At 55.5% G+C, this 57268-nt stretch carries 58 protein-coding genes (1 of these 58 cut by a window edge); 28 read left to right on the forward strand and 30 right to left on the reverse strand.

Annotated elements, in window-relative coordinates; genetic code table 11:
• Positions 1-239, forward strand: a 239-nt coding sequence (locus G512_RS22810; RefSeq protein ID WP_208975006.1) for a hypothetical protein, incomplete at its 5' end; no start/stop codon positions are given.
• Between the two features lie 292 nt (positions 240-531).
• Here the strand turns inward: G512_RS22810 and G512_RS0111480 are convergent.
• Positions 532-813, reverse strand: coding sequence for a hypothetical protein (locus G512_RS0111480; protein ID WP_228130505.1), 282 nt, complete (start codon positions 811-813; stop codon positions 532-534).
• Positions 814-1072: 259 nt separating this feature from the next.
• Between G512_RS0111480 and G512_RS0111485 the strand changes: the two genes are divergently transcribed.
• Positions 1073-1489 (forward strand): DUF2147 domain-containing protein, encoded by a 417-nt coding sequence (locus G512_RS0111485; RefSeq protein ID WP_028481846.1) that lies wholly within the window; start codon positions 1073-1075, stop codon positions 1487-1489.
• Between the two features lie 91 nt (positions 1490-1580).
• Positions 1581-2021: a DUF2147 domain-containing protein gene (locus tag G512_RS20880; protein ID WP_073833379.1), complete on the forward strand. Its 441-nt coding sequence runs from the start codon at positions 1581-1583 to the stop codon at positions 2019-2021.
• A 62-nt stretch (positions 2022-2083) separates the two neighbouring features.
• On the opposite strand, the gene G512_RS0111495 is transcribed toward G512_RS20880, so the two are convergent.
• The 8 genes from G512_RS0111495 to G512_RS0111530 all read right to left on the reverse strand — a co-directional run bounded on the left by G512_RS0111495 (position 2084) and on the right by G512_RS0111530 (position 9962).
• Positions 2084-2545 carry a GNAT family N-acetyltransferase gene (locus G512_RS0111495; RefSeq protein WP_028481847.1) on the reverse strand — a complete coding sequence of 154 codons (462 nt, stop codon included), beginning with the start codon at positions 2543-2545 and terminating at the stop codon, positions 2084-2086.
• Positions 2546-2569: 24 nt separating this feature from the next.
• Positions 2570-4168 carry a glycosyltransferase family 39 protein gene (locus G512_RS0111500; RefSeq protein ID WP_143181440.1) on the reverse strand — a complete coding sequence of 533 codons (1599 nt, stop codon included), beginning with the start codon at positions 4166-4168 and terminating at the stop codon, positions 2570-2572.
• A gap of 94 nt (positions 4169-4262) precedes the next feature.
• Positions 4263-5978 carry a glucans biosynthesis glucosyltransferase MdoH gene (mdoH, locus tag G512_RS20885; RefSeq protein ID WP_051269257.1) on the reverse strand — a complete coding sequence of 572 codons (1716 nt, stop codon included), beginning with the start codon at positions 5976-5978 and terminating at the stop codon, positions 4263-4265.
• Positions 5978-6169: a hypothetical protein gene (locus G512_RS0111510; RefSeq protein ID WP_036489650.1), complete on the reverse strand. Its 192-nt coding sequence runs from the start codon at positions 6167-6169 to the stop codon at positions 5978-5980. The genes mdoH and G512_RS0111510 overlap by 1 nt, the downstream gene beginning before the upstream one ends.
• Positions 6166-7734, reverse strand: coding sequence for a glucan biosynthesis protein (locus tag G512_RS20890; protein WP_036489652.1), 1569 nt, complete (start codon positions 7732-7734; stop codon positions 6166-6168). Before G512_RS20890 ends, G512_RS0111510 begins: the two co-directional genes overlap by 4 nt.
• Positions 7735-7780: 46 nt before the next feature.
• Positions 7781-7906: a hypothetical protein gene (locus G512_RS23060; protein WP_265596921.1), complete on the reverse strand. Its 126-nt coding sequence runs from the start codon at positions 7904-7906 to the stop codon at positions 7781-7783.
• Between the two features lie 61 nt (positions 7907-7967).
• Positions 7968-9452 (reverse strand): Asp-tRNA(Asn)/Glu-tRNA(Gln) amidotransferase subunit GatB, encoded by a 1485-nt coding sequence (gene gatB / locus G512_RS0111525; RefSeq protein ID WP_028481850.1) that lies wholly within the window; start codon positions 9450-9452, stop codon positions 7968-7970.
• 216 nt (positions 9453-9668) lie between these two features.
• On the reverse strand, positions 9669-9962 hold the full coding sequence (locus G512_RS0111530) for a hypothetical protein (RefSeq protein WP_028481851.1): 294 nt from the start codon (positions 9960-9962) through the stop codon (positions 9669-9671).
• 344 nt (positions 9963-10306) lie between these two features.
• Here G512_RS0111530 and G512_RS0111535 point away from each other — a divergent pair, with 344 nt between their 5' ends.
• Entirely contained in the window at positions 10307-10564 is a 258-nt protein-coding gene (locus G512_RS0111535; protein WP_028481852.1) for a YjhX family toxin, read from the forward strand.
• A 40-nt stretch (positions 10565-10604) separates the two neighbouring features.
• Here G512_RS0111535 and G512_RS0111540 read toward each other — a convergent pair whose 3' ends face one another.
• Positions 10605-11735, reverse strand: coding sequence for an NAD(P)/FAD-dependent oxidoreductase (locus G512_RS0111540; protein ID WP_028481853.1), 1131 nt, complete (start codon positions 11733-11735; stop codon positions 10605-10607).
• A gap of 313 nt (positions 11736-12048) precedes the next feature.
• Between G512_RS0111540 and G512_RS20895 the strand changes: the two genes are divergently transcribed.
• The gene (locus tag G512_RS20895; RefSeq protein WP_051269259.1) at positions 12049-13440 is read left to right on the forward strand and encodes a methyl-accepting chemotaxis protein; all 1392 of its coding nucleotides are present in this window, start codon (positions 12049-12051) and stop codon (positions 13438-13440) included.
• Positions 13441-13591: 151 nt separating this feature from the next.
• Here G512_RS20895 and gatA read toward each other — a convergent pair whose 3' ends face one another.
• Positions 13592-15070 carry an Asp-tRNA(Asn)/Glu-tRNA(Gln) amidotransferase subunit GatA gene (gatA, locus tag G512_RS0111550; protein WP_028481854.1) on the reverse strand — a complete coding sequence of 493 codons (1479 nt, stop codon included), beginning with the start codon at positions 15068-15070 and terminating at the stop codon, positions 13592-13594.
• A gap of 48 nt (positions 15071-15118) precedes the next feature.
• Positions 15119-15406, reverse strand: coding sequence for an Asp-tRNA(Asn)/Glu-tRNA(Gln) amidotransferase subunit GatC (gatC, locus tag G512_RS0111555; RefSeq protein ID WP_028481855.1), 288 nt, complete (start codon positions 15404-15406; stop codon positions 15119-15121).
• A gap of 181 nt (positions 15407-15587) precedes the next feature.
• On the opposite strand from gatC, the gene G512_RS20900 reads away from it, so the two are divergent.
• Positions 15588-16127 (forward strand): TetR/AcrR family transcriptional regulator, encoded by a 540-nt coding sequence (locus tag G512_RS20900; RefSeq protein ID WP_036489654.1) that lies wholly within the window; start codon positions 15588-15590, stop codon positions 16125-16127.
• A 36-nt stretch (positions 16128-16163) separates the two neighbouring features.
• Here the strand turns inward: G512_RS20900 and G512_RS0111565 are convergent, their stop codons facing one another.
• A complete protein-coding gene (locus G512_RS0111565; RefSeq protein WP_028481856.1) occupies positions 16164-16775 on the reverse strand; it encodes a hypothetical protein in 612 nt (203 codons plus the stop codon).
• 416 nt (positions 16776-17191) lie between these two features.
• Between G512_RS0111565 and G512_RS0111570 the strand changes: the two genes are divergently transcribed.
• Positions 17192-17668 carry a YHS domain-containing (seleno)protein gene (locus tag G512_RS0111570; RefSeq protein WP_028481857.1) on the forward strand — a complete coding sequence of 159 codons (477 nt, stop codon included), beginning with the start codon at positions 17192-17194 and terminating at the stop codon, positions 17666-17668.
• An 84-nt stretch (positions 17669-17752) separates the two neighbouring features.
• Here G512_RS0111570 and G512_RS0111575 read toward each other — a convergent pair whose 3' ends face one another.
• The 3 genes from G512_RS0111575 to ung form a co-directional block, all read right to left on the reverse strand.
• Positions 17753-18415 (reverse strand): hypothetical protein, encoded by a 663-nt coding sequence (locus tag G512_RS0111575; RefSeq protein WP_028481858.1) that lies wholly within the window; start codon positions 18413-18415, stop codon positions 17753-17755.
• A gap of 161 nt (positions 18416-18576) precedes the next feature.
• The gene (locus G512_RS0111580; RefSeq protein ID WP_028481859.1) at positions 18577-19293 is read right to left on the reverse strand and encodes a metal-dependent hydrolase; all 717 of its coding nucleotides are present in this window, start codon (positions 19291-19293) and stop codon (positions 18577-18579) included.
• Between the two features lie 44 nt (positions 19294-19337).
• Positions 19338-20042 carry a uracil-DNA glycosylase gene (ung, locus tag G512_RS0111585; protein WP_028481860.1) on the reverse strand — a complete coding sequence of 235 codons (705 nt, stop codon included), beginning with the start codon at positions 20040-20042 and terminating at the stop codon, positions 19338-19340.
• Between the two features lie 152 nt (positions 20043-20194).
• Between ung and ruvX the strand changes: the two genes are divergently transcribed.
• Together ruvX and G512_RS0111595 are read left to right on the forward strand one after the other, a co-directional pair.
• On the forward strand, positions 20195-20689 hold the full coding sequence (gene ruvX, locus G512_RS0111590; protein WP_028481861.1) for a Holliday junction resolvase RuvX: 495 nt from the start codon (positions 20195-20197) through the stop codon (positions 20687-20689).
• 44 nt (positions 20690-20733) lie between these two features.
• Positions 20734-21660: an AEC family transporter gene (locus G512_RS0111595; protein ID WP_028481862.1), complete on the forward strand. Its 927-nt coding sequence runs from the start codon at positions 20734-20736 to the stop codon at positions 21658-21660.
• Between the two features lie 7 nt (positions 21661-21667).
• Here the strand turns inward: G512_RS0111595 and G512_RS20905 are convergent, their stop codons facing one another.
• Entirely contained in the window at positions 21668-23323 is a 1656-nt protein-coding gene (locus G512_RS20905) for an acyl-CoA dehydrogenase family protein (RefSeq protein WP_036489657.1), read from the reverse strand.
• A 125-nt stretch (positions 23324-23448) separates the two neighbouring features.
• Between G512_RS20905 and G512_RS0111605 the strand changes: the two genes are divergently transcribed.
• Genes G512_RS0111605 through dprA form a run of 4 tightly spaced genes read left to right on the forward strand, consistent with a single transcriptional unit; the run spans position 23449 to position 27511 of the window.
• Positions 23449-24414 (forward strand): aspartate carbamoyltransferase catalytic subunit, encoded by a 966-nt coding sequence (locus G512_RS0111605; protein ID WP_178378261.1) that lies wholly within the window; start codon positions 23449-23451, stop codon positions 24412-24414.
• Between the two features lie 10 nt (positions 24415-24424).
• Positions 24425-25729, forward strand: a complete 1305-nt coding sequence (locus G512_RS0111610; RefSeq protein WP_028481864.1) for a dihydroorotase — start codon at positions 24425-24427, stop codon at positions 25727-25729.
• 24 nt (positions 25730-25753) lie between these two features.
• On the forward strand, positions 25754-26371 hold the full coding sequence (gene plsY, locus G512_RS0111615; protein WP_028481865.1) for a glycerol-3-phosphate 1-O-acyltransferase PlsY: 618 nt from the start codon (positions 25754-25756) through the stop codon (positions 26369-26371).
• Between the two features lie 3 nt (positions 26372-26374).
• Positions 26375-27511 carry a DNA-processing protein DprA gene (dprA, locus tag G512_RS0111620; RefSeq protein WP_028481866.1) on the forward strand — a complete coding sequence of 379 codons (1137 nt, stop codon included), beginning with the start codon at positions 26375-26377 and terminating at the stop codon, positions 27509-27511.
• A 5-nt stretch (positions 27512-27516) separates the two neighbouring features.
• Here dprA and G512_RS0111625 read toward each other — a convergent pair whose 3' ends face one another.
• Positions 27517-27738, reverse strand: a complete 222-nt coding sequence (locus G512_RS0111625) for a hypothetical protein (RefSeq protein WP_028481867.1) — start codon at positions 27736-27738, stop codon at positions 27517-27519.
• 300 nt (positions 27739-28038) lie between these two features.
• Between G512_RS0111625 and topA the strand changes: the two genes are divergently transcribed.
• The 7 genes from topA to rpmG all read left to right on the forward strand — a co-directional run bounded on the left by topA (position 28039) and on the right by rpmG (position 37539).
• Positions 28039-30849 (forward strand): type I DNA topoisomerase, encoded by a 2811-nt coding sequence (topA, locus tag G512_RS0111630; protein ID WP_028481868.1) that lies wholly within the window; start codon positions 28039-28041, stop codon positions 30847-30849.
• Positions 30850-30964: 115 nt separating this feature from the next.
• Positions 30965-33223 (forward strand): ribonuclease R, encoded by a 2259-nt coding sequence (gene rnr / locus G512_RS0111635; protein WP_036489659.1) that lies wholly within the window; start codon positions 30965-30967, stop codon positions 33221-33223.
• 8 nt (positions 33224-33231) lie between these two features.
• Positions 33232-33681 (forward strand): DUF983 domain-containing protein, encoded by a 450-nt coding sequence (locus tag G512_RS0111640; RefSeq protein ID WP_028481870.1) that lies wholly within the window; start codon positions 33232-33234, stop codon positions 33679-33681.
• 5 nt (positions 33682-33686) lie between these two features.
• Complete coding sequence (locus G512_RS0111645) at positions 33687-34433, forward strand: NUDIX hydrolase (RefSeq protein WP_028481871.1); 747 nt, start codon at positions 33687-33689, stop codon at positions 34431-34433.
• Positions 34434-34648: 215 nt separating this feature from the next.
• Positions 34649-35845 carry an MFS transporter gene (locus G512_RS20910; protein ID WP_051269281.1) on the forward strand — a complete coding sequence of 399 codons (1197 nt, stop codon included), beginning with the start codon at positions 34649-34651 and terminating at the stop codon, positions 35843-35845.
• A gap of 187 nt (positions 35846-36032) precedes the next feature.
• Positions 36033-37211 (forward strand): MFS transporter, encoded by a 1179-nt coding sequence (locus G512_RS0111655; protein WP_051269261.1) that lies wholly within the window; start codon positions 36033-36035, stop codon positions 37209-37211.
• Between the two features lie 160 nt (positions 37212-37371).
• Positions 37372-37539 carry a 50S ribosomal protein L33 gene (gene rpmG, locus G512_RS0111660; RefSeq protein WP_028481873.1) on the forward strand — a complete coding sequence of 56 codons (168 nt, stop codon included), beginning with the start codon at positions 37372-37374 and terminating at the stop codon, positions 37537-37539.
• Between the two features lie 675 nt (positions 37540-38214).
• Here the strand turns inward: rpmG and G512_RS20915 are convergent.
• Positions 38215-39606, reverse strand: a complete 1392-nt coding sequence (locus G512_RS20915; RefSeq protein WP_051269263.1) for a PleD family two-component system response regulator — start codon at positions 39604-39606, stop codon at positions 38215-38217.
• 17 nt (positions 39607-39623) lie between these two features.
• The gene (locus G512_RS0111670) at positions 39624-39998 is read right to left on the reverse strand and encodes a response regulator (protein WP_028481874.1); all 375 of its coding nucleotides are present in this window, start codon (positions 39996-39998) and stop codon (positions 39624-39626) included.
• A gap of 145 nt (positions 39999-40143) precedes the next feature.
• Between G512_RS0111670 and G512_RS0111675 the strand changes: the two genes are divergently transcribed.
• From G512_RS0111675 to G512_RS0111685, 3 genes are read left to right on the forward strand one after another with little or no spacing between them, the layout of a single operon-like run.
• Complete coding sequence (locus tag G512_RS0111675; RefSeq protein ID WP_028481875.1) at positions 40144-40449, forward strand: DUF3572 domain-containing protein; 306 nt, start codon at positions 40144-40146, stop codon at positions 40447-40449.
• The gene (locus tag G512_RS20920) at positions 40436-41110 is read left to right on the forward strand and encodes a hypothetical protein (RefSeq protein ID WP_051269265.1); all 675 of its coding nucleotides are present in this window, start codon (positions 40436-40438) and stop codon (positions 41108-41110) included. Before G512_RS0111675 ends, G512_RS20920 begins: the two co-directional genes overlap by 14 nt.
• A 40-nt stretch (positions 41111-41150) precedes the next feature.
• Positions 41151-42455: a DNA polymerase IV gene (locus G512_RS0111685; protein ID WP_028481876.1), complete on the forward strand. Its 1305-nt coding sequence runs from the start codon at positions 41151-41153 to the stop codon at positions 42453-42455.
• Positions 42456-42562: 107 nt separating this feature from the next.
• Here G512_RS0111685 and G512_RS20925 read toward each other — a convergent pair whose 3' ends face one another.
• Entirely contained in the window at positions 42563-43402 is an 840-nt protein-coding gene (locus tag G512_RS20925; protein WP_051269267.1) for an EipB family protein, read from the reverse strand.
• 371 nt (positions 43403-43773) lie between these two features.
• On the opposite strand from G512_RS20925, the gene G512_RS0111695 reads away from it, so the two are divergent.
• The 3 genes from G512_RS0111695 to G512_RS0111705 all read left to right on the forward strand — a co-directional run bounded on the left by G512_RS0111695 (position 43774) and on the right by G512_RS0111705 (position 46486).
• Positions 43774-44541, forward strand: a complete 768-nt coding sequence (locus G512_RS0111695; protein ID WP_028481877.1) for a glycerophosphodiester phosphodiesterase family protein — start codon at positions 43774-43776, stop codon at positions 44539-44541.
• A 111-nt stretch (positions 44542-44652) separates the two neighbouring features.
• The gene (locus tag G512_RS0111700) at positions 44653-45855 is read left to right on the forward strand and encodes a GNAT family N-acetyltransferase (protein WP_036489662.1); all 1203 of its coding nucleotides are present in this window, start codon (positions 44653-44655) and stop codon (positions 45853-45855) included.
• A 211-nt stretch (positions 45856-46066) separates the two neighbouring features.
• Positions 46067-46486: an HIT family protein gene (locus G512_RS0111705; RefSeq protein ID WP_036489664.1), complete on the forward strand. Its 420-nt coding sequence runs from the start codon at positions 46067-46069 to the stop codon at positions 46484-46486.
• Between the two features lie 78 nt (positions 46487-46564).
• On the opposite strand, the gene G512_RS0111710 is transcribed toward G512_RS0111705, so the two are convergent.
• The 6 genes from G512_RS0111710 to G512_RS0111735 all read right to left on the reverse strand — a co-directional run bounded on the left by G512_RS0111710 (position 46565) and on the right by G512_RS0111735 (position 52479).
• Complete coding sequence (locus G512_RS0111710) at positions 46565-47323, reverse strand: GNAT family N-acetyltransferase (RefSeq protein ID WP_028481880.1); 759 nt, start codon at positions 47321-47323, stop codon at positions 46565-46567.
• A gap of 147 nt (positions 47324-47470) precedes the next feature.
• A complete protein-coding gene (locus G512_RS0111715) occupies positions 47471-47824 on the reverse strand; it encodes an AzlD domain-containing protein (RefSeq protein WP_028481881.1) in 354 nt (117 codons plus the stop codon).
• Positions 47821-48582, reverse strand: coding sequence for an AzlC family ABC transporter permease (locus G512_RS0111720; protein ID WP_028481882.1), 762 nt, complete (start codon positions 48580-48582; stop codon positions 47821-47823). The genes G512_RS0111715 and G512_RS0111720 overlap by 4 nt, the downstream gene beginning before the upstream one ends.
• A 212-nt stretch (positions 48583-48794) precedes the next feature.
• Positions 48795-51230, reverse strand: coding sequence for an ATP-dependent Clp protease ATP-binding subunit ClpA (gene clpA / locus G512_RS0111725; protein WP_028481883.1), 2436 nt, complete (start codon positions 51228-51230; stop codon positions 48795-48797).
• 12 nt (positions 51231-51242) lie between these two features.
• Entirely contained in the window at positions 51243-51572 is a 330-nt protein-coding gene (gene clpS, locus G512_RS0111730) for an ATP-dependent Clp protease adapter ClpS (RefSeq protein ID WP_028481884.1), read from the reverse strand.
• Between the two features lie 568 nt (positions 51573-52140).
• Entirely contained in the window at positions 52141-52479 is a 339-nt protein-coding gene (locus G512_RS0111735; protein WP_028481885.1) for a phasin family protein, read from the reverse strand.
• Positions 52480-52846: 367 nt separating this feature from the next.
• Here G512_RS0111735 and G512_RS0111740 point away from each other — a divergent pair, with 367 nt between their 5' ends.
• Positions 52847-54259: a D-alanyl-D-alanine carboxypeptidase gene (locus tag G512_RS0111740; protein WP_028481886.1), complete on the forward strand. Its 1413-nt coding sequence runs from the start codon at positions 52847-52849 to the stop codon at positions 54257-54259.
• Between the two features lie 18 nt (positions 54260-54277).
• Here the strand turns inward: G512_RS0111740 and G512_RS0111745 are convergent, their stop codons facing one another.
• From G512_RS0111745 to G512_RS0111755, 3 genes are all read right to left on the reverse strand, one after another.
• Complete coding sequence (locus G512_RS0111745; protein WP_028481887.1) at positions 54278-55021, reverse strand: J domain-containing protein; 744 nt, start codon at positions 55019-55021, stop codon at positions 54278-54280.
• A 2-nt stretch (positions 55022-55023) separates the two neighbouring features.
• Positions 55024-55752 (reverse strand): hypothetical protein, encoded by a 729-nt coding sequence (locus G512_RS0111750; protein WP_028481888.1) that lies wholly within the window; start codon positions 55750-55752, stop codon positions 55024-55026.
• A 216-nt stretch (positions 55753-55968) separates the two neighbouring features.
• Positions 55969-56403, reverse strand: a complete 435-nt coding sequence (locus G512_RS0111755; RefSeq protein ID WP_028481889.1) for a DUF1489 family protein — start codon at positions 56401-56403, stop codon at positions 55969-55971.
• 517 nt (positions 56404-56920) lie between these two features.
• On the opposite strand from G512_RS0111755, the gene G512_RS0111760 reads away from it, so the two are divergent.
• On the forward strand, positions 56921-57268 hold the 5' portion of the coding sequence (locus G512_RS0111760) for a DUF599 domain-containing protein (RefSeq protein WP_028481890.1). 330 nt of this gene lie beyond the right edge of the window; only the first 348 of its 678 coding nucleotides appear in the window; it begins with the start codon at positions 56921-56923; its stop codon lies off the right edge, out of view.

Here is a 57268-nt window from a genome sequence, read left to right on the forward strand (position 1 = left end):
AAAAGCCTCAAACCCACCAAGACTACAACGCTAGCAAACCCACATCAACTGTCATTGACAGGGCGCAAACTCGTATCATCTCAGTGAGAAGATTTAGAGCGAACCGTGCCGTCGCCGGCAGCGCCGTCGCTCTCGATGGAGCGGGTTATAGCCCCACAATCTTCAATCCGTCAACTCGATTCTGCAAAATTATCACGACACAATCAAAAGACCCTGAGGATAAAACCAAACAAACCTGAAAAACCCAACGTAAAATCAAACCAAAACCGCTGTGAAAAGTCCAAGACACAAACCAGAAATGCCCAAAACCATACCGCGCCCCATCTGGATACCGGATCGGCGCTGCGCTTGTCCGGCATGACAGCCGAGGGGAAGAAGAACAGCCCCCAGGTCTCAGGGCTGCGTCAAAAAGGAGACTGCGGAACCACAATCAAAATCACGCCTAGATATAGGGAGACCCAATGCTCCGCCCCCTCAGCCCAACCGGACAAGAGACGAACAAACGTCGCCCTTTCCCCGCGCCAGCTCGCTTCATGCCGCGGGCGCATGATGTTGCAAGGCAAGCCACTCACGGGCCTGACGCTGAGCCTCGGCCACTTCCTGGGCACTCATCTGATCGGACAACTCCCGCCGATGATGAACAGCCTCCCGACACCCTTTGGCCGCGGCAATATTGAACCACTTGTGCGCCTCGATCAGATCCACGCCGCGCCCCCGTCCACATGCGGCCTCAAACCCGCGACGCATGTAACCTTCAGGTGCTTCCACGCCCTCCGAATAAACAAGATGCAATGCCCGTCCGTTGAATGACACAGGAAACCCTCCTATTCATATAAATTGCATGAATAGAACAATCACTTATAAAGCTAAAATCATTCCTAATACTTATAGTTATAAAATTACTTCTCAAATTATACTTACATTTTACATTGTAAATTTGAATTAGCGGGAAATCATAGCGCCTTTCAAACCTATCCATTGGATGCAATCACAAGGTTTCGTCTGGCCCCTGCGTCAATTCATCCGTAGGATTACGCAGTTGTCAGAGGATAGTTTATTGGGAGGACAATCCATGAAAACCAAGTTACTTAACGCTGTCATCGCACTGGCGTTGACGACCGCTGTCGCCAGCCCCGCTCTTGCGGCAGACGCCAAGGGAACATGGCAGCGAGAGAACGGCTCGGCCCGGATCAAGATCAGCAATTGCGGCAATGCCCTTTGCGGCAATCTGGTTTGGCTGAAAAACCCCCGAAAGGACACGGAGAACCCGGACCCAGCGCTGCGTACTCGCAACCTAGTAGGATCGCAAACAATCCTTGGCATGAAGCCATCGGGAACAGATAGCTGGAAAGGGAAAGTATATAACGCAGAGGACGGAAAGACCTATTCAGGTAAAATGCGCCTGATTTCCGCAAATGAACTCAAGCTTGAGGGATGCGTCCTTGGCGGACTTATATGTAAAGGGGAAACGTGGTCTCGTATAAAATAGGTTTACGTTAGGTTTAAAACAGTATACGAAAAGCGGCTTGAAAGGCCCTCTTGAGCACGAGAGGGCCTAACGACAATAAAAATGGTGCTCGATGAAGAAACCGCTTTTCGTAATGGCCGCTGCCACAGCAGTGTGCCTGCTCTCGCCGTCCCTCAGCGCATCCCAAATTGAAGGATCCTGGCTTACGGGAGACGGCGCTATTGTTCAAATCCGCCCTTGTAGTGATGGTCTTTGCGGCAAACTCGTGGACTTTCCCCCACCTGCCGGCGAAGTGAAGGAAAAGATCACCGACCGCTACAATGAAGACAAGTCAAAACGCAACCGCAAGGTCCTTGGCATCAATGTGCTGTGGAACATGGCACCCGTGGATGACACGACCTGGGCAGGGATGGTCTACGACCCCAAGCGCGGACTTTCGGCCAAGGCAACTCTGGAACTCCAGAAAAACGGCAAGCTCACCCTCACCGGCTGCAAGAAAGTCGTCGTGGACATATGCATGTCCGAAGACTGGGTGAGATCTGCCAGCCGCTAGCAGAACGGGCTCAATCGGGCAACGCCGCCCAAACGGCGCTGAACCTGAATGGCCTGCCCGATCTACAGCATGAACTTGAAACCAAGGTGGGTCTGCTCAAATCCCTGCCTCTGGTAGAACCGGTGGGCGTCTTCCCGCTGGGCATTGCTGGTCAGTTGCAAGAGGCAACAGCCCTTTTCTCTGGCCAGTTTCTTTGCATGGGCCACCAGCGCAGCCCCCAACCCCTGGCCACGCTGGTCGGCGCGCGTATGCATGCTTTCAATCGACGCACGCGGGCGGCCCTGAAACGCAAGACCTTTTTCAATGGTCAACTGGTAGGTAGCAAGAACCTGCCCGTCCGCATCCACTGCCACGTAGATGTCCACTTCGGGCGCGTCAAGAATCGCTTTAAAGGCGTCTTGATAGGGGGCGAGATCCTGACCTTCCAGAGCTGCCCGCGCCCCAACGGCTCCGGCATTCATGATCGCCACGATCTGTCCCAAGTCACGTGAGCGCGCGGCGCGAATATCAACATGGGAAGCCACGCTGTCCCCTTTTCCCGCAAGAACCTACTGACAGACTGCGGCTGAAGACCGCAACCGAACCACCCCCCAATAGCTGGTTCGATAGCCGTCCTCAAGCCAAAGGTGAGGCCAGTTCACGGAGATCATCTCACCGTCAAGAATATCTCCATCCGCCAAAGTATGGCGCTGAGCGAAGGGGGTTTCCTGCCAAACGGCCGAAAACGAGACCTCAGGTTTTTTCGCTTCCCATACAACAAAGCAAGCGGCGCGTGGCTGGGAAGAAGGACGAAAGCTGGCGATAACGTGGCGCGCTGACGGAATGAAGGCACGCAGGTTTCCCCCTGTGTAACTGTCCAATGAGACAATCGTGGCCTCTTTAATGGTCCCGTCCCAGGCTTTCAAGCGCTCCGCGAGACGGTCAAACGGCTTGGCCTGACGGCATTTGGAGCCACACAGCAGCTCATCGGGCGTGAAAAAGCCCGGCAAACGCACAACCACGACGACACCAGCCAGCACGATGATAAGCCGAAGGAACCAACGCAGCCGGGCGAGGCCCAGACCGACTTGCCCAGCCACGGCAAAACACCACAACGGCAACAGCATCAAAATGGGGTGCATGTGGCGCTCCTTGATGTACGTCGCGCCAGTGACAACAATTGCCGTGGCGGTTAGCGCAACAAGCACGCCCATATAGCGCCCGAGAAAGCGCGCAACCTCACCATTGGACTGCGCAGGCTCTTCAATTGCAGCCATGCTCCGCTGCGCGCGCCACAGGTCTGCCCCGAAAAATAACAGGAACAGGGCCAGGAAAGGCATGGAAAAGCCGACCAGACTCTTGGCAAGACGAAACTCGCCGCTCAGCACCTTTTCCCAATGGGGCACTTGCGTCTCCACCACCATGACATCGAGAGAACTGGACACAAGCGATTGGCCTCGTTCCAGAAACCAGACCAGATAAGGCAAGTAGAGCACAAGAGCGAACCCACAGGCGAGCAAGAGAGGGACCGGACGCAAACGCACACGCCAATAGGGCAAGGTGACTGCTGCGCAAAGCAGACCAACGGGAACCAGATAAAAGGAGTGCTTGGCCAGCGCCCCAACCCCGAGGAACAGCCCCAGACCCAGCACATCAAACCAGCGACCATGGAGCGCCACCCGAAGGAAGAAGAACAGTGTGCCGCTAACCCCAGCCATGAGCACAACCGTGTGAGTGACCCCCTCATGCAGGTTGAAGCCGATTTGATAAAGCAGCGTAAGGGAGAAAACCGCGATCGCCGCCAACTTGCGGTCTGTCATGGCAAGCCGGGCGATGCCATAAAGAAATACGCCCGATAAGGCAACGAGCGTGTACTTGAGGCTTTGGAAACTCCAGATGGAGGGTCCAACCACTTGCTGGACGCTGTAGAGCAGCCACTCATAAAGCGGTGGCTGGCGCATCATGTAGCCAGCGCGCAACTCCTGGACCAGCACACTCTCGCTCATGTCGTCCGTGCCAAGAATGGGCGAGGCAAACCCACGATACAGCAGGTTGAACAGGCAATAACCTAGAATAATCAGGGTGACGGCGCGTGGAGCACACCACCACATTGTCGGGGACTGCGCCCCGGTGGGTTGAGAATTCTGACTATGCAGCATCCAAGCCATCAGCAACACATTCACGAAGAATCTGATTACCTTGAGCTTATTGCAGCATGACTATCTCATCCACCAGCAATTGCAGTCCCCTACCATTTAAGGGCTAGACGTCGGCAATCCTGCGCAACTCTCCACCCAGCACCTGATTGGTGTTGGCAATCAGTCCCAAGCGAGCCGCACCACGCGCAGTCACGGGCTTTGCCGTGATCCAGACCAGAACCGGTGCGAGCAACACCGGCAATGCAACGGGCAGCGACCAGAAAAACATCAGGGGAGAGAGATACCAGGTCATGGCCATTCCAAGGGCGGCTACCACCGACATCCAGAAAGTGGCCCGCGTACACTCACTCAACCGCAACGCCTCGTGGTCGCGATGGGCCGTCGTCCAGCCGCTGTCCCGGCCCATCAGGATTTCCATGATCCCCCGGCTTTGGAACATCATCAGGATTGGCGCAAGGAAGATCGCAGAGACCGCTTCCACCGCATATCCGAGGAGAACCCGCAGGTTGCCCAGGATTCCGTTCTGATAGCCTGCCAGACCGGCAAGGGCGACCAGCAGCTTCGGAAGGAACAACAAGCCTATGATCAGCCCCAGAAGGAGAGAGAGCTGAAAGTCACCCAGCGCCAGAAACACCCGCATGGTGCGTTCATAAACGGAAGTGGTTCCCGCCGATATCAGACTCAACACAAGAAAGGAGAACCAGAGCGCCGAGGCCGAATAGGCAATGATGCCCAAACCGATATTCATTCGGCTCCAGAACGGAAGACCGCGCGCCAGCAAGACACGACCATGCTGAAGATTGCCTTGGCACCAGCGCCGATCCCGCGCGGCAAAGCCGAGCAGATGAGCCGGGACTTCTTCATAGGACCCTTCAAGATCCGGATCACAACGAACAGTCCACCCACGGCGAGCCAACAAGGCTCCCTCCACCGTGTCATGGCTCATGATATGCCCGGCAAGCGGCCCTTCACCGGGAAGAACCGGCAACCCACAGGATTGGGCAAAGGCGCGGGTACGGACGATGGCATTGTGCCCCCAGAACGGCCCGCATCGTCCCTGCAACAAGGCCAGTCCACGGGCAAAGGTGCGCCCATAGAGCCCGGTCGCAAAAGCGATGATGCGCGCAAAAACGGTCTCGGCCCCGATCACCACCGGCAGTGTTTGCAGTAGTCCCAGCTTGGGATCACGGGCCACGGCCTTGACCATCCGCATCATGCACCGGGCAGTCATCAAACTGTCCGCATCCAGAATGATCATGGCTTCGTAGGCGCCACCAGAGCGGGTGACAAATTCCTTGATGTTACCGGCCTTGCGCCCCTCGTTGGAGGTGCGATTACGGTAGTAGATCGGCAGGCCCGGATCGCGAGCCACCTCACGATAACAGGCCTTTTCTACCTCCACCCGATCCGCATCACGCGTGTCCGACAAGACATGAAAATCAAACCCGGAAACACAGCCGGCGGCCATCAGGTCATCGCGCATGATACGCAGGCGGGCAAACACCTCGCCTGCGTTTTCGTTGTAGATGGGGATGACGATTGCCGTGGCAAATGATGGCATCGGCTCACTGTCCAGATCGCCCAAGGCATCCTGCGCGGGACGCCACAACAAACCCAGCAGCGCCGTAAGCGCTCCCCAGCCAAGCCAGAATACGCTGAAACCGATGAGCATCGTGCGCGCCCAATCCACCCAGGACACGGGCACCGGCTGCAGGCTCAGATAAAACAGCCAACCGGCACTCACCCCAAGGGCCAGGGCCCCCGTTGCCACAAACAGACGGGGGACCATTGCCGCAGCTTCAAGAGGATCGCGCCGCATCAGGCAGGATCCTTCTGGCGGTTCATGCCGGGCACAAGCCGGGACAGAACGCCAAGCAACTCAGGCACGCCAAACCGGATCGGAGACAAATCCTGCACCGGCATGGACAAGGGCGCATTAGGGCCCGTAACGGGATCAATCATCATCCCGTGTTCTGTGTGATCGTCGCGAAGATGGGTTGCTTGCATCATAACCGCTCCCATTGATAAGCGAAGGTTTCAGACAAAACGATCTCATCAGCGCTCAAGTGAAGCGCAATCTCTACCGGTCCTTCCTGTGTCCGGCGCAGATCAGCGGTGACGCGCAAACGCCCCGTATCCACGACTGGCTCGATCAGGACATGCTCGACCACGCCACCCTTGACGTTGAGCTCGGGGGAAATGTCGCCAGCAGACGGCAAGTCGTTGCCTTCGAACTCGACAACGAACTTGCGACGGAGTGGGTCACGATCCGATGCAGAATGCCCGGCTGTGCCCATACGGGCACTGTAGACACGGGCCGTCTTGCTCGCATCTTGCGGCAAATCTCCCCAAGACAGGCGATAGGCCAACTCCAGCCGGTCTCCCACCGTAACAGGATCTTTGGGTTGCCAGAAGGCCACGGTGTTGTCGTTGACCTCCTTGTCAGAAGGCAACTCCACCAACACCACGGACCCTTCGCCCCAATCGCCCTTCGGCTCCACATAAGCACTGGGTCGAAGCTCGTATCGAGCCTCCAGATCCTGATAGTTTTCAAAGCGCCGGTCACGCTGCATCAGGCCAAAGCCCTGCGGTGTCTTCATGGAGAAGAACGAACTCTGGATCTTTCGGGGATTGGCCAATGGGCGCCAGATCTGCTCACCATGAGAGGCGTGGATGAACAGGCCATCACTGTCGTGCACTTCAGGCCGATAGTCATCAAAGCCAGCGCTGTCTCCCTCACCATACAGATACATGCTGGTAAGAGGTGCCACTCCGCAGCGATCCATCGTGCGGGTAACAAAAAGATGCGCCCGCACATCCATCACCGTTGCTTCGCCCGGGGTGATCAAAAACTCATAGGCCCCCACAACACTGGCACTTTCAAGCTCAGCATAGACGGCAAAGGGCGCCCCTTGTTCCTCGGGTGGCCTGACATAAAACGTCGTAAAGCGTGGAAACTCTTCCGCACCATCGGTGATGGTGTTCACCGCAAGGCCACGTGCGGACAAACCGTATCGGCTGCCCTTCCCCAGAGCCCGGAAATAGCTGGCACCCAAAAAGGAAACCAACTCGTCCTTGTAGTCTTTGGCGTTCAAGGGATAGTGCAGTCTAAACCCCGCAGGTCCGGGCAACCGCCCCTCCTCCTCGGGATGAGCAGGTACCCTTGCACCGTAAATGAAGTCTTCCTCGGAGAAAGTGAGGGCCTTCAAGCCATCCTCGGCAATCTCGAAAATGCGCAAGGGTTCGTTGAACAGCCAGCCGGGATGAAACGCCTGCAGCTCGTAGGAATGGTCAGCGTCGGCCCACAAGGCCCGCTCCGGATCAAAACGAATGGCCCGATGTTGGTCATAATCCAGTTGGGTCAACCATTCGGGAATTGGCGGAATGCTTTTCGGAGCGCTCTGCCCCAATGCCTGCCGTCTCATCTTTTCTGTCAGCCATTCAAAGCTGAAAGTGGACGGTGGCATGTTTTCCAAATCTATGGCATGGGCCACGCCTGCCCGCAACGGGCCAGCCCCAATGCCGAGAAGCACCGCAAGTCCGGTACCTCCCTTCAGGAAGTCACGTCGGTTCATATGCAAAAATATGTCCTTTTGCCCGATCTTCACCCAAAAAAACTGACTAGAACGGTGATTTGTACTCGTTGCAGCTTTCGCCTTTGGCGGGCAACGGCTCAAGCGACACACCTGCACCCAAGTGCTTGAACGCGCCATTGCCCCCAAGGCCGGTAGAATCGGAAAGGGTCACAAAAAAGGACCGCTTCCCATATGGAAGCAGTCCTAATTTTGAACTTGGAAGATTATTTGGCTCAATCTAGGCCAATTTTGGCTTTCAACATGTCGGAAACAGCTTGTGGGTTGGCTTTCCCCTTGGAGGCCTTCATCACCTGACCGACAAACCAACCGAGCATGCCCGGCTTTTCCTTAGCCTGCTCTGCCTTTTCGGCGTTTGCAGCAAGAATCTTGTCCACAATGGCCTCAATGGCCCCAAGGTCGGTCACCTGCTTCATGCCACGTTCTTCCACGATTGTGGCTGGATCCCCGCCTTCGGTCCATACGATCTCGAAGAGGTCCTTGGCGATCTTGCCGGAGATGGCGCCCGACTTGATCAGATCAATGATGCTGCCCAACTGATCGGAATTCACCGGAGAATCCGCAAGCGCCAAGCCTTCCTTGTTCAGGCGGCCGAACAACTCGTTGATCACCCAGTTGGCGGCCAGCTTGGCATCACGCCCCTTGGCGACTTTTTCGAAGAAGTCGGCAGAAGAGCGCTCAACGATCAGGATATCCGCATCGTAAGCTGTCAGACCGTAATCGCGGATGAAGCGATCCTTCTTTTCGTCCGGCAATTCGGTCAGGTGTGCCGCAAGACCATCCACATACTCCTGGCTGAACTCCAACGGCAGCAGATCTGGGTCCGGGAAGTAGCGATAGTCGTGCGCCTCTTCCTTGGAGCGCATGGACCGCGTTTCGCCCTTTACGGCATCGAACAAGCGAGTTTCCTGATCAATTTCGCCGCCATCTTCCAAAATACCGATTTGGCGACGGGCCTCATACTCGATCGCCTGACCGACAAAGCGGATTGAGTTGACGTTCTTGATTTCACACCGCGTCCCGAACTCGCCCCCCGGACGACGCACGGAAACGTTCACATCGGCGCGCATGGACCCCTGGTCCATGTTGCCATCACAAGTACCCAGATACCGCAAGATGGTGCGCAACTTGGTCAGGTAGGCTTTAGCCTCATCGGCGCAGCGAATGTCCGGCTTGGACACGATTTCCATCAGCGCCACGCCAGACCGGTTCAAGTCAACAAAGGACATGGTCGGATGCTGGTCGTGCAACGACTTGCCGGCGTCCTGCTCGAGGTGCAGGCGCTCAATGCCCACTTCCACCTGTTCGCCGTCCTTCATGTCCAAAAGGACCTTGCCCTCACCGACAATCGGCTGCTTGAACTGAGAAATCTGATAGCCCTGCGGCAGGTCGGGATAGAAATAGTTCTTGCGATCGAAAACCGACTTCAGGTTGATCTGCGCCTTAAGCCCCAGGCCGGTGCGGATCGCCTGACGCACACACTCTTCGTTGATAACGGGCAGCATACCCGGCATGGCCGCATCAACAAGGCTCACATTCGCATTAGGATCATTGCCAAAGCTGGTGGAAGCGCCCGAGAAAAGCTTGGCCTCGGAGGTCACCTGTGCGTGCACCTCCATACCGATCACGATTTCCCAGTCGCCCGTTGCGCCCTTGATAAACTTCTTCGGGTCCGGCGTCCGTGTATCGACAATCGTCATGCGATCATTTTCCTGTCTTTTGCGTTGAAGCTGCCTCGGAACATGCCCCTGCTTAAGCGGGTGAAGACAGCCGCATGTAAACTCAATTGGCTTGGGTAGTCCGTTATTCATAAAGAGGCAAGCCAGTGTCTTGCTGTTTTTTTGAACACGGCCAATTTATCGCCTAAAAACTGGTGCGCAGCTTTCGCTGCCGCGCTGCTCCCTACGAAAAACCCGCTAGGTTCGCGCCCAGCGCAGGTAGATCAAACGCGCAATGATGGCCGCAATGGCCCCGCCAACAAGACGGAACGGAAACAGCGCCAAAGCCCCGACCTCATGAGACGGGACAAGAGGCAAGCCGGTGAGTCGCACCAGTGCCTCTACAAACAAGCTGACCGCTGCCGCCCCAAACCCGGCAATCAGAAACTTTGCCTTTTGATCACAGCGCAGGCCCATAAGGGCTCCGATCAACAAGGCCAACGGATTGATCAGCCCTGCAAACCCTATCAACACAGTCCAACTGTCGGTCATTTCGCCTGCGCCCCCATACCCTGCAACCAGTGTTCGTGCCTACGGTGTTTCACTAGGGCGTTCAGAGCACACTCTCAAGTGTTTTTCTTGGCCAGACCCAATTTGATTTGCGTTCAGGTGTGGCGCAAATGTCCTAGTCACTCCCCCAGGCCAAGTGTATAAACCGACTATCTTTCGAATGGAGTTTTGATGTCTTCCAGCCTTGAGGCCCGGTAGGGCCCTGTCGGTCCGCTGATAAGCACCGTACAGGGCACACACACAACAAACCGCCTGATGATCGACCGCTTTTCCCATAACAAAGCGGCGAAACGGGCACGTGTGTATCCAACAAGCTCCAAGAACCAATGGATATTTCAAAAGCTGAACAGCGCATCATGCATGTGTTGGCGCAGGGCGGATGCTTGCGCGCCGAAAAAGACAACAACGGAAAGATTATCGACATCGAATGTATCACGCGCGACGGCTGGTACCTGTCGGGCATGACAATTCTGTTGTTCCGAAAACTCAAACATAAAGGTCTGATCAAGAGCCGCAATGGCGGTCCATACAGAGCAACGCGCCTCGGTCTGGTGCGTGTACGCTCACAGGCCGACAACCGCTGACCCAACGCTCCCCACCCTTTTCTGCGGTGGGGAGCATTTATCAAGTCTTCAACGCATCCGCTGCGAGTTGCGCCAGGGACAAGGCTGCCGTCAACCCTGGTGACTCAATACCGGCAAAGGCGACCAGCCCTTCGATTCCAAGATCCGTGGGTGAGAGCACCTGAAAATCTGCTGCCGGCGCCCCTTCAGGCACGACTTTGGGCCGTACACCGGTGTAATCCGGTCGCAAACTGCCTGCCTCCAAGTCAGGCCAATATCGGCGAATGGCGTTGTAAAACCGCTCGAGACGAACCTGCGAAACCCCATAGTCGATTTCTTCGGGTGATGTGACCTCAAGCCATTCCACGTCGGGGCCAAAACGACCTTGACCCCCAAGGTCCAGCGTCAGGTGAACGCCGAGCCCACCCGGCTCAGGAACGGGATACACAAGATGCGAAAACGGCACCCGACCATCATGGGCAAAGTAGTTGCCCTTGGCATAATACCGGCTGGGCAGCTTCGTTTTGAGGCGCGGTGCGAGCGCTTTCAAAACATCAACGCCGTACAAACCACAGGCTACCACCAGTTGACGACATGTCAGTTGAAAGCCATCGGCCATTTGCAGACAAAACAGCGCCCCTGACTGCTCCACACGCTCGATACGTGTGCGCAAAACAACTTCGCCACCTCGCGCCTCCAACGAGCTCTGAAGGGCCATCATTAGCCCGTGACTGTCAACAATGCCTGTAGACGGCGAATAAAGCGCTCCTTCGCAAAACAGCTCCGGCTCGAGTTGGTGTACCTCCCGCGCATCCATCAGAACCAGATCATCGACCCCATTGGCAGTGGCTTGCGCCTGAAGCCGCACGAGATCCGGCAATTGAGCCTTGTCCGTTGCCACAATCAGTTTGCCAAGGCGCTGATGGTCGACCCCGTGACGCGCACAAAACTCGTAGATCAGATGCTTGCCCTTTACACAGCACTGTGCCTTCAACGAGCCTGTCGGATAGTACAAGCCGGCATGGATTACCTCCGAGTTGCGCGAGGAAGTCTCCGCCCCAATGTTGGAATGTTGTTCAAGTACCATGACACGGGTTCCAGCTACCGCCAGTTCCCGAGCCACAGCCAAACCAACAACACCGGCCCCAATGACCACCGTGTCAGCATCTGCGCCCGATATCAGGTGCACCATGCTCTCCTCCCTTTGCCACAAGATGGTTTACAGAAGGCAGCAGGCCGGAGGCAATTGATCTAAAGCACACGATGACTGACAAGCGCAGCAAAAGTAATGCGCCGCGCGGCATTACGGGCATGCACACCAAGAAATATAAAAAATAAAAACTGGATCAATTCTTAGTTCTAATAATTAAAAAACAGAGACTTCAATAAACTTCATAAAAAAGAAAGTATAATTTGACCAATACGTAAACACCCTGAGTTTGGAATTACTTATAACTTGATAGTGATATTGTACAGATGTGTAGACTGCAAATCAGGGAGAGATCATGTCTATCCAAAGTGCATGGCTGGGCCGTCACAAAGACACCGGCGGTGAGGAGCATTCACGCGGTAACGCTGTCATGACAAACACCGCATGGGGGCAAGTGGCAGCTTTGCTTCGCTCATTGAAAAACGCGGAGCCCTTGGAGGAAGGTGATGCACTCCCGACAGAAATTGTCGGCTTGGTCCGCGACTTGCAGTCCTCCATGGACGCAGTTGACACCCAAACGCTGGAACGAACGGTGCAATACTCCATCAACGCCAGTGAGGCCATGGCTTATACGGCAGAACTCAGTACGCATGTGCGTGACACTGATGGTTGGGCACAAACCATGTCCACCGGCGTTGAAGAAATGGAAAGCGCCATGGCGCAACTTGCCGAAAACGCCAAGGAAACAGCCGAGGCAATTTCGCACCGGCAATCCGTGTTGATTGACTGCGAAAAGGTTACCTTTGCCGCAGTTGAGTCCAACAAGCAGATTGGCAGTGCCTTTGAAAGCATGCTTCATGCATCGCGGCGTCTGGAAGAGGCAGCAGAGAAGATTTCCAGTTTCGTGAACACCATTGATGCCCTGTCCAAACAGACCAACTTGTTGGCCTTGAACGCAACGATCGAGGCGGCCCGTGCCGGTGAGGCCGGCAAGGGCTTTTCCGTGGTTGCCTCGGAAGTCAAAAGCTTGTCCGGGCAAACCCAAAAAGCAACGGATGACATACGGGATCTTATCGGCGAGTTGCAATCCAACCTGACTGAAGTCAGCTCGAATGTAGAGAGCGTCGGCAGCCACGTTGAAGTCAGCATTCAGCATGCAGAACAAACCGCCGAGCACATCACCGCAATTACCCATAGCGCGACTGATATCGGCCTGAAAGCCAACGAAACCGCCGAGCTGTTGCAACAACAGGGAGAAGCCAACCACGAAATCGCCCGTGGCGTCATCGAGATTGCCGAACATTCTGCCAAGGCAACAAAAGCCCTCGACAACGTGGTGATCAGCGTAGGACGGTCCGAGGACATCGTCGCGCACCAGTTCGACGAGTTGGCCGGGCGGAACATCTCCGGTTTCATTCTGCATAAGGCAAAAGCTGATCACATCATTTGGAAGAAGAAACTTGCCGAACTCATGGCTGGCCGCAGCCAGATGACCCCGCAAGAGCTCAACGACCACCACCAATGCGGACTGGGCAAGTGGTACGACAGCATTACCAGTGAAAACATGCGCCGCCTACCCGCCTTTCAGGCCCTGCTACCTGTCCATGAAGAAGTCCATCGACAGGGCAAGCTTTGCGCCCAGCGCGTTCATGTCGGGGACCGAGACGGAGCGCTGGAAGCCTATCAACAGATGAGCCACGCCTCAGAGAGCGTCCTGCGCCATATTGATGAGCTGATCAAGGGCTGACGCGGCGATCCGCTCCAGTTCGATTTATTTGCGGGAACCGGACACATCTTGCCAGACCAGAGAAGCATGCCAAGCCTAGGTCTTGGCACTGACTACAAAAAAGGCCCCGGAACACGCCGGGGCCTTTTGTCATCATCAGCCAAGTGAAAGCTTACTTGCTCCACCAGTTCTCTGGTTTGAAGCTACCGGCAGCTTGCTCGATCACCTCACCCACCTGGAACAGGGTGCCTTCATCGAACGGCTTGCCGATCAACTGCAAGCCGAGTGGCAGACCGTCTTTGTTGAGGCCGGCCGGAATGGAAATGCCTGGCACACCTGCCATGTTGGCGGTCACGGTGAAAATGTCGTTCAGGTACATGGTCACCGGATCGGTGATCTCACCGGGGGCGAAGGCCGCATCCGGTGTCGTTGGCGTCAGGATCGCATCAACCCCGTTTTCCCATGCCAGATCGAAGTCACGTTTGATGAGCGTGCGCACCTTCTGGGCCTTCAGGTAGTAGGCATCATAATAGCCCGCGGACAGCACGTAGGTCCCAATCATCACGCGGCGCTTGACCTCGTCACCGAAACCGGCAGCACGGGTGTTCTCATACATCTCGATGATGTCATTGCCCGGCACGCGCAAACCATACCGTACGCCATCATAGCGCGCCAGGTTGGACGACGCTTCAGCAGGCGCGACGATGTAATAGGCTGGCAGAGCGTATTTGGTGTGCGGCAAGGAAATCTCGACGATCTCCGCCCCCGCATCCTTGAGCCAGTCAATGCCCTTCTGCCACAACTCGTTGATGGCATCCGGCATGCCGTCCACCCGGTATTCCTTGGGAATACCAATCTTCATGCCCTTCACGGACTTGCCGATGAAGCTCTCATAGTCCGGCACGGGTGCATCCACGGAGGTGGTGTCCTTGGCATCAACAGAGGCCATGGACTTCAACAAAATGGCGTTGTCGCGCACGGTGCGACCAATCGGACCTGCCTGATCCAGAGAAGAGGCAAACGCCACCATGCCCCAACGCGAACAGCGACCATAGGTCGGCTTGATGCCCACAGTACCTGTCAACGCAGCGGGCTGGCGGATGGAACCACCCGTATCGGACGCCGTCGCCGCAGCGCACAAATGTCCGGCAACGGCTGCAGCAGAACCACCTGACGAGCCACCCGGAACCAATGCCGTATCAGAGCCCTGCCGACGCCACGGGTTGATGACATTGCCGTAAAAAGAGGTTTCGTTGGACGAGCCCATGGCGAACTCATCCATGTTGAGCTTGCCAAGCATCACCGCGCCGTCGTTCCAAAGATTTTGGGTGACAGTGGATTCGTATTCCGGCTTGAAGCCATCGAGGATGTGAGAGCAGGCCTGGGTGTGCACGCCCTTGGTGGCATAAAGGTCCTTGATGCCGAGCGGAATGCCTTCCAGCGGGCGAGCCTCTCCGGCGGCGATCCGCTCATCAGATGCCTTGGCCTGTTCACGCGCCTGTTCGGCGGTAACTGTGATATAGGCGTTGAGGGCCTTGTTGGACTTTTCAATTTCGCCAAGATAGGCGTCGGTCAGTTCCGTGGCCGTAAATTCGCGGGCAGCGAGTTTGTCCCGCGCCTCTGCGATTGTCAGATCGACAAGCTTTGTCATCGTTGTAATTCCTTGAAACGGGTAAATTGGCGAAAGAGGCGGCGGGCCTTATTCAACAACCTTGGGCACCATGAAGAAGTTGTCTTCGGAAACCGGTGCGTTCTTGACGATCTTGTCCGCATAACCGCCATCGGTCTGACCGTCTTCGCGCATCTTCATCTTCTGCTCGACAACCGACGTCATCGGCTCAACACCGTCAATGTTGACTTCGTCCAACTGCTCGACAAAACCCAGAATGGCGTTCAGTTCACCAGTCATTTTTTCAGCTTGCTCATCATCAACCTTGATGCGAGCCAGCCCTGCAACACGCTTTACCGTGTTCAAATCAACAGACATGCGCTTCTCCGCTTCATGCCGGCACAAAAACCGGCCCTCTTGTTTCTGTCTTGCTATAGCCGGGGGATGGGCGGGATATCAACAACCAGGCCACGCTCATCCTCATTTGCAACACCTTTACGAAACTCACGAGGACCGTTAATACTGAGGGATCTCAGTTCCAACCGCTCAGAACACGATCATGGCTGCAAAACGAGGCCGACCGCGCGACGCCGCACTCAGCCGAAACATCCTGACCAGTACTTTGGCAGAGGTCGCACAAAACGGATTGCACGGGGCACGGCTTGATGTGATTGCAGCTTCAGCCCATACCTCAAAACAAGCGCTCTACCGACGCTGGCCATCAAAGGATGATCTGATATGCGAGGCTGTCCGTCATGGATTTTCGCGAATCCCGGCGCAACCGCCAGGCTCAGCCTCTTTGATGGACGATCTGCTGGGTGTAACCGCGTGCTTTCAGGAAGCCCTGACCGCCTCACCTTTGGGAAAAGCCTATCTGTGCCTTGCGACATCACCGCATACGGCTGCCGAGGCGCGGCTGATTGAGGGCGAACAACGCACCTACTTCAGGCAGATGTTCGTGTTTCATGGCACGACAGTGGGCATGGAAGAAAAGATCGACAGCATTCTTGCCCACCTTTTCTACCGTGTGCTCTTGGACAAGCCCCCACTTGGCAACATCGCCCTCAAGAACTTCGTCAGCGGCTTGCTACGAGAATAGCCACCCGCATAGCAGCCACATCATGAAGGCGCACCGTCACAATTCGGAGTTTCCAGAATTCGGTGCGATGTCTTCGGATGGCGCATCCTCGAGGGGCCGTCCAAGAATGTCGACCTGACCGCTCAACGGATGCGACATGACGCGAGCCAGCGGACTTGCGACAAATCCAATGGCATAATAGATCCATGGCGAAAGGGCCAGGTCGAACAACTGGTTGACGAACTGCCCGATCATGTAAACGATCCCCGCGCCAATCACCGCCGTGACCGCCATCAATAGCCAATATACGCTCATACCCAGCACCGGCGACTTGTTGTAGGTCCAGACCATCAAACGGGCTTCCAACATTTCGAAATAAAGGATCGGCCCCTTTGCTCCTGCAAATGCACCGATCAGAACGCCGATCATCACCAAGGCCAAAACAAAAACCAGAAGGCCATTGTCCGTACTGCTCATGAAGCTTGAGACCGGGATCAGGACGGCAACAAGTATTGCCAGATAGATTGAAAACGCCAATGGACGTTTTACGCCCTGAAAAAACATCCAGAACAAGGACCCAATAAGCAGGAAAACAATACCAAGAAGGCCTGCCGCCTGATTGACGGACTGCTGAGACTCGTATTCCTCACGGCTAACCCAGCGAACCATGACACAACACCTTTTAAAGTAGAAAAAAGAGAAACACTACTTATGCGCGTGTCGTGACAACAGGGTGACAAAGTGAAGAAACAATCGGAATGTCGTTTTTCCCCTTGCTAGAAAAACCAATACTTCCTTGTGTTTCAACACCCTACAAGAACAGGCGTAGTTCAACTTAAACCAAAGGTATGAGACTTGCCTTGGGCAGCCTGCCCTGAAGAAAATAGGCCTCTGGCCTCAAGCACCCACCTTCACGCCTGCCTGACGCGGCATCGCGGCACCGTGATCGCCTTTGATTGGCGATTTTCAAAGCACTCCCGCAAGGTAAGCGCATCAATAGAACAACCCGGATCCATGCCCATAGTCGCCCCAAACGAAATGCCTACACACAAACCGGATACCGGCAATTCTGAGAGGACACTCACATGCAGCTTAGAACCTCGCTTAAAGACATCGCCATTGCCAGCTTCCTGAGCGTGGCGCTCCCCCTCGCCGCCCTTGCAGACGACATCACCACCTTCACTGAAAACGGCGTTGCGATCAAAGGAACGGATCCGGTGGCCTACTTCACAGAAGGCAAGCCCGTGCAAGGCTCGTCTGACTACGCAACGACATATGATGACGTGACCTGGCAATTCTCCAGCGCCGAAAATCTGGCCAGGTTTGAAGCCGATCCTGAAAAATATGCGCCGCAATACGGCGGATGGTGCGCAACCGGGGTCAGCTTCGGCTACAAGATACCCATCATGCCCGACAAGTGGTCCATTGTGGACGGCAAGCTATACCTGAACGCCCATGACGGGGCTCATCGCCGCTTTACCGAACGCACGGATGAAGTGATCAACAACGCCAATACAAACTGGCCAACAATCAAAGAAACGCCCGCAGACGACCTGGGCTGATTGGTTGACCTTCATATCCCATCGCGCCAAGAGCCGCAGCCATACAGCCGCGGCTCTTGGTCGTTTAAAATACCGTTTTCGTTATTATTGCGCAGGCCCGATCCGAATTGTCTGTAAACGGTCGATTGTTTGCTGCACCGTATCCACGTTGACAGGCCATGTTTCCGGCTTCTGTGCCGAGAACCGGGTGCCGCGCCACTCATGATAAACCTTGACGAAAGTATCCTTGACTTTCGCGAAGTGAAAAACGGCCACCTCGCCGGTCTTTTTACCATATCCGCTGCCCTGAGGGGCATGTGGCGAGGCCTCACACAACAGCAAAATCGTGCGAGACGCACCTGATCCGGACAAGGGCTTGAAGGATATCCGCTCCTGACCACAGATATCCACGTAAACCTGAAGACTCATGGAGATATAGGAGTCTAGTGGAATGTCTTGATCTGCCTTCAGGTAGTCACCACGCACCGCATAAAGCTGGCTCCAACTCTCAAACTTCTGGCCTTTCGGGATTTGTTCAAGAATGAACTGCGGTCCGTTCTGCTGGCGAAAATACTCACTTTGCGCCCGCGGATCGCCATCGGAGACCCAGATTGGCGGCGGGAAGCTGACCATGGCTTCATACACGTTAACAGCCTGCACGAAAGAAGCCTCTTTTGCATGCGCCGTCGCCGTCAAAGTGGTGACGCCAGCAACCGATGCGCCCGCGACAAGCAAGCCCGCGCACAGCCCCAATTCCTTCAAATTCACGGGATCTCCAGTTCAGTTTACACAATTACAGATGCGAGCGTTGCCCAACCAAACCGCCCAGTCTCAGGGCAACGCTCACTTTGTTTCTTCCCTAAAGGTCGCAGGTTTTGCGAAGCTGTACGATGCACAACCGCTGATGCTCTCTTCAAGCCAGCGCGGGGCTAGCTCTTGCTCACATCCACCGTTTCACCCGGCTTCAAGTCCGCAATGCGGAAGCCATCAGCGCCCATCTCTTCAATGAAGTGATCGGCACTTTGATCCAGAATTGGAAAGGTCCTGTAGTGGCAGGGCAATATGGTTTTGAAATCAAAGAAACGCGTGCAGGCCATGGCAGCGGTTTTCGCCCCCATTGTGAACCGATCTCCAATGGGTACAATCCCGATCTCGGGGGCATACACTTCGTTGATGAGCGCCATATCACCAAAAATGTCCGTATCGCCCATGTGGAACAGGGTTGGCTCATCGTCCGCCATGATGATCACACCATGCGGGTTTCCCATGTATGTATATCCCTCGCCCGCCTGCGATGTGGCAGAGGAATGCTGGGCTTGGGTGAGCGCCACCTTGAAAGGTCCTACATCCACACAACCGCCTGAGTTCATGGGATTGATGTTCTCAACACCTCGCGATTGCGCCCACATGCAGATTTCGAAGTTCGCCGTCAGCTGAGCACCTGTTTCCTTCAGGATATGAATGGCATCGCCCACATGATCATCATGACCATGGGTGAGAACCAGATGGGTGATGTCTTCACTGACAGAAGCAACGGTGGCGTCCTCCGGAAAGGTGGGATTGCCGGTGAAAAAGGGATCAAACAGAATTTTCGCGTCTTTGATTTCGACAGTGAATGCCGAATGGCTCCAATAAGTCAATTTCATGGTCAGCTCTCCCGATTTGGCGCAGGGTCGAGCAACCCTTGCGCTTATTGCTGATCTGCCGCTAACGTCAGGGACTCAAGCTCCCAACGTATACACGAACTGCCCTGCCGGGTTAAATAGGCGTTGATCTGTGAAAAGGGAGCGGATCCGAAAAAACCGCGGTATACAGACAATGGAGATGGATGAGCGCCCTTCAATACCAGATTGCGCTCCGGATCGACCATCGCTGCTTTCTTCTGTGCATGCGCGCCCCAAAGCAGATAAGCAAGACCTTCGCGTTCGCGGGCGAGCGCTGTCAGAGCCGCACTGGTAAAGGTCTCCCAGCCCTTTTTGGCATGAGACCCGGCCTTGCCCTCCTCCACGCTCAAGCTGGTATTGAGAAGCAAAACGCCCTGTTCCGCCCACGATTGCAAACACCCGTGCTCAGGCATGGCCACGCCCACATCGGCCTCCATCTCCTTGAAGATATTACGCAAGGAAGGCGGAAACCTGACCCCTTTGCGAACGGAAAAGCTCAAGCCATGCGCCTGTCCGGGCCCGTGATACGGATCCTGCCCGACGAGTACGACCTTAACCTTGGAAAACGGTGTGGCATTGAACGCGGCAAACCGATCTTCCCGAGGCGGATAGATGGTTTTGCCAGCAGCCTCTTCGGCCGCAAGAAAAGCCGCCAAGCTTTTGAAATAGGGCTTGTCGAACTCTTCTTGCAGAACACTGCGCCATTCCGGCTCAAGGTCCAGTGGGCTCATCTGATATCTCCCGTCATTCCAATGGTGATGCTGTGAGACCATGTCTGGCGCCATGTGACCAGCGTGTTTACCCCCGCAAACCTGCGCTTTCCACGTGAATTGCAAGGATCAGGAGCGTGGCATTTTTCCGGGAACCGTGCTACAGCGCGCTCATGAGCACGAACACACCGGTCCTTTCGCTGGACGAATTTGAACAGACATTGCCTGATACCGGGCGCGTGATGGGCCTTGATCTTGGCACCAAGACCATTGGTCTGGCCCTGTCTGATCTGGGGCGCAGCATCGCCACGCCTCTGGAAACGATCAAGCGGAAGAAGTTTACGCTGGATGCTGACCGGTTGCTGGAGTTGTGTCAAACCCATGCGGTTGTCGGTCTTGTTCTCGGCTTGCCTTTGAACATGGATGGCTCTGAAGGCCCGCGTGTGCAATCCACAAAGGCGTTTGCGCGCAATCTTGCCCAGCGCACCTCCATACCCATGGTATTTTGGGACGAGCGCCTATCCACCGCCGCCGTCACCCGCACCCTCATTGATGCGGACCGTTCTCGCGCTCGCCGCGCCGAACTGGTTGACAAGATGGCCGCAAGTTACATTCTGCAAGGATTGCTGGACCGGCTGCATTATGGCGGCACCAGCTTCTTCGACTAAGGCGACACGGGCCTCCGCACCGCCCCTACCTGCGAAAGACTGTCATGCAAACCGTGCTTGGGGCATTGGCTCCCGTTCTCTTGCTGATCGCCACCGGCTGGGGGCTCGCCACTTACCGGATTTTGCCGCGAGAAAGCTGGAGTGGCATCGACACGCTTTCCTACTGGATACTTTTTCCTGCTGTTCTGTTCACCAATGTGGCTGGCGCGGATTTTTCAAGCCTGGATCTGGGGAGCTACGCCATAGCATTATACGGTGCCTTGGCCCTTCTATGTATCCTGTTGGTGCCGCTGGGCCGCTTGCTCAAGTCTGTTCTGAACGTTGACAGCCCATCCTTCAGTTCAATCTTTCAAGGCACGACCCGGTGGAACGCCTTCATTGCCATGGCCATTGCCAGCAACCTCATGGGCCAGACCGGGTTGGCCCTTACTGCCATCACCATGGCACTGCTGATCCCGATTATGAATGTGCTCAGCATCACCATGATGACGGTGTACGCGTCCTCCAGCCGTTTATCCTTAGGCGCACTGCTTTGGGGGATCATTCGCAACCCGTTTATCGTCTCGATCAGCGCAGGGCTGTTGCTCAACATCAGCGGCCTGGCCTTACCACCTGTCCTTGCGGATTATACCAGCTTCCTCGGAAGAGCTGCCCTGCCCCTTGCGATTTTGAGCGTCGGCGCGGCCATTGACCTCAACTCCCTGCGCCGCCCCGGACCACGCCTGCTGGTGGGCCTTGGCATGCGTTTGGTCATCTCACCCGCCATTGCCCTGTTCGTGGCAACGGTTTTAGGCCTTGCTCCAGAGACCACCTTGATGCTGGTTATGGCGTTTGCCGTGCCAACCGCCGCCTCCGCCTACGTTCTGGCCAAGCAAATGGGCGGCAACGCGCCGCTCATGGCCGAGCTGCTGGCCTTGCAAACCGTTGTTTCGGCAGTGACCGTGCCGCTCTGGCTTCTGCTGCTGATCTAGCGGGCGCTCACGCCACCAGATACAGCGAGTCGATGATGTGCCGAGCATCATGACGGGCATCCAGCATGCCGTAGGTCGAGCGCCACTGACCGGCCATTCGGCTGTCCATGAAGGCATCCGCCACATGGGCAGGCGCGGCATCCTTCAATGCGGCAGCAGCGGCCGTCAACGCCAGTTGCTCGGTCAGAATGCGCGCGCTGCCCGGATCATCAATGCATGTGCGGGCAGCAGCTTGCAGCACCTCAACAGACACCTTGCCGGCCTTGCCCAGCCGATGTTCCAAATGATCCAGAACCGCCATGAACCCTTCGGATTCTTTGGTCATGGCGCGCATCAGGTCCAGTGCCATCACATTTCCCGAGCCTTCCCAAATGCTGTTGACGGGTGCCTCGCGGAAAAACCGTGCCATATCATGATCTTCGACATACCCGTTGCCACCGAGGCATTCCATTGCCTCCCCGGTCACCGCCATGGCCGTTTTGCAGACCCAGTATTTGGCCACCGGTGTAATGATCCGCAGGTAGCTTTGTTCCACACTGTCGCCATGAGCACTGTCAAACGCCCGTGCCAGCCGCAATGACAGAGCTGATGCAGCAGCAACATCCAGCGCCATGTCAGCCAGCACCCTCAACATCACGGGCTGATCGATCAACGCCTTGCCGAATGCCGTGCGATGACGGGCATGATGAACGGCGCGCGCGACGGCGCCCCGCATCAGACCGGCCGAGCCCAGCGCACAATCCAGTCGCGTTGGATTGACCATTGTCAGGATTGCCTTGATCCCGGCCCCGTCTTCGCCAATCAGAAAACCGTGCGCATTGTGGAACTCAACCTCAGAAGACGCATTGGAGTGATTGCCCAACTTGTTCTTCAAGCGCACAAGGTTCAGCCCGTTGACCCGGTCATTGTCCAGAACGCGGGGCACAAGGAAACAGCTCGGCCCGGCCTCAGTGGCAGCCAGCACGAGAAAGGCATCGGACATGGGCGCAGAAAAGAACCATTTGTGGCCGTTGATGACGTGGGTGCCGTCACCAGCATCCTGCGCGGTAGTGACGATCTGGCGCAAATCGGTACCGCCCTGCTTTTCCGTCAGCCCCATTCCCAGGCTCACGCCATTTTTTTGCGAAGGCGCACGGAAGCGTTGATCATAGGTTCGGGACCTGATCAACGGATGCCACACCTCGGCAATCTCAGGGTTCTGTTCCAACGCCACACCTGCGGCATTGGTCATGGTGACGGGACACAAATGCCCCTGCTCCACTTGAGACATCATGTAGTAACGCCGTGCCCGGTCGAAATAGGCATTGCCGGCATGCGGCGCTCTGGCATCCACGGAAGCACAATGCAGACCGGCGGCAAATGATCGACGCATCAAGGCATGGTAGGACGGATGAAACTCCACCACGTCCAGACGGCGGCCATATGCATCGTGCGTCTTGAGCTCCGGTTGATGCATGTTGGCCATCCGCCCAAGGTCGAGAGCATCAGCTGCACCAAATTGCGCGCCCAGCTTCAACAGATCCGTGCGGGTTGTCTCCGTATCCTGAGTCTGTCCCTGCATCGCCAGCAACAAGGGGTCGCTCTCGCAAAGATTGTATCCGAAATACGGCGGCGCCTGATTGAGAACAGGTTGTCCGAAGCCGTTACCATCATTCTTTAGCATTATACAATCTCCCGAGACCCGCGGTTTACGCAGCTTATTCAAAGGCATCCTTGCCGCATATCGCAACTAGACGTTAAGGCAAGGTTATTTCCCTCTTTACGGCTTTGCTCGCCCCCCGTATAGAGATGACTTCGATGACCAAAGACACAACGCATCGATCCACATCCTATCCTCACCGGCACCTTCTCGGCATCGAGGGGTTGCAACCGTCGGAAATTCTCCATCTTCTGGACCTCGCGGATGAAGCCGTCGAAGTCTCCAGACAGGTCGAGAAACAAAAGGCGGTTCTGCGCGGCCGGACACAAATAAACCTCTTCTTCGAGGCATCCACTCGCACTCAGGCTTCCTTTGAAATCGCAGGCAAACGCCTCGGTGCGGATGTGATGAATATGGCTGTCGCCTCGTCCTCTGTCAAAAAGGGCGAGACGCTTATTGACACCGCTGCCACACTCAATGCCATGCGACCAGACCTTCTGGTGGTCCGACATCAATCTGCCGGTGCCGTACAGTTGTTGGCGCGCAAGGTAGAGTGTTCGGTCGTCAACGCAGGCGATGGTCAGCATGAACATCCCACGCAGGCTCTTCTGGATGCGCTTACCATGCGCCGCCACAAGGGAGATATCGGCGGCCTTCGGATCGCTATCTGCGGCGATATACGCCATTCCCGTGTTGCTCGTTCCAACATTCTTCTACTCAACGCACTCGGGGCCCGCGTTCGCGTCGTTGCTCCGTCAACCCTTCTGCCCTCCGGTATCCATAATATGGGCGTCGACGTTTTCACTAACATGCGCGAAGGCCTGGAAGGCTGTGACATCGTGATGATGCTTCGCCTCCAAAGAGAACGCATGAGCGGCGCGTTTGTGCCGTCAGTGCGTGAATATTTTAAGTATCACGGACTGGACAAGGAAAAGCTCAGCTACGCCAAGCCTGATGCCCTAGTCATGCACCCGGGCCCAATGAACCGAGGCGTGGAAATTGCTGCGGAAGTCGCTGACGGACCACAAAGCCTGATCAAGGAACAGGTTGAAATGGGTGTGGCCGTGCGAATGGCAGTCCTTGAAGCCCTCGCAACCCACCTGCCGACAAAGTGAGGAACTGAGCATGGCTGAAACAAACAATCCGCTCGTTCTGACCAACGCGCGGGTGATTGATCCGGCTGCCAACAAAGACGAACCGGGCGCCGTTCTCATCAGAAACGGCATCATTGAAGCCGCCGGATCTGCCGCCTTGAATCAAGGGGCCCCTGAAGGGGCAATCACCATGGACTGCGGCGGCGCCATTGTGGCTCCCGGCCTTGTCGACATGGGAGTTACCGTCGGCGAACCCGGCGCAGAGCACCGCGAAACACTGGAAAGCGCCAGTCAGGCCGCAGTGGCAGGCGGCGTAACGACCATGATCACCAGCCCGGATTGCGACCCGGTCATTGATGACCCGGCGTTGGTGGACTTCATCCTGCGCCGGGCTCGCCACACCGCCATCGTCAATGTCCACCCCATGGCCGCGCTCACCAAAGGCTTGAACGGGCAGGAAATGAGCGAAATCGGCCTTCTGAAGGAAGCCGGGGCCGTGGCCTTTACCAACGCCACACACCCGGTCACGAACTCGCAAGTGTTTTCTCGCCTTCTGACCTACGCCCGCGATTTCGACGCGCTCGTGGTGCATCAGGCTCAGGACAAGGACCTGGCCGGAAGCGGTGTCATGAATGCAGGACTGCGCGCGTCGTGGTTGGGACTGGGCGGAATTCCCCGCGAAGCGGAGTTCATCGCAATCGAACGGGACATGCGGCTGGTGGCCATGACCCGCGGCAAGTATCACGCACGTCTGATCTCCTGCCCGCAAAGCGCCAACGCCATTCGTCAAGCGAAAAAGGATGGGCTCAACGTAACCGCAGGCATTTCGATCAACCACTTGACCCTGAATGAAAACGACATCGCGAACTATCGTACGTTCCACAAGATGTCACCGCCTTTGCGCACAGAGGACGACCGGATGGAAATGGTGCGTGCGGTTGCCGACGGTACCATTGATGTCATCATGTCGGACCATAACCCGCAGGATGTGGAAACAAAGCGTCATCCGTTTGCCGAATCTGAAGACGGTGCGCTAGGGCTTGAAACCATGCTGGGGGCTGGCATGCGCCTTGTTCATAGCGGCGACGTGCCCTTGACGAAGCTTCTGGCGGCGATGACCTGCAATCCGGCAGATCGACTGGGACTTGAGGCCGGCCGTCTTTCAAAAGGGGCTCCAGCTGACTTGATCGTGTTCGATCCAGACCGTCCTTGGATTGTCGAGAAGGAGAATATCCGCTCGCGCTCCAAGAATTCGTCGTTTGAAGATGAAACGTTGCAAGGACGGGTTTTGACAACTCTGGTAGCAGGTCGCATTCTGTACAACATCGCGGCGTAATGCACCAGAACGGAGACCGAATTCGTGCCAGATCCAATCAGCTGGTCTTTCTCTCTACCCTACTATGTCCTTGCACTGGCCATCGGATACGTGCTCGGTTCAATTCCATTCGGTCTTCTTGTCACGAAGATCGCCGGTCTGGGGGATATCCGCCAGATCGGCTCCGGTAACATTGGCACAACCAACGTGTTACGAACCGGACGCAAGAGCCTTGCGGCGATTACCCTTCTGGGAGACGCCTTGAAAGGGACAGTGGCTGTGCTGCTCACCGGGTTTTATCTCGGCCCGGAAGCCGCCATTCTGGCCGGGTTGGGCGCTTTCATAGGGCACCTGTTTCCCATCTGGCTCAAGTTCAAGGGCGGCAAGGGTGTCGCAACCTATATCGGCATCCTTTTGGCGCTGAGCTGGCCCATTGGCATCGCCTTCTGCGTCATCTGGCTGCTTGTTGCATTCATCACCAAGTACTCATCCTTGTCGGCGCTGGTCGCGTCCTTGTTGACACCCTTTATGCTTGCGGTTTTTGACCAATGGCAACTAGCAGAAGTCATGGGTTTGCTGTCGATCCTCCTCTGGGTAAAACACCATGAGAACATTTCTCGCCTGCTGAAAGGCACCGAAGGAAAAATCGGCTCGAAAGGATAGACCATGACAACAGCCACTGCCGGCCGCGCGTTAGTATTGAACGACGCGCAGCGGCTGGCATGGCTGCGCCTAATCCGGTCAGAAAACGTGGGTCCGCGCACATTCCGCCAGCTCCTCAATCATTTCGGATCGGCAGAAAATGCGCTCAAGGCCCTGCCCGAGTTGTCGAAACGTGGTGGCAAGGCCGCATACAAGGTTTGCCCCACAGATCGAGCAGAAGCCGAGCTTGAGGCCGCTCGACGCTTTGGTGCCCGCATTGTTGCGCTGGGAGAGCCAGACTACCCACCCAACTTGCGCAGGATAGATGCTCCGCCCCCACTGCTCACGCTCAAGGGCCCCCTTAACGCATCCAGCCCGCGAACAATCGCGATCATCGGCGCCCGGAACTGCTCGCTGGCGGGTTCAAAACTTGCGACAACCTTTGCTGAGGAACTGGGCCGCCATGGCTATGTGATCGTCTCCGGCCTGGCACGCGGAATCGATACGGCCGCACACAAAGCGAGCCTAAGAACAGGCAGTATTGCCGTTTTTGCAGGTGGAATTGATGTGATCTATCCCCATGAAAACCGGGTGTTGGTGAGTCACTTGATGGATGAATCTGGCCTTTTGGCAACAGAAATGCCGACGGGCCTCAAACCTCGGGCGCGTGACTTTCCACGCCGAAATCGGCTGATTTCCGGCATGTCACTGGGCGTTCTCGTCATAGAGGCCGCCAGCCGGTCAGGCAGCCTGCATACGGCACGATTTGCTCTGGAGCAAAACCGGGAAGTCTTTGCAGTGCCCGGATCCCCGCTCGATCCCCGTTCGGAAGGCGCCAATCGGCTGATACAGCAAGGCGCCGCGCTCACGATCGATGCTGATGATATTCTTCAGGTTCTGGAGACACAAAACCAGCTATCTCTGACAACCCAATTTGATGAGCCAATGGAAAGTACCCCGAATGACATTCCCTACAACGAGTTGACCCAGGACAATCGCCAGCGTCTTCTCTATGCGCTCGGCCCTACGCCAACGGACGTGGACGAATTGTTGCGTTTTCTGGAAATCCCCGCACCGGCATTGCAGATCATGCTGCTGGAGCTGGAACTGGCGGGACGATTGGAACGCCACCGCGGCAACAAGGTTTCACTCGTTGGCTGAGACGCTCAAGCTGGCTCACTGACACCTACGCCCTTTGCGGGTGCAAGCTCGTACCGCTTGCGCTCCTGGCGCGCTTCTTCTTCAGCCATCGACAACATGTAGGCAAGAAAGTTCAACTGGCTATTTGAAGCCATGGAGGCAAGTTCATGACACATTTTTTCACAATAGGCGGCTGTCTCCGACCGGTCCGCATGAACCTCGGCTTTGACGGGGGCACAGTCACTCATGGAATTCCTTTCCAGTATCCAGGTTTTCTACCTGTTTAAACGCTTTCAAAATCGCTTTGTGAAATGCAGTCTGAAATTGTAATCGCTTAAAACTGCCATCCAAGAGGGAATTGAAAGTCAAAACATTGCTTGACGCAAGGGCGTGGTATGTCGCAGCTCAGCTTATCCACTCTTGACCTCGCGCGCTGAAAAGGCCATTTGACACCCGCGACTGTATCCGAGATTGTCTCGGGTCGACTCACTTGCATCCCGTGCACCGCACCAATTCAAAAGCGAAAAGTCGCGAGAGTTTGGATTTAAATGAACATCGTCATTGTTGAATCACCGGCGAAAGCCAAGACCATCAACAAATACCTTGGTTCCGGATACAAGGTATTGGCCTCCTATGGCCACGTGCGGGATTTGCCGCCAAAGGATGGCTCTGTTCTGCCGGAAGAAGACTTCAAAATGTCTTGGGCGGTGGACTCCAAATCCCAAAAACGGCTGAGCGATATCGCCAGTGCAGTGAAGGATGCCGACCGGCTCATCCTCGCAACCGACCCTGACCGCGAGGGGGAAGCGATTTCGTGGCACGTTCTCGAAGTCTTGAAGAAGAAGAAGCTTCTCAAGGACAAGAAGGTTGAGCGCGTCGTCTTTAACGCGATCACCAAGAACGCCATCCTGGAGGCAATGCAGAACCCGCGTGAGATCGATGAGCCACTGGTAGATGCCTATCTGGCACGCCGCGCTCTCGACTATTTGGTGGGTTTCACCTTGTCTCCTGTTCTCTGGCGCAAGCTGCCTGGCGCACGTTCCGCCGGTCGCGTGCAGTCAGTTGCCCTGCGCCTCGTTTGTCAGCGCGAGAACGAGATTGAGGATTTCGTAAGTGAGGAATACTGGTCCATCCTCGCCAATCTGACGACGCCGGCACAAGATGCGGTTCAGGCGCGCCTGACCAAGTTCGACGGCAAGAAGCTGCAAAAGCTGGACATCAAGAATGAACAGCAGGCGACGGCGATCAGAACCATGCTTGAGAACGCCAGCTTCAAGGTCAGCTCGGTCGAGTCCAAGCCCCAGAAGCGGAACCCGTTTGCGCCATTCACGACCTCGACATTGCAGCAGGAAGCCTCCCGCAAGTGCGGTTTTGCAGCAGCGCGTACCATGCAGGTCGCACAGGGCCTTTATGAAGGCGTGACCATCGGCGGCGAGACCACGGGTCTGATCACCTACATGCGTACCGACGGCGTGCAAATCGCGCAGGAAGCCATCCATAGCGCTCGCTCCGTGATCGGCAAGCAGTTTGGCGATCGCTACGTTCCTGAAAAGCCGCGGTTCTATTCGTCCAAGGCGAAGAATGCACAGGAAGCGCACGAAGCGATTCGACCCACGGATCTGTCCCGACATCCTCGCGACGTTGCCAAGTATCTGGATCCGGACGCGGCCCGGCTTTATGAACTGATCTGGAAACGCACCATCGCCAGTCAGATGGAAAGCGCGGTTCTGGAACGCACGACCGTGGACATTGATGCGACCAGCGGCGGGCAGACAGCCCAGTTGCGCGCAACAGGGTCCGTTGTGCGGTTTGACGGCTTTCTGACGCTGTATCAGGAAGGACGCGACGACGAGGAGGACGAAGATTCCCGCCGTCTGCCTGCCATGAACAAGGACGACGTTCTGGCTCGCACGGGTATTGAGGCCAATCAGCACTTTACAGAGCCGCCCCCGCGCTACACCGAAGCAACGCTTGTCAAAAAGATGGAAGAACTGGGCATTGGCCGCCCGTCCACCTATGCGGCGACCCTGCAAACTCTGCGGGACCGTGGGTACGTGGTTCAGGACAAGAAACGCCTTGTGCCTCAGGACAAAGGCCGTCTGGTAACCGCCTTTTTGGAAGGCTTCTTCGAGCGGTATGTGGAGTATGATTTCACGGCTGCACTCGAAGATCAGTTGGACAAGATTTCCGCAGGTGATCTGGATTGGAAAAAGGTTTTGCGCGACTTTTGGAACCCGTTCCACGAGATTTGCGATGAGGTCATCAAGCGGTCCAACACCGAAGTTCTGGACGCCCTCAATGAGATCCTCAGTGCCCACGTCTTTCCGGACAAGGGCGATGGAACCGATCCGCGCAAGTGCCCCAAGTGCGAAACCGGCCGCCTTTCTCTGAAGGTCAGCCGATACGGGGCTTTTGTTGGGTGCTCCAACTACAACAAGGACAAAAAGGACGGCAAGATCCCGAACGAGGATCCACCGCATTGTGATTATACCCGGCAGGTGTCCGCAACTGGCGACGGTGCGGACGAGGCAGCCGGCGACGGTCCGAAGGTCCTTGGCGTCGATCCGGAAACCGGCTTGGAGGTCAGCCTGCGCACGGGGCGCTTCGGCCCCTACGTGCAGCTTGGGGAGGAAGCAAAACCCAAGCGTTCTTCCCTGCCACGTGGCTGGTCGCCCTCTGACATTGATCTGGAGAAGGCCCTGCAACTGCTGTCGTTGCCGCGCGACGTGGGCCCTCACCCGGAAGATGGCAAGATGATCACGGCAGGTCTGGGTCGCTTTGGACCGTTTGTCCATCACGACAGTACCTATGCCAACCTTGATGGACCTGAAGAAGTGTTTTCCGTGGGTATCAACCGCGCCGTGACGCTCCTTGCCGAAAAACGCGCCAAGGGTGGTGGACGCCGCGGAGCCGCCAAACCACTCAAGGAGCTGGGCGAGCATCCAGATGGCGGCGCGATCAATGTGTACTCCGGACGCTATGGACCCTATGTAAAGTGGGAAAAGATCAACGCCACCCTGCCCAAAGACAGCAAACCGGAAGAGGTGACGCTGGAACAGGCGGTGGAACTGGTGAACGCCAAAGCGCAGGCCAAGGGTAAAACCAAGAAGGCAGCCCCGAAGAAGGCGGCCGCCAAAAAGACCGGTGGCAAAGCAACAGACGGCGCAGCCAAGGGTGTCTTGAAGGATTTCGGTGCCCACCCGGACGGGGGTGAGATGAGCCTTAGAGACAGTGGACGCCTGGGTATCCGGTTGAAGTGGGACAAGAAATTCATCCCGCTCGGCAAAGACGTTGACCCGGATAAATTGACATTCGAAGACGCGGTATCAATCGTAAACGCCCAAAAGGCGACGGGATAGTGCGTCGTAACCGACCCGACATTCGGGTACAAGCGCAGCCAATGCAGGCTGCACTGGAAGAAAAGAATTGAGCCGACACAAGCTCGCAGGAAAAAAACATAAAGGGCCGGCAGAAATGCCGACCCGCGAGGAACTTCTGGCCTTCATCGCGGAAAATCCCGGTAAGGCTGGCAAACGGGAAATCGCCCGGCATTTTGGCATTACGGGCGCAGCCCGCATTCCCCTGAAAAAGCAATTGAAGGAACTGGCCGCTGACGGTGTCATCGAAAAACGCAAGAAGCGGATGATCCGTCCCGGCGATTTGCCCTCCGTGTTCGTGGTCAACCTTACCCGTCGTACCCGTGATGGAGAGCTGCTCGGTGTGCCCACAAACTGGGATCCAGAGCACGGCAAGGAACCTTTTGTTCTCATCTTGCAGGAAAGCCGCCGGGGCAAATCAGGCCCGCAGGTTGGCGTGGGCGATCGCGCTCTGGTGCGTTTGACCGAGCAGGATCCGGGCTCAGAAGCCGCTTACTGTGCCCGTGTGATCCGCCGACTGCAAAAGCAGGAAAGCACGATCCTCGGCATTTTGCGCAAGGACCCAACGACCAATGCCGTTCACCTTGAACCGGTGGACCGGCGCGTTCGTGAGGTTGATCTGGATCCACGTGATCTCAAGGGGGCAGAAAGCGGAGATCTGGTTTCGGTATCCGTTCACAAGGCCGGGCGCTACGGCATTTCCCGCGCGACGGTCGCCGAACGCATTGGTTCGATGAACTCCGAACATGCCGTCTCCGAGATAGCACTGCATACGCAAGGCATTCCTTCGGTGTTTCCCGATGAAGTACTCGCAGAAGCCGAAAACGCCACCCCGGTCTCTCAGCAAAACCGAGAAGATTGGCGGCAAGTGCCCTTGATCACGATCGATCCGGCGGACGCCAAGGATCACGATGATGCTGTGTACGCCCAGCCTGACGATGACCCTGACAATCCCGGCGGCTATGTGGTGTACGTGGCCATTGCCGATGTGGCAGCCTATGTCACGCCCGGCTCGGCAATGGACCAGGAAGCTGAAAAGCGCGGCAACTCTGTCTATTTCCCGGATCGCGTCATCCCCATGCTGCCAGAACGGATTTCCAATGATTTGTGCTCGCTGCGCGAAAAGGAAGACCGTCCCGCCATGGCAACGCGCATGGTGTTCGATGCCAAGGGCAAGAAGATCGCTCACAGTTTTCACCGGGTTCTCATGCGCTCGGCTGCAAAGCTGTCCTACCAGCAAGCGCAAAAGGCAATTGAGGGCGTTCTGGACGAGAAGACAGAGATGCTTCTTGATGATGTCCTCAAGCCTCTCTGGGCAGCTTATGCAGTGCTGCGCAAAGGCCGTGACAAGAGGGCTCCTCTGGAACTGGATCTGCCCGAACGCAAAATCCTACTGAAAAAAGACGGCACGGTGGATCGCGTTGTTGTTCCCGAACGCCTTGATGCGCACAAGCTCATCGAAGAGTTCATGATTCAGGCCAATGTGGCTGCGGCTGAAACACTGGAGAGCAAGAATTCGCCCCTGCTCTACCGGATTCATGACGCCTCCACGCCTGAAAAGCTTGAGAACTTGCGAGATTTCCTGTCCACCATGGATATCAAGCTGCCCCATCAGGGCGGGCTGAGAGCCTCGGTGTTCAACAATATCCTTGATCGCGTGAAGGACAGCCCAAACGCGCCACTGGTCAATGAAGTCGTTCTACGTTCGCAGGCGCAAGCAGAGTATCATCCGCACAATATTGGCCACTTTGGACTCAATCTGCGCCGCTATGCTCACTTCACCTCGCCTATCCGCCGATATGCGGATCTGATTGTCCACAGGGCATTGATCTCAAGTTTGAAGCTGGGCAAGGACGGTTTACCCAGCGGTTTTGAAGATAAACTTGAGATCATCGCAGGAGAGATTTCTACTGCAGAAAGAAGGGCAATGCTGGCGGAACGCGAGACGATCGACCGCCTGATCGCTCTTTGGCTCTCCGATCAGGTTGGCGCGAAATTCACCGGACGGATCGCAGGGGTCACGAAGTCTGGACTTTTTGTCCGCTTGCAAGATAGTGGCGCAGATGGTTTTGTACCTGCTTCTACTATCGGTAATGATTACTATGCCTATGAAGAAGCTGCTCATGCCCTGATCGGGCGCAGTACTGGAGAGACCTACCAACTTGGCGACATTGTCGACGTTCGACTGGTAGAGGCCGCTCCGTTTGCTGGCGCATTGCGGTTTGAGATTCTAAGCCCGGGCAAGGTCACGGCCGATAGAGGTCGGCGCAAGCCGACAACCAACAAGAAGAACTGGTCTAAGCAAAGAGACAAACCAGCGGGATTGAGGAAGTCGAAGTCTCGAAAGAAACGGTGAGAACACATATGGAAGCGCAGGACAGTTTCAGCCCTCCCCCCAAGCGTGACGTTGCAGCAGCGATGCTGAACGGTGGTCGCCTGAAATGCCCGGCATGCGGCGAAGGCAAGATGTTCGCAAGCTTCCTAAAGGTGAACCAAAGCTGCCATAGCTGCGGCGAAGAACTCCATCACCACAGGGCGGACGATGCGCCGCCCTATTTCACCATCTTCATTGTTGGGCACGTGGTTGTTGCCTTGTGTCTGGCCGTCGAAATGGCCTTCTTCCCGCCTCTTTGGCTTCACCTTGCCCTTTGGTTACCGCTCACCGTCATTATGTCACTGGCCATGCTGCCCCCCATCAAAGGCAGCCTTGTAGGGCTTCAGTGGGCTTTGCGCATGCACGGCTTCGATCTGAAGTCAAACGTGGATGATGCAGACGACCCGGACCCCACTTACCATTCGGTGACACAGGCCTGACGCCGATGAGCGAGCATATTCTGAACCGTCTCAAAGGCGTTGAGCCAGTATCCGATGGGGGCCCGAAAGTGCCCAGCGATGCGGCCACCCTATTGATTCTGGACCGCCAGACCAATGGCGACATACATGTTCTGATGGGACGCCGACACACCCGCCACACCTTCATGCCGGGCATGTTCGTATTCCCCGGGGGGCGGGTCGACGCCGAAGACGCTGATGTTCGCTTTGTTGAGGACTATGAGCCGACAACACGGCAAAAGCTGATTAAAGATCTTAAGACGGGCAGCAGTGAAGACTACGCCCGTGCGTTCGCCATGGCTGCCCTACGAGAAACCTACGAGGAAGCAGGGCTGTTTGTCGGTGTCAAAACCGAGCAAACCGTCATGCCGTCCGGTATTGGTTTTGAAGCGTTCGATGAACGCAGTGTCGTTGCCAATCTGGCTCCCATGCGCTTTATCGCACGTGCCATCACGCCGCCTGGACGCCCCCGTCGATACGATACCCGCTTTCTTGCTGTATGGTCGGATCAGATAGCCGATCGCCTGCCTGAAGGCACAGGCCCTTCAGGAGAACTGGAAGAACTGCAGTGGTTGTCCTTGCAAGACAGCAAGCGCCTCGAATTGCCGCCAATCACACTGGCGGTCATCGAGGAGCTGGAATTGCGACTGAAAGTCGACCCTGATTTGCAGCCCCGGTATCCAGTGCCCTACTATTATTGGACCCCGAACGGATTTGTCCGCGAAGAACTCTAAGGCGGTGCATAACCCTCCGGCACGAATGCCGTCTTAAATAACTGAAAATTAGTAGGTATTTGCCAAAGAACCCGCCTTGGGCCGAGCGCCCGATCAAGCACCCTTTACGCATGATTGCGTAGCCTGCAGATTTCGATGGAAACGGGCGGGCTTTCGTGACAATGGAACGCCAAGGCACGGTATCCTCCGAAGCCTCTTTTTCTTGGTAAATGACAATGAATACGAACGGCGCAGTTCCTGTGCAGTCGCGTTTTTCGCGTGCGCAGGTCCATGGTATTGCTGCGGCCCTGGGGGCTATTGCAGCGGTTGGTCTTGCTCTTTCTGTAAGTTATCCCCTTCTGGCGCTCACGCTCAATGCGCGCGGCGTACCTGAGGGGGTGATCGGCCTCAACACGGCTTTCGCAGGCATTGCGTCCATTGCGGTAACGCCGTTTTGTGCGCGCCTTGCGAAATGGCTGGGCACGCCACAAGCCATTCTGGTGTGTCTTGCCGGGGCTGGTATTGCCCTGCCCTGCTTTTATTATGCCACCGAAATCTGGATGTGGTTCCCGTTGCGGCTGGTTTTCCACGCCGGCATCACGGCGGTGTTTGTGCTCTCCGAGTTCTGGATCAATGCCTTTGCACCCAGTTGTCGCCGCGGCGTGATTATGGGTATTTACGCGACAGTGCTGGCCGTGGGCTATATCATAGGCCCCACGGCACTCGCCACGTTGGGGGCCATTGGCGAGTTTCCGTTCTGGTTCGCAGCAGGCCTGATCTGGCTTGCAGGCCTACCCGTTCTGATTGGTTGGCACTCTCGACCAGACCTGCACGAGGGTACGAACGGAACGCTCTTTTCGTTTCTTTGGGTGGCCCCGGTTGCAACGTTCGCAGGACTCATCAGTGGCGCAGTCAATTCCAGCATGATGTCCCTTTTACCTGTGATGGGCAGAGAACTGGGTTTCACTCTGGAACGAGCAACCCTGCTGGTGACCGTGGTGTCGCTAGGCAACCTCGTGCTGCAGATCCCATTGGGCTACCTGTCGGACCGGATTGACCGGCGGGTTATTCTCATGATCTGCGCCTCTGGCGGCGTGTTGATTTCAATCGCGGTAATCCCTTTTGGAACCACGTATGCCACTTTGGCGGCTCTCATGTTCTTCTGGGGCGGTTTGACTACCGGCTTGTATACCATTGGCCTGACCCATCTGGGCGCGCGGTTCACAGGCGCCGATCTGGCATCGGCAAACGCCGCATTCGTAATGATGTATTCAGTGGGCATGATTACGGCACCAATCATGGGCGGTTACGCATTGAAGTACCTGGGCTCACCCGGCCTGCCACTGGTGTGGTCCACCTTTCTACTGGTGTATGCTGCGGTTTGTCTTTGGCGTGCCCTTACAGCGCGCAAAGCACCAGCGTCAGCCCAATAAGTTGTTTCCCAAAAGACGAGACGCCGCACAGCCTGCGGCGTCTTTTTTTGTTTGCTGCCATTGCGTAAAGCCTCGCGAGTGAGTACAAAGGAATCCGCCAATCTGAACAAACGTTCAAGATTAGGCCAGCGCAGAGTGCCAAGAGCACAAACACACAAGCTCCATTGACATTAAGAGGGTACGCGCGATGCATGTAGCTACCGCAAATACCGGCGTCTTGTTCGATAGCCGTCAACGGCGCGGCATCATTGCCGCGATTGGTGCGATCACTGCAGTAGGGCTGTCATTGTCAGCCAGTCTGCCATTGCTGGCCCTCACCTTGAGTTACAAGGGCATACCCGAGGGCATGATAGGTCTGAACACCGCGTTTGCCGGGGTAGCTGCCATCATGGCAACCCCGCTATGTGCCCCTCTGGCTCGCCGGTTCGGCACACCTCAGGCTTTGTTGGGGGCGGTCATCGTCTCCGGCCTTTCCTTGCCCCTGTTCTTTTTTGCCGAACAGTTCTGGATGTGGTTTCCACTTCGTATCCTCTTCCACGGCTCAACCTGTGTGGCTTTCGTGCTCTCTGAGTTCTGGATCAACGCGCTCGCGCCACAAGCCCGCCGCGGAATGATCATGGGCATCTACGCCACTGTCTTGTCAGCGGGTTTGGCGTCCGGGCCAATCATGTTGGCTCTGGTTGGCACGACAGGGCCAACGCCTTTCTTCCTCGCGGGCGCATTAATCCTGGTAGCCACCTTGCCGATCGCCTATGGATACAACGCTCAACCCGACATGGAGGAAAAGAGCTCTGGCGGCTTTCTCTCCTTTCTTTGGATTGCGCCCATGGCAACGCTGGCCGGGTTTGTATTTGGTGCGGTTGAATCCAGTGCCCTGTCCCTGTTACCGCTCTACGGTCTTGGCATAGGCTTCCCAGCCGCCACCGCAGCCCTGCTGGTGACGGCCATGACGGCAGGTAGCCTGTTACTCCAGATCCCGCTGGGCATGCTGGCAGATCGGCTTGATCGCCGTCTCATCCTGTTGGGATGCGCCGCCATTGGCAGCATTGGTGCTCTATTGATGGTACCCGCCTCTGAAACCGGGTACACTGTGTTTGCCCTGTTATTCGTTTGGGGCGGCATTATCACGGGGCTGTACACGATTGGCCTTACCCATTTGGGTGCGCGCTTTTCAGGGGCAGATCTTGCATCCGCAAATGCTGCTTTCGTGCTAATGTATTCCGTGGGCTTGATCGTCGGTCCAGCCCTCAGTGGATTCGCCATGAAGTCGTTGGACAAACACGGCCTTCCACTCCTGTTCGCAGCACTGCTGGGAGCATATCTGGTAATTTGCCTGATAAGAACAATTTGTTTGCGGCTGAGGTGACAACACATCTTGACTTTAAGCTGCTTATCAGTAGTGTGCGCGCTGAATTTCCTCAGTTTAGCTCCCGGTAGCGACTGGCGGTAAAGGCCGCTTTTCAGCGCCGAGCATCATGAAGACAATCCGGCCATGATCAGGCCGACAACCCATAGGACCCTTAGCCATGGCCAAGGCAACGACAATCAAAATCAAATTGCAGTCTACTGCTGACACGGGTTATTTCTACGTCACGAAGAAGAACTCCCGCACCATGACCGAAAAGATGACAAAGCGGAAGTACGACCCGGTTGCAAAGAAGCACGTTGAATTCAAGGAAGCCAAGATCAAGTAAGGATCTTCTCCTTGTTACGGTTAAAAAGGGCGTCCATCAGGGCGCCCTTTTTCATGCCCAAAGAAATGCATACATTGCAACCAATAGGTACATTTCACGCCCCACGACCAGGGTTTCCCCCAAACGAATTCCGCCGATCAAAAGATGGATGTATTGTGTTCTCTGGTCATGCTCGGGCAAGGAAACCGCGTAAACTATCGGTTATCGATAGAAGCAGGGAACGAACGCAAACAGCACCCGCTCATACTCATCCACACACGCACGACGTGCGTTACACGCCTGACACCTAAAAGATTTAGTTAATGAAAAGTAAGAGGTGTGGTGGTCGGCGCGAAGCGGATGACATGAGGAGGCCACTCTGAACCCGTTTCTGCGCCGACCAACCCCACGGACCCAGGAGATGCGGCGGACCTGAGCGCTCCGTAGGGCGTTCCAAGCAAGGCGAAATCCAAGACAGTGCCGCGAAACGCGCCACATCAATGATCGTCGATTGGATAAAGCCCGCAATTCTATAGTTGCAACTTACGTTACCATCGCAACATTTACGACTTTAGTAAAGCTTTAAGGTAATTGCGCTCCTGAAAAGCGATGGGATCCCGGCTCTATGCACAACAAATATACCTAATTTTCACCGAAAGACTACGGCACCTCAGGCAGAACTCCACTCTTTTATTGCTATTCAAGATGATCCTGTGGATCTATCAAGCGAACCCTCACCTGATTCCGCCCTTCATTCTTGGCGGAATACAACCCGAGATCGGCCCGTTTAAGAAGACTGCCCGTTGTTTCATCGCTCAACTGCAATGTGGACACACCGATGCTTGCGGTGATCTCCAATGCCTCATCCGTTGCTGGCACAATGAACGGCGCTCCAGCTATTTCACTTCGAAGTCTCTCGGCAACATACTGTGCCTTGTCATGGTTGGTTTCCGGCGTCACGATCACGAACTCCTCCCCCCCATACCGGCAAACCAGATCAAGACCACGCACGTTCCGGCGCAATCTGCGAGCAAACTCCACCAACACCGCATCGCCGATATCATGTCCGTATCGATCATTGATCTGCTTGAAATGATCCACGTCGATCAAAAGAAGCGACAGATGTTTGCCCTCCGCAATGGCCTTGGCAATGTGAGCTGATGCGTGATGTTCAAAGTACCGGCGATTGTACAAGCCGGTGAGCGCATCCGTTGCAGCCATCTCGATCGTTTCCTGCATGGCCCGCAAAAGGCCATCACTGGTGCGCTTGTAGCGGATCTGATTGCGGCATCGAAGAGTGAACTCGGACGGGTCGAGGGGCGTCTCCACAAAATCGTTCACGCCAATTTCCATGGCCTTGAGGATCTGCCGCCGATCATTGCGGCTTGCTACCAACAGGATCGGAATCATGCGCATGTGGTCATTGGAGCGCATCTGAGAGCATAGCCTGAGCGGATCCATCCCCTCCATCGCCCCGTTTACGATCACCAGATCAGGATCTTCCTCCACGCATCTGTAAAGCGCACGGCCGGGCCGGGTCTCGCACTTCACCTCATAACCATCCTGCAGACCACGCTTGATAAACTCCATTGAGCCGGGATCGTTGTCGATGATGAACACACACGCCCCGCTCAATGGACCGGCCAACTCGCTCTCCGTGGCTTGCAAGGACAGATCCTGACCAGTGCGCGCGCGCATCCGCAACTCGTCCATGGTCCGTTTCATGCGGATCAGATTTCGCACGCGAACGACAAGTTCGATGTCGTCGACCGGTTTGGAGATGAAATCATCTGCGCCCGCTTCCAGCCCCCGAACGCGGTCACTTTGGTGTTGCAGGGCCGTGATCAGAACGACGGGCACTTGGGACGTGCGGGGCGACGCCTTGATGCGCCTGCACACCTCAAAGCCATCGATATCCGGCATCAAGACATCCAGCAGCACTACGTCAAAGGCACTGGTTTCCATGGCACGCAAGGCTTCCGTGCCATTGGCAGCAGTCGTCACTTCGAAATAATCAGCCGCAAGGCGTGCAGCCAGAAGACGGAGATTGGCCTCGATGTCGTCAACAACCAGCACCCGTCCCGTCATCTGCTCTCCTTAAAGGTTCAGGCAGCCTCCCCAAGGAAAGAGCGTACTGTTTCCAGAAAACTGCCAACCGAAATGGGTTTCGAGATATACGCTTCACATCCACCCTGCCGAATGCGTTCCTCATCGCCTTTCATGGCAAATGCAGTGACCGCAATTACCGGGATGGACTTGAGCGCATCATCCTCCTTGATCCACTTGGTCACCTCCAGTCCGGAAACTTCGGGGAGCTGGATATCCATCAGGATCAGGTCCGGGACGTGTTCGCGGGCGAGTTCCAGAGCTTCCATGCCGTTGCGTGACCGTAAGGTAGAATAGCCGTGCGCCTCTAAGAGATCATTAAAGAGCTTCATGTTGAGCTCATTGTCTTCAACAATCAGCACTGTCTTCTGCATTTCCATCCGAGTCCCGCAGGTTTTTGAATGATCGATGCTCATAACCGAATGATCATTCAAATGAAATGATAGCGTCGCTCTGCATCTCGCACTAGGGTTTTGACAATAAGTTAAGGAAGATTCGTTTCGGAAAGGCAAACAGACAATGATGGGTCAAAAATCCGGGGGAATGTCCCCAGAAGCCGCCGAAGAATTGGCCACCAGTGCATTGGCCTACCTAGCGCAGAATCCTGAAGACCTGGGACGCTTCCTGTCGCTGGCGGGTATTGGCCCCTCAGAAATCCGCAGTGCAGCCGAAGAACCGGGTTTTCTCGCGGGCGTGCTGGAGTTTTACATGCAGCACGAACACCTGCTGCTGGCCTTTACGGAGACGCAGGGAATCCGGCCTACGATGATTGCCGCAGCTCACCTCAAGCTTTCCGGGGGTACGGACTACTTTGCCACACCCTGATCCCGTTTCCCCACAGGCTTACTGGCAGATTGGCCAGCTCCCGCGCTCTGCCAAACCTCTTCTCATCTGCGATGTGGATGAGGTCCTTTTGCATTTCATGCGCCATCTGCGCGAATTTGGGGCCGAACGCGGCATTGGGCTTCACAAGCCGATATATAAACTGCACGACAATCTGGTGGAGTTGCAAACCGGACGAATGCTGAGCAGGCAGGAATGCTCACATTTCATCCAGGCCTGTTTTGACACCATCGTTAGCCACCAGGATGCAGTCGATCACGCCGCCGAACAGTTGGCTGCGCTATCAGCCCATGTTGATATCGTCATTTTGACCAACCTGCCCGGTGATCACAATCGCCATGCTCGCGAACAAACTCTGCGAAGCCATGCTCTGCCCTACCCGGTCATCACCAACACGGGTCCGAAAGGGGGAGCAGTCGCCGAGTTGGCCAAGACCCGCCGGCAAGCACCAATAGTTTTTGTGGATGACAGCCCGCTCCACCTGATCTCAGCCCAAAAAGCGGCACCGCAAGTGACAGGCCTCCACTTCATTGCTGATCCTGAACTGTATCAGCATGCACCCGACGTGGACGGCGTATGCCTCAAGTCCAACTGTTGGGTGGAAACCGGGCAGCAGCTCAAGGAAATATTTGGCGCGGCCTGACCGTTGGGACATAATGGGAACAAAGACAAGACCGGATCCCATGCAACACTCTAGTGCTACCGCCAACTCCCGTGCCATCTGCCGCGATTGCAGCCATCGCTTTACACCCAACCGGGACCGCTGCCCCAAATGCGGCAGCCCCCGCTTGCTCAGCCATCCCGAGTTGGATCAGCTTTCCATCGCTCACATAGATTGTGATGCGTTTTATGCCTCAATCGAAAAACGAGACAATCCTGACCTTGTCGACAAACCGGTCATTGTCGGCGGTGGACGCCGCGGCGTTGTTGCAACCTGTTGCTACATCGCACGGATGTATGGCGTAAGATCAGCCATGCCCATGTTCAAGGCACTCGACGCCTGCCCGGACGCAGTTGTCATTCGCCCTCGCATGGATGTTTATGCAACAGTCGGACGCCAGATCCGCACAGAGATGGAGCACCTGACACCGCTGGTCGAGCCCCTGTCCATCGATGAAGCCTTTCTCGACCTTTCCGGCACTGAAAAGCTTCACCGGGCAACACCGGTCGAACAGCTGGTGCGGTTCGTAAGGGACGTGGAAGCCAAGGTCGGTGTCACCATGTCGGTTGGTCTGGCAGCCAACAAGTTCCTCGCCAAGATTGCCTCTGATCTGGACAAGCCGCGCGGCTTCTCCGTGATCGGAGCAGCGGAGGCAAAAACGTTTCTGGAAGACAAACCCACCGGCATCATCTGGGGTGTTGGCAAGGTATTACAGAAAAAACTTGCAGCTGATGGCATTACGACGGTGGGACAGTTGCAGCGCAAAGACCCAACCGACTTGGCGAAGGCCTATGGTGTAATGGGCCTTCGGCTGGCCAAGCTGTGCCAGGGAGAGGACGAGCGAACAGTCTCCAGTGAGCGCGAGACAAAAAGCATTTCCAATGAAACGACCTTCAGCATCGACATTTCAGACCCTCAAGAACTGGCGGATATCCTTTGGGAGCTAAGCGAAAAAGTGTCCTTTCGAGCCAAAGTCGCTGGCTTTGCGGGACATACCGTAACGTTGAAACTGAAGTCTCATGATTTCAAAAGCATAACCCGTTCTCGCCACCTACAGGACCCCACACAACTAGCGGATCGGATTTTCCGAACGGCTCATACGCTTTTACAACCTGAAGCGGACAGCAAACGTCGCTACCGGTTGATCGGTGTCGGCATCGCCCAACTCTGCTCTCCAGATCTGGCGGATCCTGAGGACCTCGTGGATGCAGACGCGGGAAAACGCGCCAAGGCGGAGAAGGCCATGGACGCCCTGCGTTCCAAATTCGGCCAGAAGAGTGTGGCGCTCGGTCGAGGCCTGACGCAAGGCCGCACAACAAAACCATGAATGCAATAAAAAGCTCCGTACTCGCCTGAACCACCATTCGATTCACGAGAAACAATCACGGAGGCCGAGCGAGACCCAACGCGGTCAAGAGGTGTAAGAAACTGACTCTATTGGCACTTTTCTTCTGGCAACAACTCCAGATCAACCAGATCACCAGCAACGCTGAAACTGCCGTAATCCAGAAAAAGCTCATAAGTGATGCCTTTGGCATCCAGCAGATAACTCATCTCATAGTCGGGCATGTGCTCGCCGCTGGCACCATCAAGATGCATATCAAAATAGGCAGAGGATACCTGCCAAAGACGGGCGGGCTTGCGGATCGATTCATGGGAAACGGTTTGGACAATGTGCCGAAACGGAGTCATCACGGTGCTGGTCTGGAACACGGTGGTCCCATCTTCACTTCCATCGTAAACATACGCTGAAAGGAAGCGCTCTCCTGCCCGGGCCGCATCAATCAGGGCGGACAGGTGCTCAGTCGGAAAGTGGATTGCCCCCTCCAGTTCCATCTCCATCTGCTCCGGAGCCTTAAGGGTAACCTGAGTGCTGTGTGCACTCTGACTTGCCGCCCCTCTTACTTCTTCAACTAGGTGAGCATTGATGAAGGTTTTGGAAGAAAATCTCAAACTGCCCTGACTGGCGGGCTCGAAAGTAGAGATTTGCAGGTCGGTGACCTGACCATCGCCATCACCAGAAACCATTTCCAGAAGAAACCGAACCGTTGTGCCGTATCCCAAGCAGGCATTACCAGTCATCTCATAGACCATGCGCCCGCGCACATCTGAAATCTCTGAACTCTCATTCACGTTTGCAAGCCGGAGATCATATACAGCCCGATGAGGCTGCAAATCCGCAGCGTTCGCAGTTGGCGTCAAACCGCAAACCCCAGCGATAAGGCCAATGGCACAAGCCAAGCCTGAATTCTTGAACAACGCGCCGCACTGCATGGAAACTCCTTGAGGATGCGAAACCGGTTCTCTTTCAGCACAATACCGCTGACCGCCGGATGTGACGTTACGTCATAGACTGCATGATGAGGGAGAGAATGCAAGGCCAATCTCATTCACCAATATGCTCGCCGCCCGTAAAATGAGCTGTGGTTTATACGTATCTTTCGATTTCTCTGACTTGTTGCCCACTCGATTCTTGATCACTGTTCACGGCGCACTCCCCGGTCGTGAAGCGTTGTCAGCCAAAGTGCGAGCGCGGCGCATTTTGGGTGAGTTGTAATCATGGCGTCATGCAAGCGAGCCAAACAGAGCTCTTAAACTCTGCCGGCCCACAGCCGGTTCTTCCTCAAATTCGGACCCAACACCCCATGCGTGACCTTTCTTCCCTGTTTGAACGTCCTATCGCTCATCGCGGTCTGCACCATGCAAACAAAGGCGTGATCGAAAACACTCCCAGCGCCATCCAGCAAGCCGTGGAGGGGCGATTTGCGATTGAGGTGGATCTGCAACAGACCCTGGATGATCAGGCTCTCGTCTTCCATGATGACAACCTCGATCGTCTGTCACACGGCACTGGCGCTGTGCGCGCACAGACCATGCAACAACTCAAGACCATTCAAATGCGCGATACGGCGGACCCGATGTGGGCGTTGCCGGACCTACTGGATCTGGTAGATGGGAAAGTGCCACTGATCATCGAGTTGAAATCGCTGTTTCAAGACGGTGCTCAGAAAGAGTTCATCGCAGGTGTGTGCACCTCATTGCGAGACTACAAGGGCCCAGTTGCGTTGAAATCGTTTGATCCCAACATGGTTCACGCATTAAAGGATCTGGCGCCCGACATTCCTCGTGGCGCCGTGTCATGCACTCACCTTGGCAACCCTGAACGCCATCACTACTCCCGTTTTCAGATGCTGTTGATGCGTTTCATGCTTCACATGGTGAGCGCACAACCCGATTTCATCTCCTACAGTATCCGGGATCTTCCAGCACTTGGCCCCACCCTGTTCAAGAAACTGAAGGGCACCCCCATCATGGCATGGACAGTCCGAACCCCCGAGGAGCGTGAAAAGGCAGCCCGCCTCGCCGATCAGATGATATTCGAGGGTTTCAACCCGGACGCAGTGCAGGACTAGGTGTTAGACCAATGCCTCTTTGACGCTGCCAGATGAAACACTAGCTTAGCAACTGACACGCAATCCCGGTGATCAAGGCTTAAACTACGTGTCCAAGAGGAGGTGCACCCCATGGCTGATGACAGCATACCAACGCTACGCGTGATTTCATCACTGAAAGACATCGACCGCGGCCAATGGGATGCTGTAGCCAATCCAAGGGCAGATAAGACAGCCACAAACCTTGAATCAAATCTTGAAGTACCACCATATAACCCATTCGTATCCTGGGACTTTTTACAGGCGCTCGAGGAAAGTGCCTGTGTGAACCGGCACACCGGCTGGCTGCCTCAACACCTCGTTCTGGAAAACGAAGAAAGATTGATGGCGGCGGTTCCAACTTATCTCAAGAGCCACAGTCAGGGTGAATATGTGTTCGACTACGCTTGGGCGGATGCAATCCACCGCGCAGGTGGACGGTACTACCCCAAGCTCCAGTGCAGCATCCCGTTCACACCGGTTACCGGCCGGCGCTTGTTGCTTTCTCCCCATGTGGATCCTGAGGCTGCCACTGAAGCACTGGTGTCCGGCCTTGTTCACGTTGCTGAACGTTACGACGCTTCTTCGGTCCACCTGACTTTCCTGCAAAAGCCGGAATGGGATCGCCTCGGCAACATGGACTTTCTGCAGCGCACTGACCAACAATTCCACTGGAAGAACGCAGGGTACGGGACCTTCGAGGAGTTCCTGAACACACTTGCCTCACGCAAGCGCAAAACCGTTCGCAAGGAACGTAAACAGGCCTTGGAAAACGATATCCAGATCGAATGGATCACCGGCTCGGATTTGAAAGAACACCACTGGGACGCCTTCTATGACTTTTATATGGACACGGGGTCACGCAAGTGGGGGCGCCCTTACCTGAACCGTGACTTCTTCTCGCTTTTGGGTGAGCGAATGGCTCAGGATGTGCTGCTCGTAATGGCCAGGCGAAACGGGCGCTACATCGCAGGTGCGCTGAACCTTATCGGCTCCCACAGTCTTTATGGTCGCAACTGGGGGTGCATTGAGCACCACCCCTGCCTGCACTTTGAAGTCTGTTACTATCAAGCGATCGATTTTGCGATAGCCAATGGACTTGAGTGTGTGGAGGCCGGAGCACAAGGCGCCCACAAGTTGGCACGGGGGTACTTGCCCACCACCACCTACTCGGCCCACTGGATCGCACACCCTTCCTTAAGAAATGCAGTAGCACACTATCTAGAGCACGAACGAGTCGCAGTGGAAGAGGACCAAGCCTATCTGAGAGAGCATGCTCCATTCAAAAAGGGCTAGGCATTTTTCACATTAAGAAACGTGACTAAGAGTTTGATCCGACTCCTAGATTTCAGGAAGTTGAATCACTTTCTCAAGTTCGCCCTCTCTTGACTCAATTTCTCAAGGTAAAAGTTGACTCAGAATATGAATGAGTTCAGCACCTGTTTAAGATCAGCCCCTAACTGATTCAATCATCGTCATTTTTGACAATTTGCGAGAGGTTTGCACCATGACCGCCTACGACGACCAGAACGTATTTGCGAAAATCCTGCGCGGCGAGATGCCAAGCGAGAAGGTCTACGAAGACTCAGATACCCTTGTCATCATGGACATCATGCCTCGTGGCGATGGCCACGTTCTGGTGGTGCCAAAAGCCGCTTCTCGTAACATTCTCGATATCAGCGCCCATGACCTGACAACCTTGATGGCCACAGTACAAAAAATGGCCAAGGCCGTCGTGAAGGCCTTCGATGCGGATGGGGTTACAGTTCAGCAGTTCTCGGAAAGCGCAGGAGGACAGGTCGTGTTTCATACCCACGTCCATGTCATTCCGCGCTTTGACGGCGTGGCTCTGCGTCCACATACGGGTGAAATGGCTGATGCCGCAGCCTTGAAAGAGCATGCAGACAAGATCCGCGCCGTTCTATAACTCAATGTGAGACTTGATTGGGACGTGCGCATCGGCCTCTTGTTGCGCACGCCTCTTGCATCAGGTTCAGCCTGTCCGCTACTTGACCACCTTGTCGAACCGACTGTCCATGCATGCGCTCAGGTCAGTCGTGACGAACTCACCATCTTTAAACAAATCAAACACCGTTGATGGGCAAGGCGCCGCCATCGCCTCTTCCTGCGTTGTCAGAGGGACAATTCGCAGCGGTAAACCACGCTTGTCAGCCGCTTCTTTCAAGGATTGATTGACGTGCAGGTCAGTAAACGGACAGCGCGCGCTGTAGTACGCAACCAGTCCGGCGTCATCCGGCCCCTCGCCGGCGCGTGCAGCAGCCAAGAATGACGGATCACCAGCCGCCTCGTCCAGTTTCAAAGCCAGCAGCTCAAATCCCCAAGGAGAGCTGTCGGCAACTTCAAACCCTTGGCGCTTGAACCACTTTCCGTCACTCATGAAGTGAAACTTCTTTTTTCCCGCTACAGTGACCAGTCCAACTTTCCCGGTAGCCTTCGCTGCTTCAACAGCCTTGGCCAGCAAAGCCTTGCCGTGCCCCTTGCCTTTGAAGCGCCCAGACACCCAAAAGCAATTGATCAGCAGATAACCCGGGGCATTCAAGGGCACCCACCCGTGTTCAGCTGGCCCGAACTCGATGAATACCTTTCCACGCTCATCCAGTCGCACGAACTCATAGCCCTTGGTAAACTGCTCGCTCAGCCAGTCTTTTTTAGCCTGATATCCAGCAGCGCACTTCTTGTCCGAAATGGCACAGCAAATGTGTTCCTGTCCTATGCAGTCGGCATTGAGATGCAGATATGTCATTCGGCCCTCCCTTCGTACCTACCCTTAGGCTAACAAATTGACAGCAAGCACGGCAGGAGACAGATCAAACACCCCTACCCAAAATCTAATGGAGATCACCCAATTCAACGGCCCTGCCTTGGTTGGGTACGACCTGAGCGTCTTCCGTCACATCAAAATCAACCAACCGCCGATCAGCACCGCCTCCGCAGCCCCAACACCGAAGAGGAGATTGTTTCGGGACAGCTTGAAGCATGCAAACCCGATCACTGCCGCTGACACCCTGAGAAACAGAGGTGTTTGGCCCAGCGGGCCGTCAGGAAAGAGGATCAACCGCGCGATGATCGAAGCAATGAGAGCCGTCGCTACAGCGCGCACCCACGTGAGAAGCTCACTTTCCTCATGCAGGCGACCCGCCGCCAACACACCAATCCAGCGCCAGATGTCTGTGGCCAACCACCCGGCCACGAAAATCATCAGGTAGGGCCACCACCACGTGGCCTGCACATCCACCGCCGTCATACGCGCCTCCGCCGCAGCAATCGAGCCAGCCCATATGCCATGCTGCCTCCCACTATGCCGGAAAGCAAAAGATCACCGCCCGGGGCCCACAGGTGAAACAAGGGCCCCAACACCAGCCCAAAGCCCATCGCCAATTGGTCCGAGACCTGCCGTGTCGCACTCAGCATGGAGAGCAGGAAATAGACCGGCGTCAGCATCACCAAGGCACCGGCCACAATTTCAGGCAGTTGCGGAACGAGCAAATAGGCGATGGCGGTCACCAACGCGACGGATGTATTTACCAAGCAGACAAATCCGGCCAGATACGGCACGCGAGCCGGGCGCGGCAACTCCGGCAAGGTCCGCATGGCAAACACCCACGCTGTAACCGCCACAAAATGCGACATTGCAAGCAACTGCCAACGCGGCGTCCTGTGACCATCCCTAAGGACAGGCATCAGCGCCATCGCCATGGGCATAAGGCGAATGGAGGACAGCGCCACCGCTATGGCAGCAGCAAACAGCCCCACACCGGTGGACAAGGCGCTGGTCAATACCACAATGCTCGGCAAGGCCCAGATGAATACAGTCATCAGGACCACCTGCAGCAACGACAGATCCGCCTCCCGCGCTAGACTTGCAAAACCGATGAAGCCCCCCATCAAAATTACGGTTGGCAAGGAAAATGCCGCCCGCACCCCTGCGACAAACCAATGAAACCAACCGACGGGTGCGGCGTCCTCCTGTTGATGCTCGTGAACTGGATTGCGGTTGCCCATAGGTAGCCCCTCACTTCGCTGCCGAGGGTCTGGACCCTGCACCCAAACACCTCAAACACCCTCGCCTGCGCAAAACTACTGATATTTTAGTCTTGATATGCTTAGAAGCCAGCACGACCCAGTGCAAACCCTCCTTTCGATTCACCTGAAATGAAAAAGGCCGGGACTGTTCACAGACCCGGCCTCAAGACTTTTAAACTCTCGCATTCCGCCTATTCGGCGAGCGGCACTTTCGGCACGCTGGACGCACCGCCCTTACCGGAAGAACCACCGGTTTCAGCCTTGGTTGGCTTCTTCCGTTTCGGCTTGGCAGCACGTTTGGTCGCTGCCTTCGGGGACTTGGCGGGCTTGTCTTCGATACTTTCCAGCAGCAAGCCCTTCTCATCCTCAGAAACGGAGACTTTAACAGTACCGCCCTTCTTGAGCTTGCCGAACAACACCTCATCCGCAAGCGGCTTCTTGATATGCTCTTGAATGACACGCCCAAGCGGACGGGCGCCCATTTGCTGGTCATATCCCTTGTGCGCCAACCATGCGACTGCCTCCGGCGTCAACTCGAAGGTAACGTTCCGCTCGGCCAGCTGTGCTTCAAGCTGCATGACGAACTTCTCAACCACCTTGTGAATGACCTTGTCATCCAGGTTGGAGAACGGAATGATCGCGTCCAGACGGTTCCGGAATTCCGGAGAGAACATCCGGTTGATCGCCTCCGTATCATCCCCTTCCCGCTTGACCTGATTGAATCCAATCGGCGGTTTGGCAAGATCGGCTGCACCGGCATTCGTGGTCATGATCAAGATCACATTGCGGAAGTCGACCTGTTTGCCATTGTGGTCAGTCAGCTTCCCGTGGTCCATGACCTGAAGCAGTATATTGTAAAGGTCCTGATGGGCCTTCTCGATCTCATCAAGCAACAACACACAATGTGGGTGCTGATCGACGCCATCGGTCAACAGGCCACCTTGGTCAAACCCCACATAACCGGGAGGAGCACCAATCAGACGCGAGACGGTATGCCGCTCCATGTACTCGGACATGTCGAACCGAATGAGCTCCACACCCAGCGTTGACGCCAACTGGCGAGCGACTTCCGTTTTACCAACCCCGGTTGGGCCAGAGAACAGATAGGATCCGATGGGCTTGTCCGGTTCCCGCAACCCTGCCCGTGCCAACTTGATGGAAGCGGACAATGCTTCGATTGCCTGATCCTGGCCATAGACAACCCGTTTCAGACTGTCATTCAGGTTGGACAAGACTTCCGCATCATCCTTGGAAACGGACTTCGGCGGAATACGAGCCATTGTTGCGATGGTGGCTTCGATTTCCTTCAAACCAATCGTCTTGCGCCGCTTGGATTCCACTACCAACATCTGAGAGGCACCAGACTCGTCAATCACGTCGATTGCCTTGTCAGGCAGCTTGCGGTCGCTCAGATAGCGCGCCGACAACTCGACGGCCCCTTTCAAGGCGTCGTTTGTAAACTTCACATTGTGGAAGTCCTCGAAATAAGGCTTCAAGCCCTTGAGGATCTCGATGGCATCCGGAATGGACGGCTCGTTGACGTCAATCTTCTGGAAGCGACGAACAAGCGCCCGGTCTTTTTCAAAGAACTGCCGATATTCCTTGTAAGTCGTCGATCCGATACAGCGAATGGCGCCAGAGGCCAGCGCAGGCTTCAACAGGTTGGATGCATCCATCGCACCGCCCGAGGTCGCTCCGGCTCCAATCACCGTATGAATTTCGTCAATGAACATGATCGCGCCCGGATATTCTTCAATCTCCTTGACGACCTGCTTGAGGCGCTCCTCAAAGTCACCCCGATATCGAGTGCCGGCGAGCAGAGATCCCATGTCCAGCGCGAAGATGGTTGCGCTCTTGAGAACCTCAGGCACATCTCCAACCACAATCCGACGAGCCAAGCCTTCAGCAATGGCCGTTTTACCTACGCCAGGATCACCAACATAAAGCGGATTGTTCTTGGACCGACGACACAAGATCTGGATCGTACGCGCAATCTCCTTGGCACGTCCGATCAAGGGGTCAATCTTGCCCGAAAACGCCTTTTCATTCAGATTCACGCAGTAGGCATCAAGCGCTTCAGACTTCTGCTGCTTCGCCTCAGAAGACTGAGATGAGCCCCCCGCTGCACTGCCCGTACCCATGGAATCGTCATCGACACCACGGATCGGCTTGGGTTCGGTCATACCAGCGCGTTTTGCAATGCCATGGGAAATGTAGTTGACGGCATCGTAGCGGGTCATGTCCTGTTCTTGCAGGAAATACGCGGCATGGCTTTCCCGTTCAGCAAAGATGGCGACAAGTACGTTCGCACCCGTTACCTCCTCGCGTCCTGACGACTGAACGTGAATGACCGCACGCTGAATAACTCGCTGGAAACCGGCGGTGGGTTTGGAATCCTCATCACCATCAATTACGAGGTTTTCGAGTTCCGTATCAATGTATTCAACAACATCACGACGCAACTGATCGAGATCGACATTGCACGCGCGCATCACGGCGGCGGCATCCTGATCATCAATCAAGGCGAGGAGAAGATGTTCCAGTGTTGCATATTCTTGCTGACGTTCGTTTGCGAAAGCCAGGGCCTGATGGAGAGCTTTTTCAAGACTGCGAGAAAATGACGGCACAGGCGCCCCCTATTACTTTTTCTCCATAACACACTGCAATGGATGTTGATGTTTTCGGGCGAAATCCATAACTTGCGTGACCTTTGTTTCAGCCACCTCATAAGTGAAAACGCCGCACTCACCGACGCCGTGGTGATGGACATGAAGCATGATCCGCGTTGCGTCTTCCCGGCTCTTGTGGAAGAACCGTTCAACCACGTGGATGACAAACTCCATGGGAGTGTAGTCATCGTTCAGCAGCAGCACCCTGTACAGACTTGGCCGTTTCACCCTCGGCTTCGTCTTGGTTACAGTGATCGTTCCGCCATCACCACCGTTGTCCGGATCGTCGCTGCCACTCATTCGTACCTCGTGACCCCTCATGTATAATTCAGGGACGTTGATAGTATTTAAACAGAGGCCCCTCGAATTCAAGGGGGAATTTTCGTCACTACAACTAAATGATGTTTGAAATATTGTTCCCAACTTTGCTTCGCTCAAGTTTTTTTGATGACACGCGATGTTATTATGACAACAATCCCGCAAAAAACCTTCAGCATCTTGCGAAAAATGCTGTTTCACCGACATTGTACTTACCTTCTCACATGGGCTGGTCTACACACCCCGACCGGCATTCTTACTCTTAAATAGAGAGCATCAGACAGAATACAAATACCGCAACCTGCTCCGACGCTGCTTACCATCACACTACTTGGAACCATTTTGCACACGGCAGGCGAAAATCAAAACCCAAATCCGTGCATTGCTGCTCCGCTATAAACCAAGGGATGACATGGAATTTGGATATCCATCGCACAATCCCCAAACTGAAAATGTGATTGCGGCACATCAGCAACACAAAAACCCGGATGTCGCCACCCGGGTTTGATGATCATCATGAGTAGTTCGAACCGAAGTTGTTCGGAACAGGCTACTTGCCCGTACCGCTCTTGGCGAAGGCACCAGTAAATGGCTTGGACGCTTCCTTTGCCATGTCCGCATACAGATCGCCAAGCTTGGTCATCTCTGTAACCATACCTTCATAGCTCGATTTGGCGAACGCAGTTTGCGCCTCGAATGCCTTGTCCAGCGTCCCAGCAGCCAAGACCGCCTCCACCGCCGCACTTCCCTCATCGAAGCTCTTTTTGGAATAGGAAGACAATTCGCTGGAGATCGCCTGCATGCCTTTTGACATGGCAGAAAAACTCTCGGCCATCAGCTCTGAATTGTCCTTGTGAAATTTCTGAAGCTCTTCAAAACCAGCAATCATATCGATTTCCCCAATATCCAACGGGAGAATACGGCTCACATTTGTAAACTAGAGGACGGAAATTTAAATCAAATCCGCCATGCCGCACTGCACAATAAAATTGATAATGTTTCGCACCGCATTATTCAACCTTTAACTGCTAGTTACCCTGCGTCAAATTTGATAGTGCATAAAATCACGAAAATGATGCTGTGCATTTACACATTCGTAACTGCGTTTGCAGCATTTTGGGCATGAAGCGGTTTGGGGGCTTTTCCTGTTTTTCAATCCCGCAAGAAAGACGCGAATCTCGTGTCTTGTCTGCAAGCCGTGGTTTAGTGCGCGTAGTCTACGCGAAAAGAATGCTTATTTGCGAATGGGGCGAGTTATGGGTCTGCGTTTTTTTGGACCGCTATCACGTATCAAGAAGACTTTTAGCCTGATTGCTACGGCTGGCCTTGTAGCCGCCACGGTTGTCGCCACACCAAACATGGCGCAGGCAAATTCCAAATACGCCGGCATCGTGGTTGATGCCAAAACGGGCAAGGTTTTGTATCAGGACAACGCGCATGCCAAGCGTTACCCTGCCTCCACCACCAAGATCATGACACTTTATGTGTTGTTCGAGGAGCTGGAAGCCGGGCGTATGTCGCTGAATACGCGTATGAAGGTGTCCAAATACGCCTCCCAACGCCCACCGACCAAACTCTGGCTGAAACCCGGCGGATATCTTCGCGTCAAAGACGCCATCTACGCCTTGATCACACGATCGGCAAATGATGCCTCCACGGTGATCGCAGAACACATTTCCGGTTCGGAAGCTGCCTTTGCGCGTCGAATGACGCGAGCTGCCCGAGCCATCGGCATGAAGGATACGGTCTTCAAGAATCCGCACGGCTTGCCCAACAGCAAGCAGGTAACAACAGCAGCCGACCTGGCGCTGTTGGGACGTGCCATTCAGGACCGTTTTCCCAAGTATTACAAGTTCTTCAATACGCGTTCATACAAGTACGGCAAGGCAACCTTGCGCAACCACAACCGCTTGCTTGGCCGCGTCAAAGGCGTAGACGGCATCAAAACCGGCTACACGCGCGCCTCTGGCTTTAACCTTGTAACCAACGTGGAACGCAATGGTCGCCATATCGTAGCGGTTGTCATGGGTGGTCGCTCAGGCCGCAGCCGCGACGCGCACATGGTAGACCTTATCAATCGCTATCTGAACAAGGCCAGCCGCGGGCCTCGCACGGCTCCGCTGCTCCTGGTGGATCGCAAACTGCCGCAGATTGCACCGGCCATACCCGTGGCGAAAGCAACGGCAATTGGCACGCCAGCAGCGCCGAGCACCATGATGGCATACGCCTCCAGCTCGGCAACACCGTCAACCAAGCCCGGTAGCGACCCAATTGCACAGATGTTGGAACGACATGACTCTCTGGCACCAATTGCCAAGGCTGACGATCCGATCAAAGTCGCTTCCGTGGCACCGACCGCCGTACCGGTAGCAACACCATCCACGGCAGCAGCAGATGTCGACATCGCAGGCTCGGAACCAACACCTAGCTGGCATGTTCAAATCTCTGCCTCTGAAAGTCAGGAAAAGGCCATTGAACTGCTGGAGCGCGCCCGATCTGCCACAGGTGGCAAGCTCAAGCGCTATTCGATGTATACCGAGCCTGTCAAAACCAACAATCAAACGCTCTACCGCGCACGCTTTATTGGCTTTGAAACCAAGACAGCTGCGTGGGATGCCTGCAAAACACTCAAGCGGGCGAACTACTCTTGTTATGCCGTTTATCAGTAACTTGCGTCACGGTGATGTCTAATGTCTGTTGAGAAGCCGATCCTTCGCCTCGTTGAGCTTAGCAGCAAGGACCGCGGAGCCGCCGCTGTCCGGATGAACACGCTTGATCAAGCGCCGGTGAGCCGCCCGGATTTCGTCCGTGCTGGCACCCGGGGCAAGACCAAGAATCTCGTAGGCCTCCTCTTCAGTCAGAGTGCCCGAGCCCGACGAATGTCTCTGCCCAGATGCGGAATCCGACTGGAAGTGTTCACGCCAGTTGGCGAACCGGCTGTCGAGATAAGTTTCGAATAACGAAACACTGTCGCGATCACCGGAGACATCCCGCCAGAGGCTCTTGAGATCCTCCATGGATAGATCCGAGAGCCTCTGGCCGGCATACCGACCAGAGCGAATTTTACCATCCATCTCGCCGGTCTCATGATCAAGCACCATTTCAAAGAAGGCTGATCGCACGGAAGAGCGCTGATTGCCCCGCCGAGCGCCAAAGGGATCCGTCGTTCCCATCCCGCCAAGATTAAGACCGCGCAATCCGGAAAACGGAGAAAAACCGCGCACGCCAAATAAAGAAAGCGCAACGGCTGCCAACGGGATGGCGACCACCCACCGTCCAGTGACGATCAAGAACACACAAACCGGAACGAGCAACATTCCCCCGGCCATCTTCAACTTGCGAGCCAACTCCACCGGATTGGATTTCGTGAACGCATTCGCAAGATAAATAGACAGGGCCAGAACCAGCCCGCCTGCTACCAAATAAGCCATGTTTAACGCATATCTCCGATTAGAAGCTGCGCCCCCTTGTGGCCGCCGCTGCTCAGTTTCTCCAGTGCCACACGGCCACCTGCCGAGTAAGCCGCAACGGCCCCCAACAACTGGCGCAGCCGCTCGGCAGATTGTCTGTCAAAGCGGTGGTAGACGCCTTTGGTCAACCGGGCCACTTCGCGAAAGGTATGTTCAGCCAGCGGATCGTTCCCCTCCTGAAACATGAATGCAGGAACACCCAACAATCCAAGCTCCCCAGCCTGATCGCACAGAATGTCGGGTTCTTCCTCCATACAGTCTCCAATATAAATGAGAGCCTGAACCTTTTTCTTCCGGGTCTCTGCGATGGTGTGTTTGAGGACTTTCTTGATTTGGGTCCGTCCACCCTGGCAGTGAATGCGCCCCATCATGGACGCCAACTGCCCTGCATCCCCGGCCCATTTTGAGGCCCGGCATTCGCCGAAGCCTCGAAAGTAAACCAGTTGCACATCCAGCCCACCAACCTTACCGGCTTCGTGGAACATTTCAGCTTGCAGATGGCAAGCTTGGTCCCAAGTAAGCTGACGGCTCATCGTGGCGTCCAGCGCAAACACCAGCCGCCCATGATCACCGGCTGTCTTTGGCGCACCGATGCCACGCGCGGCCTTGAGAAACTCTTGAATGTCCTGAGAGGATGAGGACGTTCCAGGGAGGTCGTTGCGCTTCAGAAGCGCATCTTGCTTATCTTTCATTGACAGGCCTCCAAACCCAACACTCTGAAAGGCTGGCGGTCAGTATAAATCCAAATGCCGCCTCGAATAAATACACGCCTGCATGTCGCAGGCGGATTTCCCTTTTCGTCATGTGAGCCTGAATCGCGCCCGGGCAAGAACATCCGGCAAAAAAACGTGTAGCGCCAACCATAAGGACAATGCCGTGCAGGCTGTTGTGGGCCAGTCAACAGCTAATCAAATGAGGCAGAGCTCCTGCAATTCCTTACGCATGGCTTCGGGAATGTCGGTTACCGGACCGGCAATCTGCAAGTCGTCAGGCGCATCCTCCGGCTTGAGGTAGCGCCAGCCTTGAAACGGGCGGCGCGGCCGCAACTGAGTATGAACAAGGTGGGGCTCCAGAACCAGATCGCATTGTTTCCGCCCGTTCTCATCCTGATAGACCCGAACGTCGATCAGCTTTTGGCGTACCTGAATGGCTCCCTTGATCACCCAGTACAGCGATCCACCGTCCAGAAGTTCGTCAATGCGTGTGGGCACCATACGCGTCGTATGCACCTGCTCATCTGAGAGCCCGGCAGCCAGCGCCATGATCTGACGATGTTCAATGTAAGACTGCAACTGCTCGGCGCTTTCGATGCCGACGCATAATTTGACAAGATGCAAAGCCATGGCACGCTCTTTAGCAACAAGCCGTGGGCTTGTGAAGTCACCCACGCCACCTTTGGAGACCAAAATGAAAAAGGGTGCAGACCGTATCTGCACCCCTTCCAAGAAACCCGAATTTCACAGTTTTCAGACCGTGTTAAGCACCGGCCCCTGCGAATACATAGATCAGCGCCAGCGCGCCCCCTAATGCGACAACTGCTCTCGCCGTCACGCCCCAGCAGGACTTCTGAACTTCCTGGTCCATAAAACACCATCAGTTGTTGTAGATAGCGCGCAAACTTTATGTCTCATGCGCTGCGGTCGCCGTGAATATCCCCCTTTGAGCGGGCATGCAACCCCCTTTGTGACATCGATTTGACATCTTTCCTGTGGACTCGCTCCTACCCCCTCGTTTAACCCTTCCTTTACTTCTTGAGCCCCCCTGTGCAGTCAGCGATAAAACAAGCACATTTCCTGTCAAGCACACCCTTCGGACACTCACGTTGGGGATAGCGTGAAGAACGGCGGAGAAAGGCCAATTATGGAGTACATAAGCCCGTACGATCTGGGCGCACTCGTGTTTTTTGTGTCGGCTTGGGCCTTCTACAACTGGCTGATCTACATGAGTCCGTGGAAGAAGAAATCCCTCACCCAAATGATGGATTCCTATCGTCATGAATGGCTCCGCGCCATGTTGTCGCGGCAGATGAGAATTGCAGACACCAATATCGCGTCCGGCCTTCAACAAGGCACATCATTTTTCGCCTCCACCTCTCTACTCGCCATTGGCGGTGCATTCGCCATTCTCAACTCAACGGAAAAGGTACTGGAACTGGCCTCCAAGATGCCGATCCAGCTGAACCAGAACCCTGTTCATTGGGAAACCAAG

This window comes from Pseudovibrio exalbescens DSM 16456 (assembly GCF_000422785.1).
Lineage (GTDB): Bacteria > Pseudomonadota > Alphaproteobacteria > Rhizobiales > Stappiaceae > Pseudovibrio > Pseudovibrio exalbescens.

Coding starts and splice junctions, on each gene's coding strand:
- ruvX (WP_028481861.1), top strand. CDS start 20,195: ATGAGCACGAACACACCGGTCCTTTCGCTGGACGAATTTGAACAGACA.
- G512_RS20890 (WP_036489652.1), bottom strand. CDS start 7,734: ATGAACCGACGTGACTTCCTGAAGGGAGGTACCGGACTTGCGGTGCTT.
- gatB (WP_028481850.1), bottom strand. CDS start 9,452: ATGACGATTGTCGATACACGGACGCCGGACCCGAAGAAGTTTATCAAG.
- G512_RS20925 (WP_051269267.1), bottom strand. CDS start 43,402: ATGCAGTGCGGCGCGTTGTTCAAGAATTCAGGCTTGGCTTGTGCCATT.
- G512_RS0111710 (WP_028481880.1), bottom strand. CDS start 47,323: ATGACATATCTGCATCTCAATGCCGACTGCATAGGACAGGAACACATT.
- G512_RS20915 (WP_051269263.1), bottom strand. CDS start 39,606: ATGACGGGACGGGTGCTGGTTGTTGACGACATCGAGGCCAATCTCCGT.
- G512_RS0111735 (WP_028481885.1), bottom strand. CDS start 52,479: ATGATTGCTGGTTTTGAAGAGCTTCAGAAATTTCACAAGGACAATTCA.
- dprA (WP_028481866.1), top strand. CDS start 26,375: ATGACAACAGCCACTGCCGGCCGCGCGTTAGTATTGAACGACGCGCAG.
- G512_RS0111605 (WP_178378261.1), top strand. CDS start 23,449: ATGACTTCGATGACCAAAGACACAACGCATCGATCCACATCCTATCCT.
- G512_RS0111755 (WP_028481889.1), bottom strand. CDS start 56,403: ATGGCTTTGCATCTTGTCAAATTATGCGTCGGCATCGAAAGCGCCGAG.
- G512_RS0111715 (WP_028481881.1), bottom strand. CDS start 47,824: ATGACGGCGGTGGATGTGCAGGCCACGTGGTGGTGGCCCTACCTGATG.
- G512_RS0111485 (WP_028481846.1), top strand. CDS start 1,073: ATGAAAACCAAGTTACTTAACGCTGTCATCGCACTGGCGTTGACGACC.
- gatC (WP_028481855.1), bottom strand. CDS start 15,406: ATGTCTGTTGATTTGAACACGGTAAAGCGTGTTGCAGGGCTGGCTCGC.
- G512_RS0111750 (WP_028481888.1), bottom strand. CDS start 55,752: ATGAAAGATAAGCAAGATGCGCTTCTGAAGCGCAACGACCTCCCTGGA.
- clpS (WP_028481884.1), bottom strand. CDS start 51,572: ATGAGTGGCAGCGACGATCCGGACAACGGTGGTGATGGCGGAACGATC.
- rpmG (WP_028481873.1), top strand. CDS start 37,372: ATGGCCAAGGCAACGACAATCAAAATCAAATTGCAGTCTACTGCTGAC.
- G512_RS20880 (WP_073833379.1), top strand. CDS start 1,581: ATGAAGAAACCGCTTTTCGTAATGGCCGCTGCCACAGCAGTGTGCCTG.
- G512_RS0111640 (WP_028481870.1), top strand. CDS start 33,232: ATGGAAGCGCAGGACAGTTTCAGCCCTCCCCCCAAGCGTGACGTTGCA.
- G512_RS0111540 (WP_028481853.1), bottom strand. CDS start 11,735: ATGGTGCACCTGATATCGGGCGCAGATGCTGACACGGTGGTCATTGGG.
- G512_RS0111705 (WP_036489664.1), top strand. CDS start 46,067: ATGACCGCCTACGACGACCAGAACGTATTTGCGAAAATCCTGCGCGGC.
- G512_RS0111700 (WP_036489662.1), top strand. CDS start 44,653: ATGGCTGATGACAGCATACCAACGCTACGCGTGATTTCATCACTGAAA.
- topA (WP_028481868.1), top strand. CDS start 28,039: ATGAACATCGTCATTGTTGAATCACCGGCGAAAGCCAAGACCATCAAC.
- G512_RS20910 (WP_051269281.1), top strand. CDS start 34,649: ATGAATACGAACGGCGCAGTTCCTGTGCAGTCGCGTTTTTCGCGTGCG.
- gatA (WP_028481854.1), bottom strand. CDS start 15,070: ATGACAAAGCTTGTCGATCTGACAATCGCAGAGGCGCGGGACAAACTC.
- G512_RS0111570 (WP_028481857.1), top strand. CDS start 17,192: ATGCAGCTTAGAACCTCGCTTAAAGACATCGCCATTGCCAGCTTCCTG.
- mdoH (WP_051269257.1), bottom strand. CDS start 5,978: ATGCGGCGCGATCCTCTTGAAGCTGCGGCAATGGTCCCCCGTCTGTTT.
- G512_RS0111745 (WP_028481887.1), bottom strand. CDS start 55,021: ATGGCTTATTTGGTAGCAGGCGGGCTGGTTCTGGCCCTGTCTATTTAT.
- G512_RS0111610 (WP_028481864.1), top strand. CDS start 24,425: ATGGCTGAAACAAACAATCCGCTCGTTCTGACCAACGCGCGGGTGATT.
- G512_RS0111565 (WP_028481856.1), bottom strand. CDS start 16,775: ATGGTTCGCTGGGTTAGCCGTGAGGAATACGAGTCTCAGCAGTCCGTC.
- G512_RS20905 (WP_036489657.1), bottom strand. CDS start 23,323: ATGCTAAAGAATGATGGTAACGGCTTCGGACAACCTGTTCTCAATCAG.
- G512_RS0111695 (WP_028481877.1), top strand. CDS start 43,774: ATGCGTGACCTTTCTTCCCTGTTTGAACGTCCTATCGCTCATCGCGGT.
- G512_RS0111500 (WP_143181440.1), bottom strand. CDS start 4,168: ATGGCTTGGATGCTGCATAGTCAGAATTCTCAACCCACCGGGGCGCAG.
- G512_RS0111720 (WP_028481882.1), bottom strand. CDS start 48,582: ATGGGCAACCGCAATCCAGTTCACGAGCATCAACAGGAGGACGCCGCA.
- G512_RS0111530 (WP_028481851.1), bottom strand. CDS start 9,962: ATGACCGACAGTTGGACTGTGTTGATAGGGTTTGCAGGGCTGATCAAT.
- G512_RS0111580 (WP_028481859.1), bottom strand. CDS start 19,293: ATGAAATTGACTTATTGGAGCCATTCGGCATTCACTGTCGAAATCAAA.
- G512_RS0111685 (WP_028481876.1), top strand. CDS start 41,151: ATGCAACACTCTAGTGCTACCGCCAACTCCCGTGCCATCTGCCGCGAT.
- G512_RS0111670 (WP_028481874.1), bottom strand. CDS start 39,998: ATGCAGAAGACAGTGCTGATTGTTGAAGACAATGAGCTCAACATGAAG.
- G512_RS0111625 (WP_028481867.1), bottom strand. CDS start 27,738: ATGAGTGACTGTGCCCCCGTCAAAGCCGAGGTTCATGCGGACCGGTCG.
- G512_RS0111510 (WP_036489650.1), bottom strand. CDS start 6,169: ATGATGCAAGCAACCCATCTTCGCGACGATCACACAGAACACGGGATG.
- G512_RS0111645 (WP_028481871.1), top strand. CDS start 33,687: ATGAGCGAGCATATTCTGAACCGTCTCAAAGGCGTTGAGCCAGTATCC.
- G512_RS0111740 (WP_028481886.1), top strand. CDS start 52,847: ATGGGTCTGCGTTTTTTTGGACCGCTATCACGTATCAAGAAGACTTTT.
- G512_RS0111675 (WP_028481875.1), top strand. CDS start 40,144: ATGATGGGTCAAAAATCCGGGGGAATGTCCCCAGAAGCCGCCGAAGAA.
- G512_RS0111535 (WP_028481852.1), top strand. CDS start 10,307: ATGGATATTTCAAAAGCTGAACAGCGCATCATGCATGTGTTGGCGCAG.
- G512_RS0111595 (WP_028481862.1), top strand. CDS start 20,734: ATGCAAACCGTGCTTGGGGCATTGGCTCCCGTTCTCTTGCTGATCGCC.
- G512_RS20900 (WP_036489654.1), top strand. CDS start 15,588: ATGGCTGCAAAACGAGGCCGACCGCGCGACGCCGCACTCAGCCGAAAC.
- G512_RS0111655 (WP_051269261.1), top strand. CDS start 36,033: ATGCATGTAGCTACCGCAAATACCGGCGTCTTGTTCGATAGCCGTCAA.
- G512_RS20895 (WP_051269259.1), top strand. CDS start 12,049: ATGTCTATCCAAAGTGCATGGCTGGGCCGTCACAAAGACACCGGCGGT.
- ung (WP_028481860.1), bottom strand. CDS start 20,042: ATGAGCCCACTGGACCTTGAGCCGGAATGGCGCAGTGTTCTGCAAGAA.
- rnr (WP_036489659.1), top strand. CDS start 30,965: ATGCCGACCCGCGAGGAACTTCTGGCCTTCATCGCGGAAAATCCCGGT.